A 56,316-nucleotide genomic window follows, 5' to 3' on the forward strand; every position below is an offset into this window, starting at 1 on the left:
ATGGTGCGGTTGACTGCGAGGTGCTATTTGAAGGTGAAAGGGAATTCGTCCCGTATACCGCCATGCAGGACGATAGCGCCCCGACAGGCCAGCGCATCTGGGAAGAGTTACAGAGCGGCAAATGGGGTGAAATCGCCCCGTTTACAGTCACGCCTGAACTTATCGCAGCGGCAAAAGATGCCAAAAAGCGGGAAATCGAGGCGTGGCGAACAGAACAGGAAGCACTGCCGTTCACGTTCGAATGGAACGGTCGTACCTGGAATGCTGGCCCCGACTCAATGGCTCGTCTTTATCCGGCAGTAATGGCATCAAAGTCTGACACAGCGCGAAAAACCATGGTATGGGGCGATGCGGAAAACCAGCAGGTGAAACTGTCGATGCAGAAACTGGATGAGCTGCTTACTGCAATGGCGCAGGCACAGGTCGATCGCAATGACGAGATATATCGTCGCCAGCGTGAGATGAAGGATGAACTGAATAGTCTGGAGGATTTGAATTCGGTTAGGAATTTTATCGTGGAATAACAGAAGCTGCGGCACGTCGTATGCAAGAACGTGCCGCAGCTGGCTGACGTACGTTCGATAATGCGAAACTGAATGAAAGTCAGCCGGAAATAATCTTACATAATTGTTGAGAAATTATTCAACTCATAGATTGCTTATTTCTGCCTGGATTGGTCTGAAATAGTCCCGAAATTTTCTCTAAAAAACTCGAAAAAAATGGTAACTAATTGAATGCATTAATATGCAATGGTACGTGTTTGGGATTAAAAGATGAGCGTGATTTTGTTTAACACATTAATTTAAAAAGGGTTTCTTGTTTGTTGACGAAAACAGGAATCGTGTTCGGTCTCTTTTTATCTATAAAGCCAGTTTGATAATGGCATTACTGCTTTTCCCTCACTGACTTCACAATCAACCATAACACACACTCTACTGCTTCAGTCCAGGCTTTTTTAACATTTTTGTTAAAATAATGTGATCTTATGCGCGGGAGTAAGGAATTGATGAAACAGGCAGGCCACATCTATCAGAGAATTGATGGTAGTCAGTGGCGACATATTTGGCTGGTGGGTGATATTCATGGCTGCCTGGCGCAACTGCGAGAGAAATTATGGTTCTGCCGGTTTGACCCGTGGCAAGACTTGTTAATCTCGGTTGGTGACGTTATCGATCGTGGCCCGGAGAGTTTGCGTTGCCTGCAATTACTGGATCAACGCTGGGTCAGGGCGGTAAGAGGCAATCATGAGCAGATGGCGATGGATGCGCTGGCATCGCAGCAGATGTCTTTGTGGTTTATGAATGGTGGCGACTGGTTTGCCGCACTGACAGAGCACCAACGTGAGCAAGCGAGAAGGGCGCTGGAAAAGTGCGGGTCTTTGCCGTGGATAATTGAATTAAGCTGTAGTAGCGGACTGCATGTCATCGCCCATGCGGATTACCCCAATGATATTTATGAGTGGCATAAGGAAGTCGATCTGCATCAGGTGTTGTGGAGTCGCTCGCGATTGCGTGAAGGCCGAAAAGGGCAGGGAATTACCGGCGCTGATCATTTCTGGTTTGGTCATACGCCATTACGTCATCGCGTAGATATCGGTAACTTGCATTATATTGATACCGGCGCGGTCTTTGGTGGAACACTCACGTTGGAACGACTCCAGTAATTAAAAGTCACTGTAATCTTGCGCAGGCCGCCAGAACCCATCAATGAAATCTTCAACGGGAAAACAGCCACCGTGGCGGATCCGTTGATCGTCCATTGAGTAGAGGCACTGCTGTTCCGTATTGTAGACATCAACCACAATATCTTCACAACCAGCGTCCAGATAGCAAACAAAAAGTACCAGCGCGAACATTTCATCCTCGAAGTGCGTTGCCGTACCGTTAAGTTTAGGAGAGATTTTACAACGGGAAAATAACCGGGATAAATAACCCGTCATGCCGACGGGTTCTTTTTGGATCAGGCAAGACGCATAATCCAGGCATCGGACTGTTGATCGTAGCGGGTACGGTAAAGGACAGAGTGTTCGCCGTTTAGCAGGGCAGGAATGCTGGTGTCGGCGTCCCAGGCATCCAGTTGCATACATAAATCCGGGTCAGATTTACAGGGAATGGTCAACGTTCGGTCACCAGGCGATTCGCCGTGTAACTCGCCGTCATCGATTTCAAAAGCGCCTATGCGCACACTGGTTTTCATCTTCGTGCTCTCCATTGAAGTGCTGGTTGTGGTACGACCAGTCCGATCGCACCATTTTTCAGCCTAGTCAAGGCAGTCAGATTCGCCAGTCAAAACGTGCGCTTTTTGTGTACTGTCAGGCTTTACCCGTAAAAAGTTTTCCGTCGCGCACTAGCTCACGCGGGTAACTGTTTTTCAGTCGCGAGCCAATACGTTTGGCTAAACCGATTGGCTGGCGCTGGAAGGTGACCAACACATCATCCCCGGTTGGTGCGGTCTGCGGGTAAACATCGCGCCCACGATACCACTCTTCTGCTTCTTGTGGTGTTAGTTCAAACGCGTTAGCGTGGTCGGGTGAGGCAAGGGCAATGACCGCTTCATGCTGCCAGCGGTAACCTTTGTTATGCGTTTCGGCAAGTTTTACTCCCAGACGAGAAAATCGGACTTTACCGATCAACGCTTCAATGCCCACCGGGAATAACCAGATTTCTTTATCACGCTGCCAGAGACGCAGGTTTTTGTCCCACTGTAAGCCAACATTCGCAGCCGCCTGCCGAATTTGTGCGGTTTCGCGATCTTTTACTGGGCTAAACGGGAAATTGCCCACTTTGTATTTCGGTGCGGGTAAGGCAGGAATGGCCTGAGTTTTACGCAGACGAGCAACGAAGAAGCCTTCGCAGTCATAAATTTGTGGGAAGACGTGCAAGAAGCCTTCTTCGGTCAGCGCTTTTTTTGCATCAGGGAAGAGATCGCCCAACGGCAAAAACTCTACTGCATCGGGATAAGTCTCTTTCAGCCACAGGCAAACGGCTTCGTTTTCGTCACGGTTTAAGGTACAGGTCGAGTAAACCAGCGTACCGCCAGGACGTAAGGCATGAAATGCACTGTCAATCAGTTCACGCTGGGTGGCGGCGATTTCCAGGTTGCTTTCCGGTGACCAGTTTTTCAGCGCGTCGGGGTCTTTACGTACCACACCTTCGCCGGAGCAGGGAGCATCCAGCAAAATGGCGTCGAACATTTCTGGCAATGCTGCACCAAACACGCGGCCATCAAAATGCGTTAAAGCTACGTTACTGATACCGCAGCGGCTGATATTGGCATGTAACACCTTTACCCGGCTGGCGGAAAACTCATTGGCAAGGATCGCGCCTTCATTATTCATACTCGCAGCAATCTGCGTGGTTTTTGATCCCGGCGCAGCCGCCACATCCATCACCCGTTGCGGGGAGTTACCATCGGCAAACAACGCCGCAACCGGTAACATCGAACTGGCTTCCTGAATATAAAACAGGCCACTTAAATGTTCGGCGGTACTGCCCAACGGTAATGCCTCTTCATCGTCACGTTCAATCCAGAAACCTTCCTTACACCAGGGAACCGGTGTTAACGTCCAGCCGTAAGGTGCGGTTAATTGCAGGAAATCAGCAACGGAGATTTTCAGCGTATTAACGCGAATGCTGCGGCGCAACGGGCGCTGGCAGGCGGCGAGAAAATCATCAAAAGAGAGCGTCGAAGGCATCGCTTCGCGCATTTGCGTCAAAAAGGCGTCCGGGAAATAAACGGTGTGTTGAGCCACAAGTATGTACCAGCGGAAAAAAACAGGCGCGCAGTTTAGCATAAACGCTCCGGCGCAGGCACGCCGGAGCAGGAGGAGATTAACGAGGCAGGGCGGTGCCCCATTCACGCCACTCTTTCGGTTCGCTTTCCAGCAACAGGAAGTGTTTGCCTTCCTGAGCTTTCGGTGCCAGTGGCGTTCCTGGTGGGGTAGCGAAGGCGATCCCTCCACGGATAAACTGATTAAAGGTGCCGGTTTTCACCACACCACCCGTCAGGCCAAAGTCCAGACTGTAGCCCGATGCCAGCCAGAAGACGGAATTGTTACGCACCAGGTGCTGGTATCGCTTACTGATGCGCATCGCAATCATCACCCGATCTGACAATGTCCCCAGCGTCATTCCGGTAACCGTACCTACTTCCAGACCACGGAACAGTACCGGAGTACCAATGCCTAATGACCCGGCTTCTGGCGCTTCAACAATAATGCTTAAGCCATCAAGGTAACGAGAATCGGTAATGGTGGCTTCTTGCAACTCAAAGTCACGGCGAGGATTACCCCGACCAGGTTCGACATTGATATACGGCTGAAGGATGGTATCAAGGTGCTCAACGCCCGCTGCCGAAATCTGTGGTGTGACCACCGAGAAGCGCGTACCTCCGCGGGCGAAGGTCTGGACATATTCCGGATAGAGCACCGCTTTTGCCTGTACTTCATTGCGTGCGGTGATCAGATCCAGCGTCTGGATCTGCCCGATATCAATACCGAGATAGCGAATTGGCATACCAACAGCCAGTTTTCCGGCATCGAAAGCATGGAGCGTAATCTGCCCGCCAACCGCACGAGCGGCTGTTTCGGAAGCATATAGAATTCGCTTGTCGCCTTTACGCTGACTGGCGCTGGCACCGCTGAGGTTATCGAAACTGATAGCCCCCTTTAATGCCCGTGAAAGCGGTGATGCCTGTACGGTCAGGCCGCTGCCGTTAAGCTGAACTTTTGCGCCACCTTCCGCCCAGAACACACTGTTGCTGGTCAGGAGATTGCGATATTCCGGCTTAATATGCAGATCGATATCAAAGGCATTGGCCCGAGGACGTACGGTAATAACTTCACCAACCTCAAATTTGCGGTACAGCACTACCGATCCCGCCTGCACATCTGGCAGCGTTTCCGCGCTCAAACTCACGGTCGTTGTAGGCAAATCGCTAAGGCTGTTTTCCAGGGCTTTTTCCAGATTGGCATACAGCGGATAGCTGGCTTTCATCTCGCCTTTTTCGCCCGGCAGAATGCGGATGCCACCGTTGAGCCATTCTGAGGCGCTGGCACCGAGGAACTCGACGCCATCCAGTCCCACTTTCACGTCAACACGGCTATTAACGACAAATTTGCTGTCACCTTTTACCAGTTCACGATGCTGCGGTTCGATGGCAACGGTAAAGGTGACGCCTTTGCTGGTAAGTTTACGTTCAATTACCTGGCCTACCTGTACACCATGCAGAATTAACGGCTGACCGGCATCAATACCGTAACTTTCCGGCGCGGTCAGGGTCAGCGTCATAACATCCGGTTCATGCAGCAGGGCTTTCTCGCCAGGCACAACAACAAACTCTTTGCGTGGCTCGCCATTACCTGGCACCAGTTCGAAGGTTTTGCCGGTCAGTAGGGAACTCAGATTGGCATCGCTGAGGGATAATTTCGGGTTACGTAACTCAATGCGAGTATTTTCACGAAGTAGGGTAACTACGCTGGGATCAACGGTCATTTCACCAGTAACTTTGCCACCTGGATTTAAATTCAGTTTGGTCAGTTGCCCGACTTCCAGTCCCTGGTACATGAGCGGCGTTGAATCGGCGCTTAATCCGACTCCGTTTGGCAGATCCAGTTTTATGAGCACCCCACGCTGGCTGTGGGCGAGATCTTCATACAGACCAAAGGTATCTTCCGGATCGGCAGGTTTCGACTCTTCCGGCGAGTCGAAGGCAATCGCACCGTTAACCAGAGCAGCCAGACTTTCCAGTTTCACCTTCGCGCCACTGATACTGACATTGGCATCAACGCCAGAAACGTTCCAGAAGCGACTGCCTTTTTTCACCAGGTCGGTAAAGCGCCGCTCAATCAGGACATCAATCACCACGCCTTGCTTATTGGGATTGATCGCATAGTCATAGACTCGCCCCACCGGGATTTTGCGGAAATAGACCAACGAGCCGCTGTTCAGCGAACCAAGATCGGGGGCTTGCAGATGGATCATAAGATCACCATTATCCAGCCGATATTTGGGCTGGGTATCGAGGGCGACAAAGTGATCTTGCTCTTTACCTTTACCTGGCATCATGCCGATATAGTTTCCGCCGACCAGCGCATCCAGCCCGGAAACACCTGCCAGCGAAGCTTTTGGCGTCACCAGCCAGAACTGCGTCTCTTCGCGCAACGCATCTTTCATATCGGACTTGATGCTGACCTTCACTTCAATCTTACGCAGATCGTCGCTCAGACTGACATCCTGCACCGTTCCGACTTCAACGCCCTGATAGCGAACAGGTGTGCGACCCGGAACAATGCCATCCGCCGACATAAAATCGATGGTGACGGTATTGCCTCGATCCTGATAACTCCCCCAAATTAGCCAACCGGCTATCATTAGCGCGATGAATGGCAGTAGCCAGAAAGGTGAGATACGGCGTTTAGTTTTAATTTGCGCTTCAGTCGTCGAAGCGGGCGTTTCCTGACTCATGTGCATCCCAAAGTAAGCGGCTGTCCAGCCATTCCACTGCAAGAATAGTCAAAATAACCGCTGCGCCGAAATAAAACGCAGCCGGTCCCATAGTAAAAGCGAGGATTTGATCGCGATTAATCAGCGACATGGTTAAAGAAATGACAAACAGATCCAGCATCGACCAGCGGCCAATCCAGGTCACTATTCGCAGTAACATTATTCGTGTACGTAACCCCTGTTGGCACTTAAAATGAATGCTCAACAATAAAGTGAACATAACAATCACTTTGGTAAATGGCACCAGAATACTGGCGATAAATACGATTCCGGCAACGGCAATATTGCTGTTCGCCAGCGACATAATCCCGGAAAGGATCGTATCTTCTTGTCGACCACCGTTCAGATAAATGATCGAAATAGGTAACAGGTTGGCAGGAAACAACAAGATGATTGAAGCTAACAGCGCCGCCCAACATTTTTGAATACTATGATGGCGACGCAGGCGAAGCGGGATATGGCAACGGGGACAGCGACCGCGCGGATCAGGGTAGCCGGTAAAGTGACACCCCAGACAAACGCGTAGTTTTTTATCCCTACGCGTGGCAGGGCGTTCAGGGTAAAATCGCTCCCACAACTGTTCAACATTAAGATGTGACAACGTCACCGTCGTTAAAATAACCAGCGCTACAAAAGAGAATAGGCCGACACCGGCCTGGATATGGGCATAGTCCTGCACCTTTATAGAGGCAACGGCAATGCCGACCAGGTAGATATCCAGCATTACCCACTCTTTCAGCCGCTCAAGCATCAGCAACACCGGACGTAAATTCATTCCCAGCCGATTACCAAACCACAACCAGGCAATAGATGTCACCAGAATGAGGGGGGCACCGATAACGCAGAAAAAAACCATTGCGCCCGTTACCGCATCTCCCTGTTTGGTCATTTGCCAGATGCCTTGCATTACGTTGGCGTCAATACGAATACCTAACAACCAGATATGCAATAGTGGTTCGCCCCACGCAAAAGGCATCAGCAACAGCATTGTGAAGGCCATTGCCGCCAGGCGCGTTAGCGACCAGTCGCGTCCGTCACGGATTTTTGCCTGGCAGCGTGGGCAATAGGCACTTTGGTGTGAATTTATCTCTGGCAGGCTGAACAGCATGTCACATTGCGGGCAGCGTTGGTAATCACCATGCGGCAACGCTTCGCCAATTGATCTCACTGTTATTTTTTTTGTTGGCGTAACTTGTGGGGTGTAAAGAGCCATGACGCGCCAAATGTAATAAGAATTAACACTAATCTTAACTCATGATGGGAATGATCTTGAGCATTAACGCATTTAATGCTTATTTTAATAGGCTGGCAGTTCCAGGTAAGACAACCAAGTGATTATATAATGAACAAAACAGAATTTTACGCGGACTTAAACCGCGACTTTAATGCGCTGATGGCGGGAGAAACCAGTTTTCTGGCAACACTGGCTAATACCAGCGCGTTATTATACGAACGTCTGGCCGACGTAAATTGGGCGGGGTTTTATCTACTCGAAGATGAGACGTTGGTTCTCGGACCGTTTCAGGGCAAAATTGCCTGCGTACGGATCCCCGTCGGGCGCGGCGTGTGTGGCACCGCGGTTGCCCGTAACGAAGTACAGCGAATCGAGGATGTTCACGCATTCGATGGACATATTGCCTGTGATGCGGCGAGTAATTCTGAAATTGTTCTACCGTTGGTGGTGAAAAATCAGATTATTGGCGTTCTCGACATCGACAGTACCGTCTTCGGTCGCTTCACCGACGAGGACGAACAAGGCTTACGTCAGCTTGTGGCACAGCTTGAAAAGGTGCTTGCAACGACGGATTACAAAAAATTCTTTGCGAGCGTCGCAGGATAATCAACGGATAACGTAGCATTTACTGATGGCGTCATTATAATGACGCCTGTTCATGCCTGCGCTTGTTGGCTACGTCCGTTGTAATCAGGAAATTTCATGGAAAATCAACCTAAGTTGAATAGCAGTAAAGAAGTAATCGCGTTTCTGGCCGAACGTTTTCCCCACTGTTTCAGTGCGGAAGGTGAAGCGCGTCCGCTGAAAATCGGTATTTTTCAGGATTTGGTCGATCGTGTTGCCGGGGAAATGAACCTGAGCAAAACGCAACTGCGATCCGCTTTACGTCTCTACACTTCGAGCTGGCGCTACCTGTATGGTGTTAAACCAGGCGCGACGCGTGTCGATCTTGACGGCAACCCTTGCGGTGAGCTGGACGAGCAACATGTAGAACATGCTCGCAAGCAGCTTGAAGAAGCGAAAGCGCGCGTTCAGGCCCAGCGTGCTGAACAGCAAGCTAAAAAACGCGAAGCTGCCATCGCTGCTGGTGAGAAAGAAGATGCACCACGTCGTGAACGTAAACCACGTCCTGCTGCGCAACGCCGTAAAGAAGGCGCCGAGCGCAAACCTCGTGCGCAAAAACCGGCTGAGAAAGCGCCAAAAACAGTAAAAGCACCTCGCGAAGAACAGCATACCCCGGTTTCTGACATTTCAGCTCTGACTGTCGGACAAGCCCTGAAGGTGAAAGCTGGTCAAAACGCGATGGATGCCACCGTATTAGAAATCACCAAAGACGGCGTCCGCGTCCAACTGAATTCGGGTATGTCTTTGATTGTGCGCGCAGAACACCTGGTGTTCTGAAACGGAGGCCGGGCCAGGCATGAACATGTTTTTTAGGCTTACCGCGTTAGCTGGCCTGCTTGCAATAGCAGGCCAGACCTTCGCTGTAGAAGATATTACGCGTGCTGATCAGATTCCGGTATTAAAGGAAGAGACGCAGCATGCAACTGTGAGTGAGCGCGTAACGTCGCGCTTCACCCGTTCCCATTATCGACAATTCGACCTCGATCAGGCGTTCTCGGCCAAAATCTTTGACCGCTACCTGAATCTGCTTGATTACAGCCACAACGTGCTGTTGGCTAGCGATGTCGAACAATTCGCGAAAAAGAAAACCGAGTTGGGCGATGAACTTCGTTCCGGCAAACTCGACGTTTTCTACGATCTTTACAATCTGGCGCAAAAACGCCGCTTCGAACGTTACCAGTATGCGTTGTCGGTACTGGAAAAACCGATGGATTTTACCGGTAATGATTCTTATAACCTTGACCGCAGCAAAGCGCCCTGGCCGAAAAATGAGGCTGAGTTAAACGCGCTGTGGGACAGCAAAGTTAAATTCGACGAGTTAAGCCTGAAGCTGGCGGGAAAAACGGATAAAGAAATTCGTGAAACCCTGACGCGTCGTTACAAATTTGCTATTCGCCGCCTGGCGCAAACTAACAGCGAAGATGTTTTCTCGCTGGCAATGACGGCTTTCGCACGCGAAATTGATCCGCATACCAACTACCTTTCCCCGCGCAATACCGAACAGTTCAATACTGAAATGAGCTTATCGCTGGAAGGTATTGGCGCAGTGTTGCAAATGGATGATGACTACACCGTTATCAATTCGATGGTGGCGGGTGGTCCGGCTGCGAAAAGTAAAGCGATTAGCGTTGGTGACAAAATTGTCGGGGTCGGACAAACCGGTAAACCGATGGTTGATGTGATCGGTTGGCGTCTTGATGATGTTGTTGCCTTAATCAAAGGGCCGAAGGGCAGTAAGGTTCGTCTTGAAATTTTACCTGCGGGTAAAGGCACTAAAACCCGCACGGTGACGTTGACGCGTGAGCGCATTCGTCTGGAAGACCGTGCCGTTAAAATGTCTGTGAAGACGGTTGGCAAAGAAAAAGTCGGTGTGCTGGATATTCCGGGCTTCTATGTTGGCTTGACGGACGATGTCAAAGTTCAACTGCAGAAACTGGAAAAACAAAATGTCAGCAGTGTCATCATCGACCTGCGTAGCAACGGTGGCGGTGCGTTGACTGAAGCGGTATCGCTCTCTGGTTTGTTTATCCCATCAGGTCCGATTGTGCAGGTTCGCGATAACAACGGTAAAGTCCGTGAAGACAGTGATACCGACGGCCAGGTCTTCTATAAAGGCCCGCTGGTGGTGCTGGTTGACCGTTTCAGTGCTTCGGCTTCGGAAATCTTTGCTGCCGCAATGCAGGATTATGGTCGCGCGCTGGTTGTGGGCGAGCCGACATTTGGTAAAGGCACAGTCCAGCAGTATCGCTCTCTGAACCGCATCTACGATCAGATGTTGCGCCCAGAATGGCCTGCGTTAGGCTCAGTACAATATACAATCCAGAAATTCTATCGCGTTAACGGTGGCAGTACGCAACGTAAGGGCGTAACGCCAGATATCATCATGCCTACGGGCAATGAAGAGACGGAAACGGGTGAGAAATTCGAAGATAATGCGCTGCCGTGGGATAGCATCGACGCAGCAACCTATGTGAAATCAGGAGACTTAACGGCATTTGAGCCGGAGTTGTTGAAGGAACATAATGCGCGTATCGCGAAGGATCCTGAATTCCAGAATATCATGAAGGATATCGCTCGCTTCAACGCCATGAAGGATAAGCGTAACATCGTCTCTCTGAACTACGCCGTGCGTGAAAAAGAGAATAACGAAGATGATGCGACGCGTCTGGCGCGGTTGAACGATCGCTTTAAACGCGAAGGAAAACCGGCATTGAAGAAACTGGATGATCTGCCAAAAGATTATAAGGAGCCGGATCCATATCTGGATGAGACAGTGAACATCGCGCTTGATTTGGCGCGTCTGGAAAAAGCCAGACCCGTGGAACAGCCCGCTCCCGTCAAGTAACATCAATCAGGCACAAGAAATTGTGCCTGATTTTTTAACAGCGGCAAGATGCCGTAAATCAGATGCTACAAAATGTAAAGTTGTGTCTTTCTGGTGACTTACGCTCTATCCAGACTTGAAAATAGTCGAGTAACCCATACGATGTGGGTATCGCATATTGCGTTTTGTTAAACTGAGGTAAAAAGAAAATTATGATGCGAATCGCGCTCTTCCTGCTAACGAACCTGGCCGTTATGGTCGTTTTCGGGCTGGTACTGAGCCTGACAGGGATACAGTCGAGCAGCGTTCAGGGGCTGATGATTATGGCCTTGCTGTTCGGCTTCGGTGGTTCCTTCGTTTCGCTTCTGATGTCCAAATGGATGGCATTACGATCTGTTGGCGGGGAAGTGATCGAGCAACCGCGTAACGAAAGGGAACGTTGGCTGATCAATACTGTTGCAACTCAGGCGCGTCAGGCTGGGATTGCTATGCCACAAGTGGCTATCTACCATGCGCCGGACATTAACGCTTTTGCAACCGGTGCGCGCCGGGATGCCTCTCTGGTTGCTGTCAGCACGGGTTTGTTGCAAAACATGAGCCCGGATGAAGCCGAGGCGGTAATTGCCCACGAAATTAGCCACATTGCTAATGGTGACATGGTTACCATGACGCTGATTCAGGGCGTGGTGAACACCTTTGTTATCTTTATTTCCCGTATTCTGGCACAACTGGCCGCTGGCTTCATGGGCGGTAACCGCGACGAAGGCGAAGAGAGTAACGGCAACCCGCTGATCTACTTTGCAGTTGCGACGGTACTGGAGTTAGTGTTTGGTATTCTGGCGAGCATTATCACCATGTGGTTCTCGCGTCACCGTGAATTTCACGCTGATGCCGGTTCAGCCAAATTGGTTGGCCGTGAAAAAATGATTGCTGCGCTACAGCGCCTGAAAACCAGCTATGAACCGCAAGAAGCAACCAGCATGATGGCTTTCTGCATTAACGGTAAGTCAAAATCGCTGAGCGAGCTGTTCATGACCCACCCGCCGCTGGATAAACGTATTGAGGCTCTGCGCACGGGTGAATACCTGAAGTAAGATGAAATAAATACTCAAAAAGCGCGTCCAGGTTGACGCGCTTTTTTTATGCCTGGGATCGTGGCTGGGTGATCCGTAAACCACTAACACCGGCAGCGATTACTGCCAGAATAGCCGCGGTCATCAGCGAGACGTGCGTACCATTATCACCAAACTGATTTAACATCAGTGCCACCAACGCTGCGCCACTACTCTGACCAAGCAGACGAGCCGTACCTAACATGCCACTGGCACCGCCGCTACGTTCCCGCGGGGCGGAAGTAATAATGGTGTGGTTATTGGGTGACTGGAATAATCCAAAACCGGCACCGCACAAGATCATAGGCCAGATGATATTGATATCGGCAGGTGAAGCAGGCAAGAGAACCAGCGAAAAAAGCCCCGCCGCCATAATAAACAACCCTAAAGCTCCAAGTAACCCAGCATGCACGCGTTCTATCAGATAACCTGCCAGCGGTGCCATCACCATTGTTGCCAGCGGCCATGGGGTCAGAAGTAGACCTGTTTCCACTTCACTACGTCCGAGCACCGTTTGCAGATAAAAGGGCAGGGAGACCATTGCCAGCATCTGTGCGCAGAAAGAGCAAATAGACGTGCAAATAGACAGTGAAAAAAGCGGAATACGCAGTAAATCCACTGGCAACAGCGGCACGGGAAGAGAAAGCTGACGACGAATAAAGAAAATACCAACGACAACCATTACCGCCAGTTCTACACCAATCAACGTCAGCGATTGCCCCTGAGCAAAACCACTCAACGCGGTAATAAGCAGACCAAATGTTAACGCGTTCATCACGGCGCTGGGCAGGTCAAAACGTGGTTTACTGGCACGAGAACCATTAGGTGGCAGAAAACGCATTGCCAGAAGCAGGGCGATAATACCCAACGGTACGTTGATTAAAAATAGCCACTTCCATGACGCGATGGAGAGGATTACCGCGGCGATAGTTGGCCCGGCAGCAGAGGAGACGGCGACAATAAACGAGTTAATTCCCATTCCCCGCCCCAGAAAACGCTGTGGATAGATTAGCCGGATAAGAGCAGTATTGACGCTCATTAGTGCTGCGCCACCAAAACCTTGTATTACACGCGCCAGAGTTAGCATTTGCAGCGAATCAGAAAGGGCACAGAACAACGATGACAGCAGAAATACGACCAGGCCGCATTTATAAATGCGTCGATAGCCAAACATATCTCCCAGAAACGAAAACGAAAGCAGGGAGACGACAATCGCGATTTGATAGGCATTCACCACCCAAATAGAACTGGCTGGCGTGGCGTGAAGATCAGTAGCAATAGTTGGCAAGGCGACGTTGGCGATAGCGCCGTCGAGGACCGCCATCGAAATACCGATAATAATGGTTAAAATCGCGCCGTATCGCTGAGGCAACGGCAGGCCATCGGCCTGAACTTTTGGCATAGGAATTTTATATCTTTGGATGATAATCAACAGGGTTATGATTCTAGCACTGATATTCACGGCGGATGTCGCAGAATTGTAACTAACCGGCAAAAGATGGATTGCGACCACCCAGGCGCGAAATTATAATAAAAAACAGTTCTGATTTTTATAAAACACTCGCAATGAGGTGATAAATGGCTAACGCAGATCTGGATAAACAGCCTGATTCTGTATCTTCTGTACTGAAGGTTTTTGGCATTTTACAGGCGCTGGGCGAAGAGCGCGAAATAGGGATAACCGAGCTGTCACAGCGCGTCATGATGTCAAAAAGCACCGTTTATCGCTTTTTACAGACCATGAAAACCCTGGGGTATGTGGCGCAGGAAGGGGAGTCGGAGAAATATTCTCTGACCCTGAAATTGTTTGAGTTGGGGGCTCGTGCCTTACAAAACGTCGATCTCATTCGTAGCGCAGATATCCAGATGCGCGAAATCTCCCGCCTGACGAAAGAAACCATCCACCTTGGCGCACTGGACGAAGACAGCATTGTTTACATCCACAAAATTGACTCTATGTACAATTTGCGCATGTATTCACGGATTGGTCGTCGTAATCCGCTTTACAGCACCGCGATTGGTAAAGTGCTGCTGGCCTGGCGCGATCGTGATGAAGTGAAGCAGATCCTTGAGGGCGTTGAGTATAAACGCAGTACCGATCGTACCATTACCAGTACCGAAGCGTTACTACCGGTGTTGGACCAGGTGCGCGAGCAAGGTTATGGTGAAGATAACGAAGAGCAGGAAGAAGGACTACGCTGTATCGCGGTTCCGGTATTTGACCGCTTTGGTGTGGTTATTGCCGGTCTGAGCATCTCCTTCCCAACGCTGCGTTTCTCTGAAGAGCGTTTGCAGGAGTACGTAGCTATGTTGCATACGGCCGCACGTAAAATTTCCTCGCAAATGGGGTATCACGACTATCCGTTCTGATTAGAGTTAGAACCTGTCTGTATAATATTCAGACAGGTTCTTATCTGGTGGGGGGTAAATAAAGTTACTGATGGCTGGCGTAATATCGTATACGTTGGTGATAAGTGTACGTTTTATTCATTGAGTTTAATGTGGGTATTTATACCTTAATCTATTAGCCATTATCGACGACGATATTGTTTTTACGTAACAGTGGGCAATCGGTTATCCCGAAAAAACCACTTTTAGTGTGCAGGTATTGTACCGTACTGGTATCCCGGGCCGTCAGATAGGTGCATTGCAACCCTAACCCAGCGGCATTTTCCTTGCTTCCAATCAGAACACCATATCCGCTTAGTAATAATCCTGTCCATACCAGTGCTATCAACATAATTGTGCGAATAATGAATCGCATTATGACCTCTTCTCTTTTTTGTTCGCTTAATCGTAGCGGTAATATGGACTGAAGCAAGCGTATAGTTCCGAAAAAGCACGAATATCGACATGGTTAGGCGCTGTTTAACTAACGCATGATAGTTTAATGACATAAGGTAGGTTAAACGGAGAATGGAGTGAAAAAGTTTCGATGGGTCGTTCTGGTTGTTGCTGTGCTGGCTTGCTTGCTGCTATGGGCGCAGGTATTCAACATGATGTGCGATCAGGATGTACAATTTTTCAGCGGAATTTGTGCCATCAATCAATTTATCCCGTGGTGATATCATTTTTTCAGCAGTAGATTTCCTTCCTGTGTGGCAGTGGTAGAATGACACCTCTACTTAGAGGTGGTGAAATGAACGAAGTTGTAAATTCAGGCGTAATGAACGTTGCGTCTTTGGTTGTATCGGTGGTAATTCTCGCTATTGGGCTCATCTTGTGGTTTTTCATCAACCGTGCCAGTTCACGGACTAACGAACAGATTGAACTTCTTGAGGCATTGCTGGAACAGCAAAAACGGCAAAATGCACTGTTACGTCGTTTGTGCGAAGCAAACGAACCTGAAAAAACGGATGCGAATACTGCTGAGAACCTAAAAACGGCTGAAGATGAAGATATCATCCGCCTGGTAGCGGAACGGTAATCTTTCCTCAAAATTTGAGTAGCCCTAATGCTGATGGGTTACTCATCTTATCCGCACTATAGTGGTGCAATTGATTCAAATTAATACTCTGGTCTGACTTCGATTATTTATCGTGTTATTTATTTCATAATAGCGGTATCGGAAAAAGATATTAATCGCACTAAGCTATTGGGATGTTTACATCGGAATTGTGATCAATTGCGGTATTATTTATTAGCGAAACGTTTCTCCCTTCACTTTTTAGTAATTCATCAATTTTTCTTATTTTAAATTAATAATGAGCATTAAGTCTGGTTTCTTCATTTCACCTGTGTATGTTGTTAACTATCTGTTTTATTGGGTGAAGTTATATAACATTTTATTCGTTATATATCATAAAAAGTGATATCGCTCGCATTGCGTAATAACTTGTACTGCTGCTCTGGAAGAACTGAACTTATTGAACTATGTTAGAAACTGCATCAGGTCAAGTATCTGCGTGTAATGGTATGGTTAAGTGCATCGATATATCGGCACGTATTCCGTTGCATAAGTGTGCAAAAAAAGTGGAAGGCGTATCGAGATTTGTGCGGCTGATCGAGACATGTTTAAAAATGGCTTGCCATAATTAACGTTGTATGTGATAACAGTTTCGGGTTAAACGAGGTACAGTTCTGTTTATGTGTGGCATTTTCAGTAAAGAAGTCCTGAGTAAACACGTTGTCGTTGAATACCGCTTCTCTGCCGAGCCTTATATTAGTGCCTCATGCAGTAATGTGTCAGTTTTATCTCTGTAATGCCTGCGGGCGAAGAAAACAATCTAAGGAATTTTTCAAATGGCAAAGATTAAAGGTCAGGTTAAGTGGTTCAACGAGTCTAAAGGTTTTGGCTTCATTACTCCGGCAGATGGCAGCAAAGATGTGTTCGTACACTTCTCTGCTATCCAGGGTAATGGCTTCAAAACTCTGGCCGAAGGCCAGAACGTTGAGTTCGAAATTCAGGACGGCCAGAAAGGTCCGGCGGCTGTTAACGTAACAGCTATCTGATCGAATCCACTGATCTGAAGTGTAAACGCGCTTCAATCTCGCTATAAAGCCTCGTCGAATTTGCGAGGCTTTTTACTTTGTTTTATTTTCGTTCCTGTCTCCGGATATTTGCCAGTCGTGCGATTCGCGTTACACTTGCGGCCTTTAGTATCCTGCCGGAGTTGTCATGTCATTTTCCTGTCCACTTTGTCATCAGCCTTTAGCGCTTGAAAAAAACAGCTATATCTGTCCCCAACGGCATCAATTTGATATGGCGAAAGAGGGATATGTTAATTTGCTGCCCGTTCAGCATAAACGTTCTCGCGATCCGGGCGATAGTGCGGAAATGATGCAAGCGCGGCGTACATTTTTAGATGCCGGTCATTATCAGCCGCTTCGCGATGCGATTGTCGCTCAATTGTGTGAATGTCTTGAGCAGCACGCAACGGCGATACTGGATATTGGTTGTGGGGAAGGGTACTACACCCATGCTTTTGCCGATGTCTTACCTGGCGTGACGACTTTTGGTCTGGATGTCTCTAAGGTCGCGATTAAAGCTGCTGCGAAACGCTATCAGCAGGTCACCTTTTGTGTCGCTTCCAGCCACCGTCTGCCGTTTTCTGATGCCAGTATGGATGCCATTATCCGTATCTACGCACCGTGCAAAGCAGAAGAATTAGCGCGAGTAGTCAAACCGGGTGGGTGGGTCATTACCGCTACTCCTGGGCCACGGCATTTAATGGAGCTGAAGGGTTTAATTTACGACGAAGTACATCTACATGCGCCCCATGCTGAGAAACTGGATGGTTTTGAGCTGCAGCGGAGTAATGAATTACATTATCCGATGCGCCTGCGCGGAGATGAGGCGGTTGCGTTGTTACAGATGACGCCGTTTGCCTGGCGCGCAAAGCCAGAGGTCTGGCAAGCGTTGGCAGCAAAAGAAGAATTTAATTGCCAGACGGATTTTAATATTCACGTCTGGCAACGAATAAATTAGCTGTGGTAGTGCGTCCAGAGGATCTGGACGCCAATGCCAATAAGCACCAGCCCGCCAAGAATTTCCGCTTTTTTCCCAATAATTGAACCGATAAAGCGGCCCACCATCATGCCTAATGTTGACATGATTAAGGTGGCGCAGCCAATCGCCAGCGCAGTCGCGATAATGTTCACTTGCAGGAAGGCCAGACCAACACCAACAGCCATTGCATCCAGGCTGGTGGCAATTGCGGTAGTCACCAGCAACCAGAAACCGTGACGACGACGCGGTTCTTCATCTTCATCATCTCCACCGCGAAAACCCTCAATAATCATTCGCCCGCCGAGGAATATCAGCAGTACAAACGCAATCCAGTGGTTCCACTCGAGGACAAAACGGCTGGCCAACATGCCCATCCCCCAGCCAATCAGCGGCGTCAGCGTTTCGACGGCACCGAAAATAAGGCCAGTTCGCAGAGCTTCAGAAAATTTCGGTTTATGGAGGGTGGCACCTTTACCGATTGATGCAGCAAAGGCATCCATCGACATACCAAAAGCAAGAAGAACAGTAGCAGTGATATTCATGACAATGTCCTGACCGGGGTATCCATAAAACACATCATCGCCCCCAGCAAATATGCACACACGAACGACAAGAAGCGCTCATGCAGGCATAGCGATTGATGTGCATATGGTCTCGCCTGACTGAAAATGTTCAGTCCGTACGCGCCACGTTTTGCAACGAGTATGTTGACACGTACATTTCCGGAGTCTGGAAATCGGCTACTCCCCAAATGAGGGCGCAACCTTAACATATTTTGAGAATATAAAACAACTGTCAGAATATATTATTCCATTGCTATTACTGATAACGATTTTCATTTAGATTTATATATCAATAAAACGTTAAAAATAATAACAAATAAGGGACGGCGTAATATAGCCTAAGCTATGTCTGGTTATTAAAAATACACTACACATAGCTTTGGCTAAGTTGATAACTTATTGAGTTGAAACTAGAAGTTTATAAATCTTTTCCAGATCGTCGATATTTCGGACGCGGATTAACAAACGGCGCTGTTCTAATTGCATCACCAGTACACCATCTTCCGATAAGTTCATCGCTTTAATTCGGCTATATTCAATCCAAACATTGGCGAAGAAAAACCCTTTTTGTTTGAAGATGATTTTCGGAACCCGGATCCAGAAAGTATAAAATCCCATTAGCGCCAGTGCACTTAATAACCAGGTGGTTATTTGTGCGCCATGGCTGGTTACATTGTTATAGATAAGAATGACAATCAGCCCGACAAAGATAACGCTATCGATACGACCGCGCCGGAGCAAAGGAATTGCCAGCAGGGTGGGGCCGTTGCGGCGGGGCATGATGAACTGATCGTATATCGCAAAAGCAAGCAGTGCGGCGATGAACAGAATCAGTACCAGTTCCGTGATTGTCATTAATCCTCCAGATAAAAAAACGGGGCCAAAAGGCCCCGGTAGTGTACAACAGTATTACAGTCCCAGCAGGCCGCAAGCGTAACCAGCGATACCAATGACGAAGAAGCCAACGATAATCCACAGCGGGTTAACTTTTTTGCGCAGCAGCCACATACAGGCAAAGGTCAGCAGCAGCGGCACCAGGCCTGGCATTAACTGGTCAAGAATGGTCTGGACAGTGGTAACGTGCTCTTTACCCGTCTGGTCGGTGATGCGAGAGACGACCAGAGGGATGTTGACATGTGTCCACTTGTTAACCAACGCCCCCATGACAAACAGGCCGAGAATAGACGCCCCTTCCGTCAGTTTCTGCAGGAAGCCGCCACCCATATCTTTAACGATATCGATACCTTTGGAGTAACCATACGCTACGCCGTAGTAACGTGTTGCCAGACGCACCAGGTTAAACAAGATAAAGAACAGCAGCGGACCTAACAGGCTGCCACTCATCGCGATACCGGCTCCCAGTGCTGCAAAAACCGGACGTACCGTACCCCAGAAGATCGGGTCACCCACGCCTGCCAGCGGACCCATCAGACCTACTTTGATACCGTTGATAGCACCGTCGTCGATCTCTGCGCCGTTAGCACGCTGTTCTTCCAGCGCCAGGGTTACGCCCAGAATTGGCGCAGCCACGAACGGTTGGGTGTTAAAGAATTCGAGGTGACGTTTAATCGCCTGTTTACGGGCATCATTGTTCTCAGGGTAGAGGCGACGAATCGCCGGAACCATAGAGAAGCAGAAACCCAGTGCCTGCATACGTTCGAAGTTCCATGAACCCTGGAAGAGGTTAGAACGCAGGAAGACGCCACGAATATCACTCGGAGTGAGTTTTTTCTCGGTGGTAGTTTTAGTTGTATCAACCATTTCGCTCACCTGTTAGTCCAGTTCGTTATCGAGATCGTTGCTACCAGCAGCCTGAACAGGCGCACCAGCTACGCGGTTATATTTCGGGCTAAGTTGGATGTAGAGCACTGCCATAACAGTACCAATTACACCCAGAGCAACCAGGTTAAAGTTGGTGAATGCTGCGGTTACGAAGCCGAGGTAGAAGAACGGCATCAGGTAGCCTGCACGCATCATGTTGATAACCATTGCATAACCAACAACCACGATCATGCCGCCAGCAATGTTCAGACCATTGGTCACCACTTCCGGAATGGCGTTCAGCATGTTCTGAACTTCACTGGTGCCTACAGACAGCGCAACAATTACGGCCGGGATAGCCACACGCATCGCTTGCAGGAACAGCGAAGAAACGTGGATCCAGGAAATTGCCGTCAGGTTGCCATTCTCAGCCGCCTTATCCGCAGCGTGCTGGAAAGCAACGGTGATGGTACGAACGATGATGGTCAGCACCTGGCCCGCAGCGGCCAGCGGGATTGCCAGCGCGATACCGGCACCGATGCTCTGATGACCTGCAATAACCAGAATGGTAGAAATGATAGAAGCCAGAGCGGCGTCAGGCGCAACTGCGGCACCGATATTCATCCAGCCCAGAGCGATCATTTCCAGAGTACCACCGATAATAATACCGGTTTTCATATCCCCAAGAACGATACCCACCAGGGTACAGGCGATTAACGGACGGTGAAACTGAAATTCATCGAGGATAGATCCCATACCTGCGATACAGGCTACGATAAATACCAGCACAATTTGAAGAGTGGTAATCTCCATTGTACTTCTCCTGTTTACGTAAGACTTAAGTGTGAAAACTGAGTGATAATCAACACAATACGTTACTTATCGATTTTGCTGATCAGATCCATCATTTTCAGTTTCGGATCGGTGGAAACCTTACGGACTTCCAGTTCGATACCGCGTGCATTCAGTTTCTTGAACGCTTCGATATCTTTTTCATCAACCGAAACCGCGTTATTCACCTGGGTTTTGCCCTGACGGAATGCCATACCACCGACGTTAACAGAGGTAATTTTCACGCCGCCTTCAACGAGGCGCTCAACATCTGTCGGGTTGGTGAATAACAGCATTACACGTTCGCCAGCATATTTCGGGTTGTTGTAGACGCGAATCATCTTGGCAACATCAACCACGTGTGCTGTTACGCCCGGAGGTGCGACCTGGGTGAGCAGTGTCTTACGAACGGTATCCGCAGCCACTTCATCACTAACAACAATAATACGGGAGACATTGGTTTCTTTGGTCCAGCGGGTAGCTACCTGACCGTGAATCAGACGGTCGTCGATACGCGCAAGGCCAATAACCATGTAGTCATTTGGTCCCATTGGTTTTGCCGGAGTTGGGGCCGCTTTGGGTGCCGCCGAAGCGGGGGCGGGAGCTGCTTTTTCAACCGGTTTGGCTTTCAGTGCTTTCACACCTTCACGGCCTGTTTCTACTGCCAGCGCCACCAGTTCATCAAAGCCCGGGTCATCATCACGAGCCATTAACGTTTCCACCAGCATTGGAATGTTAACGCCTGCGATCACTTCATAATGCTCTTTGTCGACGACAATGCGGCTGGCAGCATTGAACGGGCTGCCTCCCCATGTATCAACGAGAAACAGCACGCCTTTAGTGGTGTCGAGTTTTGCCAACTGAGCGTTGTACTTTTCGATCAGCGTTTCGGCATTTTCGCCTGGAACGAAATCGATCCAGCCGACGTTTTCCTGCTCGCCTAACAGCATCTCTGCCGTTTTAAGCAACTGCTCTGCAGCCCAACCATGTGTGCCTATAACAATAGCAATGGTCACTTGCTACCTCCTTTATTATTGTTAACACCTCAACGTGCCAGATGTATTTTTGAATCGTCGTCCACAATCGAATCGATTCAGATAAGGGTTACAACCAAAAACCCCCTGCGTTTCGCGATTTATTTTAGATATCGAAAAAAATATTTTATGTGATGAAGATCCGTAATTTAACTTTGGATTATCAAAATTCCGAAAGAGAAAATATTTTCGTCACATTTGTTTGCAAAGGAAGGTAAATCTTTGCCAAATCAGAGGTCTCTCTGATATGTTTAACTCCCGTTTAACAACCAAGGAGTATAGGGCAGCAGCCCGCAGTATGGATCGTCACCGACGTCATTTCAGCATCAGGCCTTTCAGCGCCTGCCTTTCTGGCACTTTTTGCCGCACCTTTTGTTTGCATTTTGTTGTTACGCCTGCATTATTTCTGGCGCCGAATAGCTATTCCTTAAGCAGGAGCTTGTCATGGAATTCTTAATGGACCCCTCGATTTGGGTGGGGCTACTCACGCTTGTCGTTCTTGAAATCGTGCTGGGTATCGATAACCTGGTTTTCATCGCCATCCTTGCCGACAAACTGCCACCGAAACAACGTGATAAAGCTCGTTTGTTAGGACTGTCGCTGGCGCTGATCATGCGTCTGGGACTGCTGTCGCTGATTTCATGGATGGTCACGCTGACCAAACCGCTATTTACCGTGATGGATTTTTCCTTCTCTGGTCGCGACCTGATTATGTTGTTCGGGGGGATATTCTTGCTGTTTAAAGCGACAACGGAGCTGCATGAACGGCTGGAAAACCGCGATCATGATTCCGGTCACGGTAAAGGTTATGCCAGCTTCTGGGTGGTAGTAACGCAGATTGTCATTCTCGATGCCGTCTTCTCGCTGGATGCGGTGATTACCGCAGTTGGGATGGTCAACCACCTGCCGGTGATGATGGCGGCGGTGGTGATTGCGATGGCGGTCATGTTGCTGGCGTCGAAACCGTTGACGAGATTCGTTAACCAGCATCCTACAGTGGTGGTGCTCTGCCTGAGCTTCTTGTTAATGATTGGTCTGAGCCTGGTTGCTGAAGGGTTTGGCTTCCATATTCCGAAAGGTTACCTGTATGCCGCGATTGGCTTCTCGATCATCATCGAAGTGTTTAACCAAATTGCGCGCCGTAACTTTATTCGTCATCAGTCAGCTTTACCGCTGCGTGCGCGTACTGCCGATGCCATCCTGCGTTTGATGGGGGGTAAACGTCAGGCGAACGTTCAGCACGATGCCGATAACCCGATGCCGATCCCTGTGCCGGAAGGCGCGTTTGCGGAAGAAGAGCGATATATGATTAACGGCGTGCTGACACTGGCGTCTCGCTCTCTGCGTGGGATTATGACACCGCGCGGCGAAATTAGCTGGGTTGACGCTAATCTTGGTGTCGATGAAATCCGTGAGCAGTTGCTTTCTTCGCCACATAGTCTGTTCCCGGTATGTCGCGGTGAACTGGATGAAATCATCGGTATCGTGCGTGCTAAAGAACTGCTGGTGGCGCTGGAAGATGGCGTTGATGTCGCAGCAATTGCCTCGGCTTCTCCGGCGATTATCGTTCCGGAAACCCTCGATCCGATCAACCTGCTGGGCGTGCTGCGTCGTGCTCGCGGTAGTTTTGTTATCGTTACCAACGAGTTTGGTGTGGTGCAAGGCCTGGTCACGCCTCTGGATGTGCTGGAAGCCATTGCCGGTGAGTTCCCGGACGCTGATGAAACGCCGGAAATCATTACTGACGGCGACGGCTGGCTGGTAAAAGGCGGTACAGACTTACATGCCTTACAGCAGGCGCTTGATGTTGAGCACCTTGCCGATGACGATGATATCGCGACGGTGGCAGGTCTGGTGATTTCTGCAAATGGTCACATCCCGCGTGCTGGCGATGTGATTGACGTAGGGCCGTTACATATCACCATTGTTGAAGCTAACGATTATCGTGTTGATCTGGTTCGCATTGTTAAAGAGCAACTGGCGCACGACGAAGACGAATAATCATTAACGAAATGGCATGACGGGCGTGATATGCCCATTATGCCGGGCGGGCGGCGGTTGGCTGCCCGCCAGCCATTTTGGGAAATCACGCAGTGGCATCGGCTGCGCGTACAAATACCCTTGTAAAATATGGACCCCATGACGGCGTAAATACTTCGCCTGTTCTTGCGTTTCTACGCCCTCCGCCACCAGTTCAATATTCAGTCTTTGCCCCAATGCGATGATGATATCGGTTACCGTCGAGTTAACCGCATCGGAACCAATTGCAGCGGTGAAAGACTTATCGATTTTCAGCACATCAGGGCGTAACGTTTCCAGCCAGGAAAACGAACTGTTGCCGGTGCCGAAGTCATCAATCGCCAGTTTGACGTTTTTACGATGCAGTTCGCGGGCAATCCGATAATCGACATCCAGTAAGGCATCGCGCTCGGTGATTTCGAGGATGAGTTGCTGAATCGGGTTAGCACTAAACCAATATTGATTGAGATCCTTCAATAACACGCCGCGGCGAAAATGGCTGGGGGCGACGTTAATCCCAATGTGAAACTGGCTGCTCATTGGAAAAACGTGGATTTGGCGGATGGTTTCCATCATCACATAACGGGTAAGCGGCACTATCAGATGATGTTCTTCCGCGATAGGGATAAATACATCTGGTGAGATCCACCCCTGACGCGGGTTATTCCAGCGCAGCAATATTTCTACACCAACACATTGCTGGCTACGAGCGTTTAGTAAAGGTTGACAGAATAGCTCGAATTCATGTTGCGCGAGGCCAAGATTAATTTCGCGCGAAAAACTCATTCTATGGGCGGTTGCCAGCCATGCGATGTAACCCACCAGTAAACTCAACAGTACCGCCAGTGGAAACTGGCTGGGAAGATGATGCAACGCCAGCGCTGTCGCGCCAGGGCCGCTAACGCTGATGGTAAAAGGGAAGTTCTGCGATGAAACCTGGTAACGTTCATTGCCATTAAGTGGAGGTAAAGCGTCAACCAGACCGTCACCATAGAGTAAATGGCGATCAGCCACCGTCAGGCTGGCGTTTCTAATTTGCGGCAACTGCGGTTCCAGTAACATCGTCGTCAATAGGTCAATGTTGATCATCTCCAGAACGCCATCGCCAGTATGTGATTGAGAGGGATACCACTGGATCAGCACTGGACTACCTTTAATCAACACGCGATCGGTGGTAAGGCGCAAAAGAGCCTGTGGGGCGGGCAAATCGGCCTGAATATCATGAACCGGAACATTGCGATAGCCAAAGATGCTGGAGCAGTAAAGTGTACCGTTTTGTACCAGACCAATAGAACGCACCGTTTGCAGTTTTGCGGCTTGTTTGCGTAGAGGCAAATGAGTGACTGAGCAAGGGAGGCCAATCAACGGAAGTAACATCTCGCGTCCCGCCTGAAGGGGTTGCAATATATTATCCAGCTCTTCAACCGCGTGATTGGCGAAAAGTATCACCCGCTGTTGATTTAAATTACGCTGTGAAATAAATCGCACGCTTAGTGTCGCCACAAGCGTAAAGAGTGCGCAAATTGTACAAACAATCATTCGATTACGGCGATAAGTTTTGATGATCCGTTGTGCTTTTTGCATGCGGGCCGCCCTGTAAGCGTATGGCAACAAACGCCTGACGCAACAGTGGAAGTGTAGTGGGGAAATTTACAGCAGACGAGAAAGCGGGGGAAATTCGCCCATCCGTTGCAGATGGGCGAAAGAAAAGTATTAGTCACACTGGACTTTTATTGCCAGACCACCGCGAGAGGTTTCACGGTACTTGGCGTTCATATCCTTACCGGTTTCGTACATTGTCTCGATGACTTTATCCAGCGAGACGCGCGGAGCACTGGTGCGGCGTAAAGCCATGCGTGCGGCGTTGATCGCCTTCACCGATGCAATAGCATTACGCTCAATGCATGGCACCTGAACCTGACCGGCCACCGGATCGCAGGTCAGACCGAGGTTGTGTTCCATCCCAATTTCCGCTGCCACACAAACCTGTTCCGGGCTACCGCCCAACAATTCAGCCAGGCCTGCGGCGGCCATTGAACAGGCTACGCCGACTTCGCCCTGACAACCCACTTCAGCACCGGAAATAGAAGCGTTCATTTTATACAACGCGCCAATTGCCCCAGCGGCCATAAAATAGCGGGTATAGATATCCGGGCTGACCGATTCAATAAAGTGGTCGTAATAGGCCAACACTGCCGGAACAATGCCGCACGCACCGTTGGTAGGCGCTGTCACCACGCGACCACCTGCGGCGTTTTCTTCGTTCACTGCCAGCGCAAACATGTTCACCCAGTCGATAACATTCATCGGATCGTTAGACAGTTTATCGCTGGAAACCAGCATCCGGCGCAGGGCAGATGCACGGCGCGGAACACGCAGCGGCCCAGGCAATACGCCTTCGGTATTCATTCCGCGATCGATACACGCCTGCATGGTCTGCCAGACATGCGCGAAATAGTCATCGATCTCTTTCTTACTGTGCAGCGCCAGTTCGTTCTGCATTGCCAGGCCGGAAAGGGAATAGCCAGTTTCATTACAGTACGCCAGCAACTCGGTTGCAGATTTAAACGGATACGGCACACTGACTTCGTTGGTGGCATCGTGACCAAAATGTTCTTCATCGACGATAAAACCGCCGCCGATGGAATAATAAGTTTTGCTGTAAACAACTTTATCGCCATTATACGCGTGGATCTGCATCCCGTTTTCATGCAGCGGCAGGTTGCCGTTATGAAAACGCATCCCATTGTCACGGGGGAAATCCACTTCATGCCGTCCCTGCGCCAGCAGCAGACGTTCGCGCTCTTCTACGTCGCGAATAAAACCGGGAATACTGTCGATATCCACGGTGGCAGGTTCGTTACCTGCAAGACCCATAATAATGGCGATATCGGTATGATGGCCTTTACCCGTCAGCGATAGAGAACCGTAAACGTCCACGGCAACGCGGGTAACGCTATCCAGTAAGCCTTTTTCGACCAGATCATCGACGAACTGTTTACCCGCCTTCATAGGCCCTACAGTATGGGAAGATGAGGGACCAATCCCCACCTTAAACATGTCGAATAGACTAATCACGATAATACTCCTGACAAGGTGACTGGACTTCCAGTAACGAACTAATAACAGCGCATAGTGTAAGAGGGAACGCGGCGATCGGCTTAACTATTCACATGAATTAAACTAATCAAAAACCGCGATTTAACTAATATTGCGATGATTGTCTCAAGTAGTGTTTTGTAGATGTAAAGATAAGTATAGTCAGGGTTTCACACCAATTTGCAGCGCCAGCTCACGAATTATGCCTGCGGTCATTCCCCATACAAAATACTGTTCGTACCAGGAAAGCCATACCCGATGTGAATCGCCACGGCGGTAGATATCTAAAGGGTGATAGCGCCCCAGATGTAATGCCTGAGCGAGCGGCATTTCAAACACAGCGGAGACTTCATCTTCACTGGCGCGATAGGGTAAATCGGGCGGGATAATACCGACGACAGGGGTTACCTGGTAACCCGTTACGCTATCGACGGGCGGCAGCACGCCGATAACTTCAACGGCTGAAGGCGGTATAGCGACTTCTTCTTCGGCTTCGCGTAGCGCGGCGGCGATAACTGACGCGTCGGTGTCATCTACTGCGCCACCTGGAAACGCCACCTGTCCGGCGTGTTTACGCAGGTGAATTGAACGCTGAGTAAGTAACAAACCCGGTTGCGGTCGGCGCACGATGGGGATTAACACAGCAGCCTGACGATGATTTAAGGTTTCCCGGTTAATTTGCGGGCGCAAAAGTTGAAAGCGTGATAAAAAATCATCAAGCGTCAGGCTACGGTATTCCACGTCTTACTTCTCCAGTTGCTTCAGAATACGATTAACTTTATCAAAAGTTTCCTGATATTCCGCCTCTTCCTGGCTATCGGCGACAATACCGCCGCCCGCAGAGCAGTAAATTTGCCCGTTAACCGCGGTCAGGGTGCGGATAGTGATGCTGGTGTCCATATTGCCGCAAAAACTTAAATAGCCAATGCTGCCACACCAGGCGTTGCGTCGCTGAGGTTCCAGTTCGTCGATAATTTCCATTGCCCGTACTTTCGGTGCGCCGGTGATTGAGCCTCCGGGAAAAGCCGCGCGCAGCAGATCGCTGGCATGCAACTGCTCGGGAAGGCGTGCCGTTATGGTGCTGACCAGATGATGCACTGCAGGGAAGGGCTCCACCACGAACAGCTCCGGCACTTTTACCGAACCTGCGACGGCAACACGGCCAATATCATTACGCATTAAATCGACAATCATCAGGTTTTCGGCGCGATCTTTCGGTGAGTTCGCCAGTTTTTCTGCCTGTTTGCTATCTTCCTGAGGATCGGCCAGACGCGGCAGAGTGCCTTTAATCGGACGGGTCTGGATCTCACCATCAGCACAAAGAATAAAACGTTCTGGCGAGAGGCTTAAAATCGCACCTTGCTCCAGGCGCAGGAAGGCACTAAATGGTGCACGGTTGGCCTGGTTGAGTTTAACGAACGCCAGCCACTCATCACCAGAATAGGTAGCTTGAAAACGCTGGGCAAGATTCACCTGGTAACAATCGCCGCTGTGCAGATATTCCTGCACCTGGCGAAATTTCTCGCCATACTGTTCGCGGCTCATATTAGATTGCCAGGCAGAGGTTAGCGTGAAATCACCCTGCGGTGTAATTTGCTGGTTTTCCAGCCACGCCAGACGGGCATTGACATCATTATGACTCAGCAAAGAAACAACCCGGTGCTGGTTGTCGACAATCAACGCCCAGTCGTAGATACCTACCGCCATATCAGGAAGGTTGATATCTCTCAGCGCCAATTCCGGCAGGGACTCAAAACGGCGGCCCAGGTCATAGCCAAATAAACCCAGTGCGCCACCCTGAAATGGCAAATTACCATTATGCAACGGGTGAATGTTTGCATGCTCCAGCGCCTGTTGGAGTACCTTTAACGGGTCATCAGTGGTCGTTGTACGGGTTTCTCCTTCACACACCACGGTTTCATTACCGTGAGTTGTTAAGGTGCAAGCGGGATCTGCCACCACAATATCAAACCGACTATGCGGATGATCGGCATAGCCGGAGTGCAAAAGCATCGCCCACGGCAAGTGGCTCAAGCGGGAGAAATAAAATTCAGCGGCGTCCTGACGCCAGGGTAAAGTAATCACAGCGGGAGATAACGTCTTCATTAGTCCTGACTCTACTGGCTATGTGCCGGGTAGCATGAAATAATTAGCGCCAACAATTTAGCAGGAGTTAACAATGTTTGCAGGTTTACCTTCACTCACCCATGAACAGCAGCAAAAAGCCGTTGAGCGGATTCAGGAATTGATGGCACAGGGGATGAGCAGCGGTCAGGCAATCGCACTGGTAGCCGAAGAGTTACGCGCCAACCATTCCGGCGAACGGATTGTGGCGCGTTTTGAGGATGAAGACGAGTAATACACAATGATCCGTATCGATTTCGTCACGGATGACGTTCTGTATCTTGATACGGATAGCCTCATCGGCTGGGATTTTTCCGGCATGAATTTACATCGCGCTATTTTTGATGGCATGTGTCTGGATGGTGCTCGGTTTAATGATGCGCATCTGCGTAATATCAGTTTCATCACATCCTCCCTTATTGGGGCCGACCTCTCGTCTGCCGCCCTGATGTGTGCCTGGCTAAATCACGCCGATCTGACGAATTGTAATTTTTATCAGTCACGCCCCATTGCTGCTGATTTTAGACATTCACGACTTTGTGGGGCAGATTTTACCGCTGCCGATTTAAGAGGTGCTAATTTCGCTGGGACAGATCTTCAGAATGTTTGTTTCAACGGGGTGCATTATGACAAGCGAACCATTTGGCCTGCAGCGTTTGAACCAAAGAAACGCGGGGCTGTTTTGCTTGATTGAATTCAGCGGTTTTATTGATAACGAGAAAAAAGGACGCTTTTCTAAGATCAATGAAAGCGTCCGGATTGATTTTTAGTGCTGGAGTTTTGACTCACACAAGGGCTTTAAGTTCTTCCTGCATATAAGACGAGAAGTATTCAGGGTTTTTAATCACCACGCGTTCACCAGACTCCATTTTTTTTGCCCAGCCAACCATTTTTTCCGTGAATCCAGGATTCCAGCCTTCCTGTTCAGCTCGCGCAGTAATATCGGTGGCCGTCGCGGGTACACCCAGAGCATGCAAATATTTAAATATTCCCTTCGCCGTACTTTCATTCATAGAGCTGGGGGTTGGTGCTGATATATCCATAGCACTAATGAAATCCAGGGCTTTATCTATTACAGCAGGCATATTCTTGTCCTTAAATTAACCACGTTTTCGATAAGGCTATATATGACATTAAATTGTGCCTAATATCAAAAGGATTATGACAATATCTCATTCGTTAACCTGTTGACATTCAGGTATTTTAAAGGTAGCAGGTCATGGCGGGTTATCTAGTGATGTGCCGAAATTAACAGAGAATCGTAGTACCGTAGCCTGGTTGTTCAGGTAAGTAAGGGCAACAGCGGAAAACAGGTTAGGTTAATTGAGTGATTAACACGTGGTTTAGTTTTTATGATTAATATCGTTTCTTTATAAATAAACTTGAAATCAAAAAAATAAATAATAAAGCCCCCGACTGGGGCACCGTCCATCTAAAGTAAGAGCTTAAGCACTGGTCGATTTGTTCATGATCGACCAGTATTTTCGATAATTCTCTTCCGGAATTAAACCGCCGCAATAATCTTAATTTCAACTTTATACTGCGGATTCATCAGTCCCGCTTGCACCGTGCAGCGTACCGGAGCATGACCTGCGACAACCCAGGCATCCCACGCTTTATTCATTGCCGCAAAGTCGTTTTTATCGGCCAGGAAAATGGTGGCATCCAGAATGCTCGACTTATTGCTGCCCTGTTTTTCCAGCACCGCGTCAATTTGCGCCAGTGTATTTGCCGTTTGCTCAAAAGCATCGGCGTCGAGGTTTTCCGGTACGCCAGTGTAGTAGAGCGTGTTGTTGTGGATCACCACATCAGACCAGCGGGCTTCGGCGTCTATACGAACGATAGTCATCATTTTGTCCTCATTATCATTCCATTTTTGTGCTGCAAAGACTGCCACAATGTGAAGTCGCCGTCATCACTTCAACTGGCGAAAAATAGCCTGGCCTGACATAATCCCTGTTCAAATCAACAGGGGGTAGTGTGACGGACGATTTTGCACCAGACGGTCAGTTGGCGAAAGCGATACCAGGCTTTAAGCCGCGTGAACCACAGCGACAGATGGCGGTAGCCGTCACCGGGGCGATAGAAAAAAGCCAACCGCTGGTGGTGGAAGCGGGAACCGGTACGGGCAAAACCTACGCTTACCTTGCCCCTGCGCTGCGGGCGAAAAAGAAAGTCATTATCTCGACTGGCTCGAAAGCATTACAAGATCAACTCTACAGCCGTGATTTGCCGACGGTGTCAAAGGCGCTGAAATACACCGGCAATGTGGCATTGTTGAAAGGACGTTCAAACTACCTCTGCCTCGAACGTCTCGAACAGCAGGCGCTGGCGGGCGGCGATCTGCCGGTACAAATCTTAAGCGATGTGATCCTGCTACGCTCCTGGTCCAATCAAACCGTCGATGGTGATATCAGCACCTGCGTCAGCGTTGCGGAAGATTCTCAGGCATGGCCGCTGGTCACCAGCACTAACGATAACTGCCTCGGCAGCGACTGCCCGATGTATAAAGATTGCTTTGTGGTCAAAGCACGCAAAAAAGCGATGGACGCCGATGTAGTGGTGGTAAACCATCATTTGTTTCTGGCGGATATGGTGGTCAAAGAGAGCGGATTTGGCGAACTGATCCCGGAAGCGGACGTGATGATCTTCGACGAAGCCCATCAGTTGCCGGATATTGCCAGCCAGTACTTTGGTCAGTCACTTTCCAGCCGACAACTGCTCGACCTGGCAAAAGACATCACCATCGCCTATCGCACTGAATTAAAAGACACTCAACAGTTACAAAAGTGCGCCGACCGCCTTGCTCAGAGTGCGCAGGATTTTCGCCTGCAACTCGGTGAGCCGGGTTATCGTGGCAATCTGCGCGAATTGTTAGCCAATCCGCAAATTCAGCGGGCGTTTTTACTGCTCGATGACACGCTTGAACTCTGTTACGACGTGGCGAAATTGTCGCTGGGTCGTTCCGCGTTGCTGGATGCGGCATTTGAACGTGCCACGTTATATCGCACACGTCTGAAGCGGCTGAAAGAGATCAACCAACCGGGCTACAGTTACTGGTACGAATGCACCTCACGTCATTTCACTCTGGCGCTGACGCCGCTCAGCGTGGCGGATAAATTCAAAGAGTTAATGGCACAAAAACCCGGAAGCTGGATTTTTACCTCGGCAACGTTGTCAGTGAATGACGATCTGCATCATTTTACCTCCCGGCTTGGCATCGAACAGGCCGAGTCGTTGCTGTTACCCAGCCCATTTGATTACAGCCGCCAGGCGTTACTCTGTGTGCCGCGTAACCTGCCGCAAACTAATCAACCGGGTTCCGCACGGCAACTGGCAGCAATGTTGCGACCGCTCATCGAAGCCAACAATGGGCGCTGCTTTATGCTTTGCACCTCACACGCCATGATGCGCGATCTGGCCGAGCAGTTCCGTGCCACCATGACGCTTCCCGTTTTGTTGCAGGGTGAAACCAGTAAAGGGCAATTGTTGCAGCAGTTTGTCAGTGCCGGTAACGCGCTTCTTGTCGCAACCAGTAGTTTCTGGGAAGGGGTGGATGTGCGCGGCGATACGCTGTCACTGGTGATTATCGACAAGTTGCCGTTTACCTCGCCGGACGACCCACTACTAAAAGCGCGAATGGAAGATTGTCGTTTGCGCGGTGGCGACCCGTTCGATGAAGTGCAACTGCCAGATGCGGTCATTACTCTCAAACAGGGGGTAGGGCGACTGATTCGCGACGCCGACGATCGCGGTGTGCTGGTGATTTGCGACAATCGGCTGGTGATGCGCCCTTACGGCGCGACGTTCCTCGCCAGCCTGCCGCCTGCGCCGCGCACCCGTGATATAGCCCGTGCGGTTCGTTTCCTTGCGATACCTTCCTCCAGGTAATTTGTGATGGAGTATGGTATGATGCGCGCCTTTTTATTGATCTAAGCACGAAGACCCATGCGAATTCTGGCTATCGATACCGCGACAGAGGCCTGCTCTGTCGCCCTGTGGAATGACGGCACTGTCAACGCTCATTTTGAGCTTTGCCCACGTGAACATACTCAACGAATCTTACCGATGGTGCAGGATATCCTGGCCACCAGCGGAACCTCCCTGACTAACATAAACGCATTAGCTTACGGGCGTGGTCCCGGTAGCTTCACCGGTGTGCGTATCGGTATTGGTATTGCACAAGGGCTGGCGCTTGGCGCGGAGCTGCCGATGATTGGCGTCTCCACGCTAATGACCATGGCGCAAGGGGCATGGCGCAAAAATGGCGCGACCCGTGTGCTGGCGGCTATTGACGCGCGAATGGGCGAAGTTTACTGGGCCGAATATCAGCGTGATGAAAATGGTATCTGGCACGGTGAAGAAACCGAAGCTGTACTCAAACCAGAACTCGTTCATGAGCGGATGCAGCAGCTTTCCGGTGAATGGGTGACGGTGGGGACAGGCTGGCAAGCCTGGCCGGATCTCGGTAAAGAGAGCGGGCTGGTTTTGCGCGATGGCGAAGTGTTACTGCCCGCCGCAGAAGATATGCTGCCGATTGCCTGCCAGCTCTTTGCTGAAGGCAAAACGGTGGCAGTGGAACATGCCGAGCCGGTTTATTTGCGTAACAACGTCGCGTGGAAGAAACTTCCGGGCAAAGAATGAATCTTAAGAGTATGCCCTGAGAAAAAAAGGAGTCGCATCATGGCGGTTCAAAAGAATGTTATCAAAGGCATACTGGCAGGTACGTTTGCGCTAATGTTGAGCGGTTGTGTCACTGTGCCGGATGCCATTAAAGGCAGCAGTCCCACGCCGCAACAAGATTTAGTTCGGGTGATGAGCGCGCCGCAATTGTATGTTGGTCAGGAAGCGCGCTTTGGCGGCAAAGTGGTCGCGGTACAAAACCAGCAGGGGAAAACCCGTCTGGAAATTGCCACCGTACCGCTCGATAGCGGAGCCAGGCCGACGCTGGGGGAACCTTCTCGCGGGCGCATTTATGCCGATGTGAACGGTTTTCTTGATCCAGTTGATTTCCGCGGACAACTGGTGACGGTTGTCGGGCCAATCACCGGTACGGTTGACGGTAAAATCGGCAATACACCCTATAAATTTATGGTTATGCAGGTAACGGGCTATAAGCGTTGGCATTTAACCCAGCAGGTGATTATGCCGCCGCAGCCGATTGATCCGTGGTTTTATGGTGGCCGTGGCTGGCCCTATGGCTACGGCGGATGGGGCTGGTATAATCCCGGCCCTGCAAGAGTACAAACAGTTGTAACTGAATAATTGCTTGTTTTTAAAGAAAAAGAAACAGCGGCTGGTCCGCTGTTTCTGCATTCTTAGAGTAAAGATAAAAATAAATAGTGACGCGCTTCGCAACCTTTTCGTTGGGGAATTATCAAGCTGGTATGATGAGTTAATATTATGTTAATAACGTGTATACCACTTGGGGTTGCGATGACGACGAACACGCATTTTAGAGGTGAAGAATTGAAGAAGGTTTGGCTTAACCGTTATCCCGCGGATGTTCCGACGGAGATCAACCCTGACCGTTATCAATCTCTGGTAGATATGTTTGAGCAATCGGTTGCGCGCTATGCCGACAAGCCCGCGTTTGTGAATATGGGGGAGGTGATGACCTTCCGCAAACTGGAAGAGCGCAGTCGTGCGTTCGCCGCGTATTTACAACAAGGGCTGGGGCTGAAGAAGGGCGATCGCGTTGCGCTGATGATGCCTAACTTATTGCAATATCCGGTGGCGCTGTTCGGCATTTTGCGCGCCGGGATGATCGTCGTAAACGTCAATCCGTTATATACCCCGCGCGAGCTTGAGCATCAGCTCAACGACAGCGGCGCATCTGCGATTGTCATCGTGTCCAACTTTGCCCATACCCTGGAAAAAGTGGTTGATAAAACCGCTGTCCAGCACGTGATTCTGACACGTATGGGCGATCAGCTTTCTACGGCGAAAGGGACGCTGGTTAACTTCGTTGTTAAATACATCAAGCGTCTGGTGCCGAAATATCATCTGCCAGATGCCATTTCATTTCGTAGCGCTCTGCATAATGGTTACCGGATGCAGTACGTAAAACCTGAACTGGTGCCGGAAGATTTAGCCTTCCTGCAATACACCGGCGGCACCACTGGCGTGGCGAAAGGCGCAATGCTGACTCACCGCAATATGCTGGCAAATCTGGAACAGGTTAACGCGACCTACGGGCCGCTGTTGTATCCGGGTAAAGAGCTGGTGGTGACGGCATTGCCGCTGTATCACATTTTCGCATTGACCATTAACTGCCTGCTGTTTATCGAACTGGGCGGGCAGAATCTGCTTATTACTAACCCACGTGATATTCCGGGGCTGGTGAAAGAGCTGGCGAAATATCCGTTTACCGCGATCACCGGTGTTAACACGTTGTTCAACGCGTTGCTGAACAATAAAGAATTCCAGCAACTGGATTTCTCCAGTCTGCATCTTTCCGCTGGTGGTGGGATGCCTGTTCAGCAAGTGGTGGCAGAACGCTGGGTGAAACTGACCGGACAATATCTGCTGGAAGGTTATGGCCTGACCGAGTGTGCACCGCTGGTCAGCGTTAACCCGTATGATATTGATTATCATAGCGGTAGCATTGGTTTGCCGGTGCCGTCGACCGAAGCCAAGTTGGTTGATGACGACGATAACGAAGTACCGCCGGGTCAACCGGGTGAGCTTTGTGTCAAAGGGCCGCAGGTAATGCTGGGCTACTGGCAGCGTCCGGACGCTACCGATGAAATCATCAAAAATGGCTGGTTACACACCGGCGACATCGCGGTGATGGATGAAGAAGGATTCCTGCGCATTGTCGATCGTAAAAAAGACATGATTCTGGTTTCTGGCTTTAACGTCTACCCCAATGAGATTGAAGATGTGGTCATGCAGCACCCAGGTGTACAGGAAGTGGCGGCTGTTGGCGTACCTTCCGGTTCCAGCGGTGAAGCGGTGAAAATCTTCGTGGTGAAAAAAGACTCGTCACTCACGGAAGAATCACTGGTGACTTTTTGCCGCCGTCAGCTCACAGGCTATAAAGTACCGAAGCTGGTGGAGTTTCGTGATGAGTTACCGAAATCTAACGTCGGAAAAATTTTGCGACGAGAATTACGTGACGAAGCGCGCGGCAAAGTGGACAATAAAGCCTGAGCGTTAAGTCAGTCGTCAGACGCCGGTTAATCCGGCGTTTTTTTTGACGCCCACTAAAGAGAATACAATTTGAATTACCAAATGATTACCACGGACGATGCGCTGGCTTCTTTGTGTGAAGCCGTCCGTGCCTTTCCGGCGATAGCCCTGGATACTGAATTTGTACGTACGCGCACCTATTACCCGCAACTTGGGTTGATTCAACTTTTTGATGGCGAACATCTGGCGCTAATCGATCCACTCGGGATCACCGACTGGTCACCGCTGAAAGCGATCCTGCGCGATCCTTCCATCACCAAATTTCTCCATGCGGGCAGTGAAGATCTGGAAGTGTTCCTCAATGTCTTTGGTGAGTTACCACAACCTCTGATTGACACGCAAATCCTCGCCGCATTCTGTGGACGCCCGATGTCATGGGGCTTTGCCTCTATGGTGGAAGAGTATTCCGGCGTTACGCTCGACAAGAGCGAATCGCGCACCGACTGGCTGGCCAGACCGCTAACCGAGCGTCAATGCGAATACGCGGCGGCGGACGTCTGGTATCTGTTACCGATCGCCGCAAAGCTGATGGTTGAAACGGAAGCCTCTGGTTGGCTACCTGCGGCACTGGATGAATGCCGCCTGATGCAAACGCGTCGTCAGGAGATCGTTGCGCCAGAAGACGCATGGCGTGATATCACCAATGCCTGGCAATTACGCACGCGCCAACTCGCCTGTCTGCAACTGCTAGCCGACTGGCGGCTGCGTAAGGCTCGGGAGCGCGATCTGGCGGTGAACTTTGTCGTGCGTGAAGAGCATTTGTGGTCGGTAGCGCGTTATATGCCGGGCAGTCTGGGCGAGCTGGATAGCCTGGGCTTATCCGGTAGCGAAATCCGCTTCCACGGTAAGACGTTGCTGGCGCTGGTAGAGAAAGCGCAGGCATTGCCAGAAGAGGCCTTGCCGCAGCCGATGCTTAACCTGATGGATATGCCCGGTTATCGCAAAGCGTTTAAAGCGATTAAGTCGCTGATTACTGACGTGAGTGAAACGCACAAGATCAGCGTCGAATTGCTGGCATCGCGTCGGCAAATCAACCAATTGCTGAACTGGCACTGGAAATTAAAACCACAGAATAATTTGCCAGAGCTGATTTCCGGCTGGCGTGGTGCGCTGATGGCGGAAGCATTACACAATTTATTGCAGGAATATCCGCAATAAAACGTGCGTAAGCCGGACAAGGTGCGTTATGCGCTGCATCCGGCTTCGGATAAACTACAAATCCAACACCAGTCGGTTCAAATAAACTGGTTTGACCTTAACGCAAAATAATTTTGCAAATAGCGTCAGTAAATTGTGGCGTGGTGGCTGCCTTTCATATCCGGTGTTTTTGGCCCGTGAGTAATCACATCTTCAATCGCTTCCAGGTTTGGTGTCTGGCAATTGCGCAATAAAGAAGGGCAGCATACGATTAAAGTTACCGGGCCGATGTTGTCTAACCATGGGGAAATTGTGCATCAGTGGTGCCTCGATGGCCAGGGGATTGCGCTGCGTTCCTGGTGGGATGTCAGTGAAAATATTGCCAGTGGTCATTTAGCGCAAGTGCTACCGGAATATTACCAGCCAGCGAATGTCTGGGCGGTATATGTATCAAGGCTGGCGATGTCAGCGAAGGTGCGGATAACGGTAGAGTTTTTACGCCAGTATTTTTCCCAACACTATCCGAATTTTTCACTGGGCCAGGCATGAATAACAATTCAATTGTCCAGTTATTGTCAGGTTAAAACCTGATTTTCTCCTTTCTAAGCCGTTGCGGATTGGTTAGCATATTCACCTTTAATCGCGCATGATCCAAAGAGAATTAAAGAGGTTAATGTGTTCGCAGAATATGGGGTTCTGAATTACTGGACCTATCTGGTTGGTGCCATTTTTATCGTGTTGGTGCCAGGGCCGAATACCCTGTTTGTGCTTAAAAATAGCGTCAGCAGTGGAGTGAAAGGTGGTTATCTTGCGGCCTGTGGTGTATTTATCGGTGACGCGGTATTGATGTTTCTGGCGTGGGCTGGTGTCGCAACCTTAATTAAGACCACACCGATATTATTCAATATCGTACGTTATCTTGGCGCGTTTTATTTGCTCTATCTGGGGGGTAAAATTCTTTACGCCACCCTGAAAGGTAAAAATAACGAGGCTAAATCAGATGAGCCACAATATGGTGCCATCTTCAAGCGCGCATTAATTTTGAGTCTGACTAATCCGAAAGCCATTTTGTTCTATGTGTCGTTTTTCGTACAGTTTATTGATGTCAATGCGCCACATACTGGGATTTCATTCTTTATTTTGGCGACAACACTGGAATTGGTAAGCTTCTGTTATTTGAGCTTCCTGATTATTTCAGGTGCATTTGTCACGCAATACATTCGCACCAAGAAGAAACTAGCCAAAGTGGGCAACTCGCTGATTGGTCTGATGTTTGTTGGTTTTGCCGCACGACTGGCGACGCTGCAGTCTTAATGCTTTCAGCCCGCGATGCTGCGGGCTTCCCTCCTGAAATGCATCTGTATTCACCGTTTGATGATGCTAAAAAGTAACCAATAAATGGTATTTAAAATGCAAATTATCAGGCGTACTCTGAAACGGCTGAAATAAATGGTTTTCAGCATATTTACTGAAGGAGGGAAAAGGATGCTGCAAATCCCACAGAACTACATTCATACGCGCTCAACACCTTTCTGGAATAAACAAACTGCGCCTGCCGGAATATTCGAACGTCATCTTGATAAAGGAACGCGTCCGGGTGTTTATCCACGCCTGTCCGTTATGCATGGGGCGGTCAAATATCTCGGCTACGCCGATGAACACAGCGCAGAACCTGATCAGGTGATCCTCATCGAAGCAGGTCAATTCGCGGTGTTCCCGCCAGAAAAGTGGCACAATATTGAAGCCATGACTGACGATACTTATTTCAACATTGACTTCTTCGTTGCTCCTGAAGTCCTGATGGAAGGTGCAAAACAACGGAAAGTCATTCATAGCGGGAAATGAATCATGGGCAAAGCAACGTATACCGTAACCGTCACCAATAACAGTAATGGTGTTTCTGTCGATTACGAAACAGAGACGCCGATGACCTTGCTGGTGCCAGAAGTGGCGGCTGAAGTAATAAAAGATCTCGTCAATACCGTGCGTTCATATGACACGGAAAACGAACATGATGTTTGTGGTTGGTAATAATTGCTAATGTCAGATGGCGCTAATTCAGCGCCATCGCAAAAAAATCCTCTGTGACACACATCACAATTCTTGCTTCTCTTATGTTGTGCTATGCTTTTTATCAGCGACTAACCCGCTAATGCAAAACAGATAAGTGAGGAAACAATGGGCATTCTGTCATGGATTATTTTTGGACTTATTGCCGGTATTCTGGCGAAGTGGATCATGCCTGGTAAAGATGGTGGTGGATTCTTTATGACCATCCTGCTGGGAATTATCGGTGCCGTAGTTGGTGGATGGATCAGTACACTGTTTGGTTTTGGCAAAGTCGATGGCTTTAACTTTGGTAGTTTTGTTGTTGCCGTGATTGGTGCGCTTGTCGTGTTGTTTATCTACAGAAAAGTCAAAAGTTAATGCTGAAAAACACAAAGGCTGCCGACAGGCAGCCTTTGCTATTTTTACCGACGTAGTGTTACCACCATCCCAGCTCGGTGCCAAGAACGACAATAATCGCCACGCCCATCATGATAATCGTTGTTTTTTTCATCTTCATGCCCCTGGGGCCGCATAGCCGCCAATAAAAAACCACGCTAAAAATACGACTGCCGTAATAAAGATTACGACGGGAAAGATAATACCGATTCGCATGTTACCACCAAAGAAAAGGATGTGAATATGCCTCAGGAATGCCTGTCAGAATGCGCGATAAAAGGTGTTTTCTCTTTGTGTTTTTTCTCCTGATACATCGCGATATCGGCAGCGTGCAGGGCACTGTCTGCGTCGGTTGTTTCAGGATCCACTTCAACTATGCCAAGACTGGCACCAGGATAAAACAGCTCAATATCGCCCAAGTGATATTCTCCACGTATTTGCTGTTGAATACGCTCACGCAGTGATGGGATATCCGCGTTTTCATTAACCAGAGATACGACTAAAAATTCATCGCCGCCGAGACGACCAATAATCTCGCCATTTTGATGCAGCTTATTGAGGCGCTCACCAACCTGAATAAGAAACAGATCGCCGCTATTGTGGCCAAAACGGTCATTGATTAGTTTGAAGTTATCCAGGTCGATAAAGGCAATCATGGCTTTACGCTTCAGATGCCGGGCAAGAGAAAACAGCGTCTTCAGGTTATCAAAAATCGCCCGCCGATTAGGTAGCCCAGTTAAAGAGTCAGTATACGACTGCGCAATCAAAGCGGCATTGGCTTCACGTAATTGCTCAACCAGCGCCTCTTTTTGAATATATTGTGCAATCAGCCCGGCGAATAACTGTAAAACCTGCTCTGCGCGCTCACTCCACGGACGCTTCTCGCTGCTGGCGGCGCAAAGCGTGCCATAGAATGAACCATCCGGTAAGTGAACCGGCTTGCTCAGGAATGTCGTGATGCCGAGATTGCGGGCTGCGATGCAGTCACCCCAACGATCGGGAACTTCATCGCTGAAAAAACAGTTTTCATCAATGGCGCGTTTGCACAACGAGTAATCCCACGAGACAGTAAAATTCTCCGGAATGTGCATTTTCTGGCTATTACGGGCGAACAGAATATGTTGCAGGCGCGCGTCAATATCCACTTTTGTCAGATAAGTCGACTCCATGTCGGTGACCATTTCCAGCATCTCCAGAAGCTGCCGAACCAGACTTTCGAGAGAATGTTCTGAGGCGAGTGACTGCGAGACGCGGGCAATGATCTGATCTGACACGAAAGAACTCCAGGATGCTGCGGGTAAAATGCTGATTATTTAATCTTTACAGGCATGATAAAACATCATCAACGAAGATGAAACTAGCCGTAATATATTTTAAGTGAATGTAAAAGAAATAGTGCTGCAAAACAAAACGATACCGCGATATTCTAAGGCGTAGATAAATGTGCGGGATCAATATATGAAAATTCTCAGTTTTGCTCTGCCTTGCCTGCTAATTCTGGCAGGGTGTTCAACTACTTCTCAGCCGGATGCGCCAAAACCGCCGCAGGTTGGCATGGCGAATCCGGCTTCGGTCTACTGTCAGCAGAAAGGCGGTACGCTCATTCCGGTGCAGACACCGCAAGGGGTCAGTAACAATTGCAAATTGCCGGGTGGTGAAACGATTGATGAATGGGCGTTATGGCGGCGGGATCATCCGGCTGGTGAAAAATAACAGCCGGATGCCATGCTAAAATCACAAGCTGCGTAGCCAGTCGGCCAGTACCAGTGCATGGTTTTGCGTGGTATTTTTTGCCGAGTAGAGCAGGGTCAGCGGCTGTTTTTGAGCGATTTCCGCCAGCCGTTTCCCTTCCGACTCGTGTTGCGCCAGTTCAGCAAGATATTGTTCGCGAAAGGTTTTAAAATCGACCACTTCTCCGTGAAAGGCTTTGCGCAACTCTGTTGATGGTGTGATCTCTTTATCCCACTCATCAAGTGCTAAATCAGTTTTTTTGATACCACGCGGCCAGAGGCGGTCGACCAGTACGCGATAACCATCGCTCTGTTCAGCCGGATCATAAACGCGTTTACACTGAATATTCATCGTGTTTGTTCTCCCTTTCACGCATGATTTACCACGTCACTATAGCACTTTGTGGCTGTTGGTTTTTTGTTGTGCCAGTTCTGAGTTCGAAAACAGTCTACTGTTTCCCGATGATCAGAGAGACCAGTCCCGCGGCAATAAGCGGGCCGACCGGTACACCGCGAAACAGTGCCACACCTAAAATTGTGCCTACCAGCAGCCCGGCGACCAGTTGCGGCTGGCTGCCCATTAACGTCACGCCGCGTCCGCCAAGCCAGGAGACAATCACTCCCACGGCAATCGCTACCAGCGATTTCCAGTTCAGAAACGAGTGAATCAGTGTCGAGGGGGGCAGTGTTCCGCTGGCAATAGGGGCCATTACGCCAATGGTCAGAATGATTATCCCGATACTCAGTCCCTGTTTTTCGATCCACGGAAAAAAGGTGCTTAACGGTGTGACGCGGACAATGATCAACACCAGAATTGAAACGGCGACAGTGGTGTTGTGGCTGATAAAGCCCAGCGCAGCTAAGCCGAGCAGGATCAACAAAGTGACATCAAACATCGTGGTTTCCTTGCCAAAAAATAATAACCCGCCTACTTTACGCCTGCTGCTGAAAGGAAGCAGAAAAAAATTACGTGTTATGCATAAAAATCAGGCAAATTGTCATCAAATTGCCACTTGTACACGCTAACAATAACGTGAAAACAGGTATCTTCTGGGGGAAAACCATGAACGATCAAATGCTCGTTGAGACACTGATTATCACGTCATCGTTTTTTGCCATTGCAGTTGTGTTAGTACTGTCCGTTCTGCTTATTGAACGGACCAGCTAGTTACGCAGTACGGCGGAATTTGACCAGTTCTGGTTGCGCAATGCGCAAGTAATCTGCGGTGTTCAGAATTACAGATTTATCCAGCATGCCTGCGTTGAAGGCAATCTCATCGAATCGCTCAAAGAGTAGTGGGTCGGCAACCAGTTTGAGTTTTGGGTGGAAGCTGAAGGGGGGGATAGCGCCAAAGACACAGCCTGTCAGTTCATCGACTTCCGCCGGGCTGGCCAGCGAAGCGCGTAGCCCACCGATGTGACTGGCGAGTTTACTAAGATCAGCCTGTTGATCGGCTGCGAGGATCGCCAGAACATGCTGATTTACGCCATTACCTTTGACTTTACACACCAGTGCTTTAGCTCCCTGACCCAAAGCGGTGCCACGAATTTCTGACACCGCTTCGCATTTACCTACCGCTTCGTGGGTAACGATGCGGTAGTTAGCACCTTCTTGTGATAATAAAGCGATTAACCGCTGATGCGTCACGCTTCCTTTAGTCATTTCAGTCATTTCACGCTCCTGGAATTATAACCAAATAACCACAGAAGATTATCATGAACGGCTGTTTTTGTTCTGCTTATTGACATATAAACGTTCATCAGAAGCTTTATACGCATCATGTAACGTATCGTTTTCTTTCATCGCATAAATACCGGAAGAGAAGCCGATCTCTTTCTTCGGCGCGATATGTTGCAGGCGTTTTTCGATACGTTCAGGCAGTTGCGCGGCAATTTGCGGCGTAGAATCGACCAGAATGATGCAAAATTCATCGCCACCGAGACGGATGGCATAATCGCTTTTACGAATCGACTGCTTAATCGCCTGGGCTAATAATGTAATCGCTAAATCGCCCTCCTGATGACCAAGGGTGTCATTAATTTGCTTTAACTTGTCCATGTCAATTGCAATAAACATGACAGAAGAACCGGATTGCACCAGTTTCTGCAAACGCTGCTCCAGTTCAGGCGTTAATATTTTGCGATTATACAGTCCGGTCATCGCATCACTGATATTTTCGCGCGTCACGTTCTGGTACAAGCGGAAGTGCATCCGGACCATATTCAGCAAAATTAACGCTGTCAAAATCCAGAACAGAACGCTTTTCCACGAAGACGTGATAAAGTAAAGAATATCAATGGATAACGAAACGCGAATACCGCCAGGTAAGTCGTGGACGTAACTGACATACTGAAACAGGTTATCTTCGCTCTGGTTGATAATAATGTCCCGTCCCGAATCTGTATCGGTTAGCGTGACATTAAGAAAACGCCAGAGGAGAGGGCGATCATGAGTGTAAAAGATATTTCGTAGATTATTCTTATTAATATCCAGCAGTACAATACCTTTTAACTGCCTTGCAACATAAACCGGTGTCAGCAAACTCATCACGTTCTGTTTAGTACGCTGATCCTGGTAAATGCTCGATAACACAGTACGTCCGGTAAACACTTTTTCAATATCTTTACGATCAATGCCAATGCTTCCTGATTGCAGGAAGGACCAGTTATTCATCGCGAAGTATTCAACATTGACTGGCTCATAAAAATAGACATAGCGGTCATTGAGATCGAGATAATAGTGAAATTTCTCTTCGGCCATGCCAAGACCGGAACCATAATCATCCTGATGGCGGTTGCCTTCAACTGCCTGATCAAATGCCGGTAAGAGCGCCGCAGCTTCCACAATCGTGTCGCAGTCAGTGGATGCAGTCTGCAATGTTCCGTGTAAACCCGCGTAAGTATGGGCTGTCAGGTTTAAGCCATGGGTATTGTTGGCAGATTCAAAAGCTTCACAGATGGCACGTCGCTGTTCTGGCGACACCTCAGACTGTTTCGCAGCAAGCGCGCGCATCACATGTGCGGCGATACTCTGATTTTGATACTTGTCGTAGAGAAAGGAGGAATCTGCTTTCTGGACGATATAGCGCAAATAAGCACTCATTGCCCTGTCGCTGGCGACAAGTTCAAAAATAAGGAAGGAAGATGTCAGCACAATGACACTTGCGGCGATAAAATGCCGGAGCATTCTATGGTGCAATTTCATGATAAATGGCACTCCTTCGGTTAGTGAAACGAGAAAACCAGATAAAGTTCGATTGCGGCCTGGTACAGGGGCGCTAATTATACTCATCTCTGCGCCGCTGGGGAGGGGAAATTTAGGGGTATTGATAATAAATTGTATGCCAAAGCCACGCAAAACGCATGGCTGTGAATAATTTTGCACTCAAATATAATGAATAATCACTTTGTTGCCACCATCATTTTTCGCTTCTCGTAACGCTTTATCAGCTTCCGTCATGACAAGCGAGATATTACGCGTGTCGCCAGTGGAAAAAACACAGCCAATGCTGATGGTCATTTGTTCAGGGACATTATATCTATTACTAAAACCGGTCAGTAGTTCGACATTTTTACGCACCCGATCGGCGATAATTTTTGCCTGGGCAGCATTCAATTCGGTAAATAGTAAACCGAACTCTTCACCTTCCAGACGCGCGAAGATGTCATCGGGGCGGATACTTTGCTGGATAATATCGACAATTGAAACCAGAACTTTATCGCCCACATGATGACCCCACTGAGCATTTATGCGTTTGAACTGGTTAATATCTACCAGCATGATACAAAAATCCTTCACAACAGGGCGAGAGAGTAATGACTCTACACTGTTGAAAAAGTGACGGCGGTTATAAATATTGGTCAGTACATCATAAACCGCCAGTTTACTGGCAAGTTGTAGTTCCTGAAAAATGTTATAAATCAGGAAAGAAACCACAAACAGTTTACTGGAAACCTCAATACCGCGGCTGATATACCAGATGGTGTAATTATATTCATCCAGAGTCAGTAGCAACAAGTTACAACAGAGTGAGGCCAGACATAATAACGCGATTGACGGCCAAAGTTCGCTCGCTAAACCTGTCCGTGTGATAATAAAAAATAGTAAACATGCCCACAGACAAACCAGAATCTTGGTGTAGTTAATACCCCAACTCGCAGTATTATTATTCGGGCAGTAATCTACGACATATAAGGCATAGTCAGGATTATAACTGCTCAGGTTGTGCGCCAGTAATGGAAACAACATAAAAGGTATTAGTGCCAGCAACAGGATGCAGGTTTTTTTCTTGTTGTTTGTCAGAATGCTGTTTCGGTCATAACAGAAAAGAGCCAGCGATGCTAAGCTAATAAAACTTAGTTGGCGAAAAAGATAGAAAATGGAAACGTCATTCGATTTCGTCTGGATCAGCGTACTATCGCTGATAGGCTTGTGAATAATAACGATCGTTTCAGTTAAATAGACAAGGCCACTTAAAAAAGCAAGACTTAAAATTAGGGTTGGGAAAATATCTCGATTAGTAAAATACTTCATTAACATGAAAAGGAAAATGACGGCGTTAAGGAAAAATAAAGCCACAACGACCATCAGGTAGTTCATCTGAGGGATGAGCTTTATATTGGCGTTTTCATTATATAAGGTGGTAATGCAAAATAAAATTAATGTCAATAGTAAGCTGAAAATAAAAAAAGCTGTGTGCTTTTAATTTTTGTGTACCCATGGGAACCATAAAAAAGGAGAGCAATCTGAGTAGTCGATTTTATTGATTGCAGAGAAATGGAGTTTTGACCGGGATCAATTATCATTATCAGTAAAAAAGAATTAAAGTATAGCATTGAGAAAAGCGTGCTAACAGAATCATTTTTCCGAATGATTGTTTCATGAAACTAAGTTCTGTAAAGGTTACGCTGTTATATTTAAGTTGTTTGTAAGCTAATGTAGATAATAAATAACTGTATTTACAATTAACTAAAAATCAGCCAGGGAATAATGACCTGGCTGATGGTTTTAGTCTTTAGTAGTTGCATTTTGTTTATGAAATAGTTCGCGGAACACCGGATAAATATCATCCTGATCGCGGATATGCTGCATCGCAAAGTTTTCGAATGTAGATTGCAGATGCTCATATTCCCGCCACAATGTCTGATGAGCGCGACGGGTAATTTCGATATAGCTGTAATAACGAACAACGGGCAACAATTTTTTCGCCAGAATTTCATGGCAAAGCGGAGAGTCATCGGCCCAGTTATCACCGTCCGACGCCTGCGCGGCATAAATATTCCATTGTGCCGGGTTATAACGCTCTTTCACCACCTCATCCATCAGTTTCAGAGCGCTGGAAACAATGGTGCCACCCGTTTCCTGCGAGTAGAAAAACTCATGTTCATCGACTTCTTTCGCCTGGGTATGGTGGCGGATGTAAACGACCTCCACGTTCTTGTAAGTTCTGCTCAGGAACAGATACAGCAAAATATAAAAACGTTTGGCCATATCTTTGGTGGATTGATCCATTGAACCAGAAACGTCCATCAGACAAAACATTACCGCCTGACTGGAGGGATCGGGTCGTTTTTCGTAGTTCTTATAACGTAAATCGAAGGTGTCGATGAACGGAACGCGTTCAATTTTGGCGCGTAATTCGGCAATCTCTTTGCGTAGCCGTTCCTCTTCCAGCAATTGCGCAGGTTCACTGTTGCTGATGATTGCCAAATCTTCTTCCAGAGCATGAAGTTCCCGCCGTTTACCTGCGGTCATCGCGGTACGTCTCGCCAGTGAGTTTTGCAATGAACGCACCACGCTGATATTGGCCGGAACGCCGTTAGCGGTATAACCCGCCCGATGCGTTTTAAACTCGGTCAATTGGCGTTGCTGGTTCTGTTTTAAATTCGGTAAGGCTAAATCTTCAAACAGCAGGTCGAGATATTCGTCTTTCGAAATCTGGAAGACAAATTCATCCTGACCTTCACCGTCCTGACTAGCCTGGCCCTGACCACTACCGGAACCGCCGCTGCCGCCCTGGGGACGTTCAATGCGATCGTTCTGGATGAAATGGTCGTTACCCGGGTGAACGCGATGGCGCAGGCCGCCACGCCCCTGATGAAACATCGGTTCGCTAATATCTTCCGTTGGAATGGAGACGGACTCGCCGCTGTCGACGTCAGTCACCGAACGCTTATTAATGGCCTCGGAGATCGACTGTTTAATTTGCGCTTTATAACGGCGTAAAAAACGCTGGCGATTCACCATGCTTTTGTTTTTGCCGTTCAGACGCCGGTCAATAAACCAGGTCATATGCCCCCCGTACTGCATTTGCCAACTGTATGCTGCACCTGTATTGCCGGACACGCTTCGCTTATCCGGCCTACGGTTCGCTGTCGTTGTAGGCCCATGAGCATGTGCTCCGGGCCATGGTTGTTAAGAGGATTTACGTACGCGCAAATACCATTCGCACAGTAAACGCACCTGTTTACGGGTGTAGCCTTTCTCCATCATACGGTCGACAAAATCGTCGTGTTTCTTCTGCTCGTCGGTTGAGGTTTTAGCGTTAAACGAAATGACTGGCAGTAATTCTTCGGTATTGGAAAACATTTTTTTCTCAATAACCGTGCGCAGTTTTTCATAACTGGTCCAGTTCGGATTGCGCCCGCTGTTATTTGCTCTGGCGCGCAGCACGAAGTTGACAATCTCGTTACGGAAATCTTTCGGATTGCTGATCCCCGCTGGTTTTTCGATTTTCTCCAGCTCGGCGTTCAGCGACTCGCGATCAAACAACTGACCGGTATCCGGGTCGCGATACTCCTGATCCTGGATCCAGAAATCCGCATAGGTGACATAACGATCGAAAATGTTCTGTCCATATTCGGAATAAGACTCCAGATAAGCCGTCTGGATCTCTTTGCCGATAAACTCGGCATATTTTGGGATCAGATAACCTTTCAGGAACTCCAGATAGCGTTCTGCCTGCTCTTGCGGGAACTGCTCGCGCTCAATCTGCTGTTCAAGAACGTAGAACAGATGGACCGGGTTAGCTGCCACTTCCACGTGATCGAAGTTGAACACGCGAGAGAGGATCTTAAATGCAAAACGTGTGGACAGACCGTTCATCCCTTCATCGACGCCCGCGTAATCCCGATACTCCTGATACGATTTGGCTTTCGGATCGGTATCTTTCAGACTTTCGCCATCATAAACGCGCATCTTTGAATAAATGCTGGAGTTTTCTGGCTCTTTCAGACGCGAAAGAATGGAAAAACGTGACAGAGTTTCCAGCGTGCCAGGTGCGCATGGTGCGTGAGTCAGTTCACTATGATTAAGTAATTTCTCGTAGATTTTAATCTCTTCGGAAATGCGCAAGCAGTACGGCACCTTCACGATATAGACACGGTCGAGGAAGGCCTCGTTGTTTTTATTGTTACGGAAAGTGACCCATTCGGATTCGTTCGAGTGGGCGAGAATAATCCCGTTGAACGGCAGGGCGGAGATACCTTCCGTCCCGTTGTAGTTGCCTTCCTGGGTGGCGGTCAACAGAGGATGCAGCACTTTAATCGGTGCTTTAAACATCTCGACAAATTCCATGATCCCCTGGTTGGCGCGACACAGCGCACCGGAATAACCATAGGCGTCTGGATCGTTCTGCGCGTAGTGTTCGAGCTTACGAATATCGACTTTCCCTACCAGCGCTGAGATATCCTGGTTGTTCTCATCGCCGGGCTCCGTTTTAGCGATGGCAATTTGTTGTAGAATCGACGGCCAGACCTTCACAACCCGAAATTTAGTGATATCGCCACCAAATTCATGCAGGCGCTTCGCGGCCCACGGCGACATGATAGTGCCGAGGTAGCGGCGCGGAATGCCGTACTCTTTTTCGAGGATCTGCGCATCTTCCTGTGGATTGAACAGACAGAACGGATGATCGTTGACCGGGCTGCGCTCACCATTGGCGCTCAATACATAAATAGGCACGAGTTGCATTAATGATTTCAGTCGCTCCGCAAGCGACGATTTCCCCCCACCCACAGGCCCCAGCAGATACAGAATTTGTTTCTTCTCTTCCAGCCCCTGAGCCGCGTGTTTCAGATAAGAGACAATCTGTTCAATCGCGTCTTCCATGCCGTAAAACTCTTCAAACGCCGGATAACGTGCGATGACCCGGTTCGAGAAGAGTCGAGAAAGTCTGGGTTCCTGGGCTGTATCGACCATGACAGGCTCACCAATAGCCATCAGTAGCCGCTCAGCCGCGTTGGCATAAGCACTGCGATCTTGCCGACAAGTGGTAAGAAACTCCTGCAGTGTGAACTCTTCGTCCTTGGCAGCTTCATATCGCTGGCGATAGTGATCGAATATATTCATGGTATGCCGTCCTTTCGTTTTTTAGCACAGGTTAAGAGCCGTTCATATGAATAGTAGAGGCTCCCGGAAGAGGTAAACTGAACGACGTCTCTTGCTAAAACACAGCAACTCTCATGCCATCTTACCGACTGCGAGAAGAACGTGCCCGGTGATACACCTTCAAAATTAAGCGTAGATGGCAAATGGAAAACTTGCCTGCACGGCTTTCTGGATTTCAATGGCATATCAACAACTCACCCATAAAAATTGCATAACTAATGTAAAGAATATTGCCGTCGGTAATGCAAAATTCATTCAGGTGTAAGCCTGATGTCACCAGCGTCAGGAAAATTAAACAGTTACCTTTAGAAATGAAAATGTAAAAAGGTTGGGTTTCGATGTATTGACGGGTAAACTTTGTCGCCCGCTAAACATTTGTTTAAGGAATGATTAATTGTGACCAAACTCAAACTTCTGGCACTTGGAGTGCTTATCGCAACGTCTGCAGGCGTAGCACACGCTGAAGGTAAATTTTCCCTGGGCGCAGGCGTAGGTGTCGTTGAACACCCTTATAAAGATTACGATACCGATGTTTACCCAGTACCGGTAATCAACTATGAAGGCGATAACTTCTGGTTCCGTGGCTTAGGTGGTGGTTACTACCTGTGGAACGATGCAACGGATAAACTTTCGATTACCGCTTACTGGTCGCCGCTCTACTTCAAAGCTAAAGACAGTGGCAACCACCAGATGCGCCACCTGGATGATCGTAAGAGCACTATGATGGCCGGTCTATCCTACGCTCACTTTACCCAGTACGGTTATCTGCGTACCTCTCTGGCAGCCGACACACTGGATAACAGCAACGGTATCGTCTGGGATACGGCCTGGTTGTACCGTTACACTAACGGTGGTCTGACTCTGACCCCGGGTATCGGTGTGCAGTGGAACAGCGAAAACCATAACGAATACTATTATGGCGTATCGCGTAAAGAGTCTGCGCGCAGCGGTCTGCGTGGCTATAACCCGAATGATAGCTGGAGTCCGTATCTGGAACTGAGCGCCAACTACAACTTCATGGGCGACTGGAGCATTTACGGTACTGCGCGCTACACCCGTCTGTCCGATGAAGTTACCGATAGCCCGATGGTTGATAAGTCCTGGACAGGTCTGATTTCGACCGGGATCACCTACAAATTCTGATAGTGCATCTTTCCAGGGCATTTTGTGCATAAAAACAGGGCGTCACGCCCTGTTTTGCATTACGGTGGTGCGTAACCTGGGAGGAAACAATGCAACAAAAAATGATTCAGTTTAGTGATGGGGACTCAGTGCCAGCCATAGGGCAGGGAACATGGTTTATGGGCGAAGATGTCAGTCAGCGCAAAACAGAAGTCGCTGCACTGCGCGCGGGCATTGAACTCGGTTTAACCCTCATTGATACCGCCGAAATGTATGCGGACGGTGGTGCTGAAAAGGTAGTTGGTGAAGCATTAACTGGCCTGCGTGATAAGGCCTTTCTCGTCTCTAAGGTCTATCCGTGGAATGCTGGCGGACAAAAAGCGATTAATGCCTGCGAAGCCAGCTTACGCCGTCTTAATACCGATTATCTCGATCTTTATTTATTACACTGGTCTGGCAGTTTCGCTTTTGAAGAAACTGTTGCCGCGATGGAAAAATTGATCGCCCAGGGCAAAATCCGCCGCTGGGGCGTTTCTAATCTTGATTATGCCGATATGCAGGAGCTCTGGCAGGTGCCGGGGGGAAATCAGTGTGCGACTAATCAGGTGCTTTATCATCTTGGCTCACGGGGTATTGAGTTCGATTTACTCCCCTGGTGCCAGCAACAGCAGATGCCGGTGATGGCTTACAGCCCGTTAGCCCAGGCTGGGCGGTTGCGCAATGGACTGCTAAAAAACGCGGTCGTCAACGAAATCGCACATGCCCACAATGTCAGCGCGGCGCAAGTTCTGCTGGCGTGGGTAATCAGCCATCAAGGCGTGATGGCGATTCCAAAAGCGGCAACTATCGCGCATGTTCAACAAAATGCGGCTGTGCTGGAGATTGTGCTTTCGCCAGAAGAATTAGCGATGCTGGACAAAGCGTATCCGGCACCAAAAGTAAAAACTGCGCTGGATATGGTGTGATGCTGAGCAGTGCCGGATACATCGCATCCGGCACACAAAACTAGCGCAGATTAGCGTTTGGCAACGCGGATGGATTGTGCCAGACGAGAGGGCATATCTTTGGACGTTTTTTGTGCTTCAGAGGCGTAAGCGGTTTCTACGCAGACAAAGGTTTTGTAGCCGTCATCTGGCATATCGCCCATGCTGACTGAAAGCGCCGGACCTGGATTCCAGCCAACAACGTTCAGATGATGCTGGTGACCAACGGTAATAATGCGGTTCAACGCTTCGTCATTAATCACACTACAATCTTGCGGATTCAGATACACGCGATCGGTACGATCCGGGAATGTCTGAATCCCCCCGGTCAAAGTGCCTTCTTTCGCGTCATTGACTTTATCAATGAAGCGATCGCCCAGGCCACTGACGCTCACCTTAGCAATATCACCCACGTTAAAGTAGGTATGCAGGGCAGAGGTGGTTTCAAATTCGCCGTGCGCTTCAAGATCAATTTCACAAGTCTTACCCACGCGGAAATGCGCTAACAGCGTAAAGTCGTGCGGCCAGTATTTTTTCGTCTCGTCGCTTTGTGTCAGTTCAAAAGTCAGCGCTACGCCATCGGCATCTTCACTGTGCGATTTCAGCGTCCACGGCAGAATGCGGGCAAAACCGTGAGCAGGCAGACCTTGCTGTGCTGCCGGACCAAACCACGGCCAACAAACCGGCACGCCGCCGCGAATGGCGACGCCATTTTTAAACGGCGTGTTATTACTCAACCACAGAACGTCTTCTTCACCTGTAGGTTTCCAGGAGAGAAGGTGTGCGCCCTGTAATGCAAAAGAGGCTTTTACCTGGGGATGATCGACCACAATAAGGTCCAGTTCATCCAGTTTACGACGGGAGAGGACAGGGGAAATTTGTTCGATGACCGGAAGGGCAAAAATTTTCTTAATCATGACGCAGTCCTTTAACTTCATTTCATCAGGTAAAAAAAAGAGCGACCGAAGTCGCTCTTTTTAGATCACAGAGTCATCTCAACTTATTTGGAGATGTGAGCGATCAGATCCAGAACTTTGTTGGAGTAACCGGTTTCGTTGTCGTACCAGGATACCAGTTTCACGAAGTTGTCGTTCAGAGCGATACCCGCTTTAGCATCGAACACGGAAGTGCAAACTTCGCCGTTGAAATCGGTAGATACTACGTCATCTTCGGTGTAGCCCAGAACGCCTTTCATTTCGCCTTCAGCAGCAGCTTTAACGGCAGCTTTGATCTGCTCGTAAGTTGCAGCTTTTTCCAGACGAACGGTCAGGTCAACTACGGATACGTTCGGAGTCGGAACACGGAACGCCATACCAGTCAGTTTGCCATTCAGTTCTGGCAGTACTTTACCTACAGCTTTAGCAGCACCGGTAGAGGACGGGATGATGTTCTGGGAAGCGCCACGGCCGCCGCGCCAGTCTTTGTGAGACGGGCCGTCAACGGTTTTCTGAGTAGCGGTAGTAGCGTGAACGGTGGTCATCAGACCTTCGATGATGCCGAAGTTATCGTTGATAACTTTAGCCAGCGGAGCCAGGCAGTTGGTGGTGCAGGAAGCGTTAGAAACGATGTCCTGGCCAGCATATTTGTCGAAGTTAGCGCCTTTAACGAACATCGGAGTGTTGTCTTTAGACGGACCAGTCATAACCACTTTTTTCGCACCAGCGGTGATGTGTTTACGAGCAGTTTCGTCAGTCAGGAACAGACCAGTTGCTTCAGCGACAACGTCAACACCAACTTCGTCCCATTTCAGGTTAGCCGGATCACGTTCAGCGGTAACACGGATTTTTTTACCGTTTACGATCAGATGACCGTCTTTCACTTCAACGGTGCCGTCGAAACGACCGTGAGTGGAGTCATATTTCAGCATGTATGCCATGTAATCAGCGTCTAACAGGTCGTTGATTGCAACGATCTCAATGTCAGAACGTTTCTGAGCAGCACGGAAAACAATGCGACCGATACGGCCAAAACCGTTGATACCTACTTTGATAGTCATATATTCCACCAGCTATTTGTTAGTGAATAAAAGGTTGCCTGTAAAATTACAAAAACCTTACGCAGCGTCAAGCGGAATCGTGTCAATCATTGCGACAAATCAATCCTGTGCCTTGGCATTACACGACTGACTCGCCTCACTCTTCCTTTGGGCTTGAAACCACATGAGGGCGGCGCCCAGAATTTTAAAGGGCAATTATGATAAAAATGTGATTTTCATCACGATTTAGGTGCAGCTATTTCGTCGAGATCAAGTTTAGGACAAAATTTTGCCAGTAGGTGTTAATGTTTTGTTAGAATAAGTCACGTAATGTGAGCGTGATTAAAGTGAGATGTGAGCAAATGGCTAACAAACCTTCGGCAGAAGAACTGAAAAAAAATTTGTCCGAGATGCAGTTTTACGTGACTCAGAATCACGGGACGGAGCCGCCATTCACTGGACGTTTACTGCATAACAAGCGTGGCGGTGTTTACCACTGTTTGATTTGCGATGCACCTCTGTTTCACTCCCAAACCAAGTATGATTCAGGCTGTGGCTGGCCCAGTTTTTATGAGCCGGTGAGTGAAGATTCGATCCGTTATATCAAAGACTTGTCACATGGTATGCAGCGGATAGAAATTCGTTGCGGAAACTGTGATGCCCATCTGGGGCACGTCTTTCCCGACGGCCCGCAACCCACAGGCGAACGTTATTGTGTTAACTCGGCATCATTGCGCTTTACTGATGACGAAAGTGGCGAAGAAATCAACGGTTGAAAAAACGATTCAGCAACTTATTCCACAGGAGCGGGAAAATTATGGATCTTGATGAAATAATCAACAGCATGACGCCTGAGGTTTACCAGCGTTTATCGACCGCCGTTGAACTGGGAAAATGGCCAGATGGTGTTGCGCTGACTGAAGAACAAAAAGAGAACTGCCTGCAACTGGTGATGTTATGGCAGGCCCGAAACAATACCGATGCGCAGCATATGACAATCGACACTAACGGTCAGATGGTCATGAAGAGCAAACAACAGTTGAAAGAAGATTTTGGTATCTCGGCAAAGCCGATAGCCATGTTTAAGTAAGAGATTTGTTCCCTTTATCAGACGTTTATGAAGAGAGGGATAATCTTTACTGTTACGAGTTGATTGTTTGATTTAACTACGAGCACGCCAGATGCGCCGTTGATGTGTCTTATCTGGCCTACAACGTCAGTACTGAATCGTAGGCCAGCAAAATTATCCCTGCGTCTCTTCCCAGTCCGCCAGCGTGTACAGTGTTGCTCCAGCCGCTGACATCTCCATAAATGCGTGTGCACTGTCCTGCGGCTGAATATTTACGCCACGACAGCCATCGGTAATCACGCTCACGCTATAACCTAACTGCAACGCGTCCAGCACGGTAAACTTCACACAATAGTCAGTAGCCAGCCCCATAACGATCAATTCATTGATTTCATGGTCGCGTAACCAGCCATCGAGCGCGGTTTTCTGCCGACGTCCGTTATCAAAAAAAGCACTGTAACTGTCAACTAAAGGGTTTTCGCCTTTATGGAACACTGCTGCGATCGCATTTTGATTGAGTAACGGATGTAATTGCGCGCCTTCACTGCTCTGCACGCAGTGTTCAGGCCAGAATGTTTGCGGCAAACCGTCGAGCGTCCCCTGGCTGTATGGCTCCACCTGATGCTGGCTGGCAAAACTGCCGTGATTAGCCGGATGCCAGTCCTGACTGGCGATAACTGGTTCACCGCGCAACTGACACCAGTCAATCAAGCGGTTAGCGACATCCACAGTGCTGTCACCTTCTGGCACGGCGAGCGCGCCACCGGCACAGAAATCATTTTGTAAATCGACCAGTAACAGGGCGCGATGGGGCATTGCAATCTCCTTGTATCTTGAAAATTGGTTAATATAACAGCGATTAGATTTGGCTCAGTGTATGCAGCCTGTTGTCTCCTGGGGTTTATAGCCCGTGATTAAGCGTTTGGCGCATACACTGAGCCACTCATCTGAAACCCGAACAAGACAGTTGCTTAATCATCCGGCGTCAGCTCGCCGCGTAGGTTTTGGCTCATAGCCTTGCGAATGGTTTCAGTATCCAGTCCCTGGCTAAGTAGATAGTGCAGCTTGGTGAGAGTGGCTTCCACAGTCATATCC

At 49.0% G+C, this 56,316-nt stretch carries 62 protein-coding genes and 3 pseudogenes (1 of these 65 only partly in view); 32 read left to right on the forward strand and 33 right to left on the reverse strand.

What is annotated here, in order from left to right; genetic code table 11:
- Both C0K55_RS19850 and pphA read left to right on the forward strand, forming a co-directional pair.
- On the forward strand, nt 1–524 hold a 524-nt coding region (locus C0K55_RS19850; RefSeq protein WP_236942609.1), incomplete at its 5' end, for a DUF4376 domain-containing protein.
- Between the two features lie 482 nt (nt 525–1,006).
- Nucleotides 1,007–1,663, forward strand: a complete 657-nt coding sequence (gene pphA, locus C0K55_RS19860) for a protein-serine/threonine phosphatase (RefSeq protein WP_000806226.1) — start codon at nt 1,007–1,009, stop codon at nt 1,661–1,663.
- On the opposite strand, the gene C0K55_RS19865 is transcribed toward pphA, so the two are convergent.
- From C0K55_RS19865 to yebS, 5 genes are all read right to left on the reverse strand, one after another.
- Nucleotides 1,664–1,855, reverse strand: coding sequence for a YebW family protein (locus C0K55_RS19865; RefSeq protein WP_001516263.1), 192 nt, complete (start codon nt 1,853–1,855; stop codon nt 1,664–1,666).
- A gap of 104 nt (nt 1,856–1,959) precedes the next feature.
- A complete protein-coding gene (locus tag C0K55_RS19870) occupies nt 1,960–2,196 on the reverse strand; it encodes a YebV family protein (RefSeq protein WP_001516264.1) in 237 nt (78 codons plus the stop codon).
- Between the two features lie 115 nt (nt 2,197–2,311).
- Entirely contained in the window at nt 2,312–3,751 is a 1,440-nt protein-coding gene (gene rsmF / locus C0K55_RS19875) for a 16S rRNA (cytosine(1407)-C(5))-methyltransferase RsmF (RefSeq protein WP_061090891.1), read from the reverse strand.
- Nucleotides 3,752–3,830: 79 nt separating this feature from the next.
- Nucleotides 3,831–6,464 carry a lipid-binding membrane homeostasis protein YebT gene (gene yebT / locus C0K55_RS19880; RefSeq protein WP_000076949.1) on the reverse strand — a complete coding sequence of 878 codons (2,634 nt, stop codon included), beginning with the start codon at nt 6,462–6,464 and terminating at the stop codon, nt 3,831–3,833.
- Nucleotides 6,433–7,716 carry a membrane integrity lipid transport subunit YebS gene (gene yebS / locus C0K55_RS19885; protein WP_001516266.1) on the reverse strand — a complete coding sequence of 428 codons (1,284 nt, stop codon included), beginning with the start codon at nt 7,714–7,716 and terminating at the stop codon, nt 6,433–6,435. Before yebS ends, yebT begins: the two co-directional genes overlap by 32 nt.
- A gap of 129 nt (nt 7,717–7,845) precedes the next feature.
- Between yebS and msrC the strand changes: the two genes are divergently transcribed.
- From msrC to htpX, 4 genes are all read left to right on the forward strand, one after another.
- Nucleotides 7,846–8,343 carry an L-methionine (R)-S-oxide reductase gene (msrC, locus tag C0K55_RS19890; RefSeq protein WP_001043873.1) on the forward strand — a complete coding sequence of 166 codons (498 nt, stop codon included), beginning with the start codon at nt 7,846–7,848 and terminating at the stop codon, nt 8,341–8,343.
- A 96-nt stretch (nt 8,344–8,439) separates the two neighbouring features.
- Nucleotides 8,440–9,138, forward strand: coding sequence for an RNA chaperone ProQ (proQ, locus tag C0K55_RS19895; RefSeq protein ID WP_000431382.1), 699 nt, complete (start codon nt 8,440–8,442; stop codon nt 9,136–9,138).
- A 19-nt stretch (nt 9,139–9,157) separates the two neighbouring features.
- Nucleotides 9,158–11,206: a carboxy terminal-processing peptidase gene (gene prc / locus C0K55_RS19900; protein ID WP_105266217.1), complete on the forward strand. Its 2,049-nt coding sequence runs from the start codon at nt 9,158–9,160 to the stop codon at nt 11,204–11,206.
- A 191-nt stretch (nt 11,207–11,397) separates the two neighbouring features.
- On the forward strand, nt 11,398–12,279 hold the full coding sequence (htpX, locus tag C0K55_RS19905) for a protease HtpX (RefSeq protein WP_000984500.1): 882 nt from the start codon (nt 11,398–11,400) through the stop codon (nt 12,277–12,279).
- 46 nt (nt 12,280–12,325) lie between these two features.
- Here htpX and C0K55_RS19910 read toward each other — a convergent pair whose 3' ends face one another.
- On the reverse strand, nt 12,326–13,699 hold the full coding sequence (locus tag C0K55_RS19910; RefSeq protein WP_010376166.1) for an MFS transporter: 1,374 nt from the start codon (nt 13,697–13,699) through the stop codon (nt 12,326–12,328).
- A gap of 176 nt (nt 13,700–13,875) precedes the next feature.
- Between C0K55_RS19910 and kdgR the strand changes: the two genes are divergently transcribed.
- Nucleotides 13,876–14,667, forward strand: coding sequence for a DNA-binding transcriptional regulator KdgR (gene kdgR, locus C0K55_RS19915; RefSeq protein ID WP_001262177.1), 792 nt, complete (start codon nt 13,876–13,878; stop codon nt 14,665–14,667).
- 154 nt (nt 14,668–14,821) lie between these two features.
- On the opposite strand, the gene C0K55_RS19920 is transcribed toward kdgR, so the two are convergent.
- A complete protein-coding gene (locus tag C0K55_RS19920) occupies nt 14,822–15,061 on the reverse strand; it encodes a YobH family protein (protein WP_001211005.1) in 240 nt (79 codons plus the stop codon).
- 157 nt (nt 15,062–15,218) lie between these two features.
- Here C0K55_RS19920 and mgrB point away from each other — a divergent pair, with 157 nt between their 5' ends.
- The 5 genes from mgrB (at nt 15,219) to rlmA (ending at nt 17,725) form a co-directional block, all read left to right on the forward strand.
- Nucleotides 15,219–15,362, forward strand: coding sequence for a PhoP/PhoQ regulator MgrB (mgrB, locus tag C0K55_RS19925; RefSeq protein WP_000714549.1), 144 nt, complete (start codon nt 15,219–15,221; stop codon nt 15,360–15,362).
- 74 nt (nt 15,363–15,436) lie between these two features.
- On the forward strand, nt 15,437–15,724 hold the full coding sequence (locus C0K55_RS19930) for a YebO family protein (RefSeq protein ID WP_001006870.1): 288 nt from the start codon (nt 15,437–15,439) through the stop codon (nt 15,722–15,724).
- A gap of 659 nt (nt 15,725–16,383) precedes the next feature.
- Complete coding sequence (locus C0K55_RS19940) at nt 16,384–16,500, forward strand: DUF2627 domain-containing protein (RefSeq protein WP_032141266.1); 117 nt, start codon at nt 16,384–16,386, stop codon at nt 16,498–16,500.
- A gap of 39 nt (nt 16,501–16,539) precedes the next feature.
- Nucleotides 16,540–16,749, forward strand: a complete 210-nt coding sequence (gene cspE, locus C0K55_RS19945) for a transcription antiterminator/RNA stability regulator CspE (protein WP_001062678.1) — start codon at nt 16,540–16,542, stop codon at nt 16,747–16,749.
- Nucleotides 16,750–16,915: 166 nt separating this feature from the next.
- Entirely contained in the window at nt 16,916–17,725 is an 810-nt protein-coding gene (rlmA, locus tag C0K55_RS19950) for a 23S rRNA (guanine(745)-N(1))-methyltransferase (RefSeq protein WP_000010094.1), read from the forward strand.
- Here the strand turns inward: rlmA and mntP are convergent.
- From mntP to manX, 5 genes are all read right to left on the reverse strand, one after another.
- Entirely contained in the window at nt 17,722–18,288 is a 567-nt protein-coding gene (mntP, locus tag C0K55_RS19955) for a manganese efflux pump MntP (protein WP_001027737.1), read from the reverse strand. The two genes, rlmA and mntP, sit on opposite strands and share 4 nt — an antisense overlap.
- Nucleotides 18,289–18,705: 417 nt before the next feature.
- Nucleotides 18,706–19,164 (reverse strand): DUF986 family protein, encoded by a 459-nt coding sequence (locus tag C0K55_RS19965; protein WP_000156311.1) that lies wholly within the window; start codon nt 19,162–19,164, stop codon nt 18,706–18,708.
- A gap of 54 nt (nt 19,165–19,218) precedes the next feature.
- A complete protein-coding gene (manZ, locus tag C0K55_RS19970) occupies nt 19,219–20,070 on the reverse strand; it encodes a PTS mannose transporter subunit IID (protein ID WP_001516270.1) in 852 nt (283 codons plus the stop codon).
- Between the two features lie 12 nt (nt 20,071–20,082).
- Entirely contained in the window at nt 20,083–20,883 is an 801-nt protein-coding gene (gene manY / locus C0K55_RS19975; RefSeq protein ID WP_105266215.1) for a PTS mannose transporter subunit IIC, read from the reverse strand.
- Between the two features lie 62 nt (nt 20,884–20,945).
- A complete protein-coding gene (gene manX, locus C0K55_RS19980; protein WP_000150534.1) occupies nt 20,946–21,917 on the reverse strand; it encodes a PTS mannose transporter subunit IIAB in 972 nt (323 codons plus the stop codon).
- 316 nt (nt 21,918–22,233) lie between these two features.
- On the opposite strand from manX, the gene C0K55_RS26965 reads away from it, so the two are divergent.
- Nucleotides 22,234–22,392: a protein YoaL gene (locus tag C0K55_RS26965; RefSeq protein ID WP_269471531.1), complete on the forward strand. Its 159-nt coding sequence runs from the start codon at nt 22,234–22,236 to the stop codon at nt 22,390–22,392.
- Nucleotides 22,380–23,936 (forward strand): CNNM family cation transport protein YoaE, encoded by a 1,557-nt coding sequence (yoaE, locus tag C0K55_RS19995; RefSeq protein ID WP_000395006.1) that lies wholly within the window; start codon nt 22,380–22,382, stop codon nt 23,934–23,936. The genes C0K55_RS26965 and yoaE overlap by 13 nt, the downstream gene beginning before the upstream one ends.
- Before the next feature lie 3 nt (nt 23,937–23,939).
- Here yoaE and C0K55_RS20000 read toward each other — a convergent pair whose 3' ends face one another.
- The 4 genes from C0K55_RS20000 to pabB all read right to left on the reverse strand — a co-directional run bounded on the left by C0K55_RS20000 (nt 23,940) and on the right by pabB (nt 29,159).
- Complete coding sequence (locus C0K55_RS20000; RefSeq protein ID WP_001516271.1) at nt 23,940–25,538, reverse strand: EAL domain-containing protein; 1,599 nt, start codon at nt 25,536–25,538, stop codon at nt 23,940–23,942.
- A gap of 129 nt (nt 25,539–25,667) precedes the next feature.
- Nucleotides 25,668–27,032 (reverse strand): L-serine ammonia-lyase, encoded by a 1,365-nt coding sequence (sdaA, locus tag C0K55_RS20005; RefSeq protein ID WP_000624308.1) that lies wholly within the window; start codon nt 27,030–27,032, stop codon nt 25,668–25,670.
- A gap of 183 nt (nt 27,033–27,215) precedes the next feature.
- Nucleotides 27,216–27,794 carry a CoA pyrophosphatase gene (locus C0K55_RS20010; protein ID WP_000456725.1) on the reverse strand — a complete coding sequence of 193 codons (579 nt, stop codon included), beginning with the start codon at nt 27,792–27,794 and terminating at the stop codon, nt 27,216–27,218.
- A 3-nt stretch (nt 27,795–27,797) separates the two neighbouring features.
- Complete coding sequence (gene pabB, locus C0K55_RS20015; RefSeq protein WP_105266214.1) at nt 27,798–29,159, reverse strand: aminodeoxychorismate synthase component 1; 1,362 nt, start codon at nt 29,157–29,159, stop codon at nt 27,798–27,800.
- Between the two features lie 73 nt (nt 29,160–29,232).
- Here pabB and C0K55_RS20020 point away from each other — a divergent pair, with 73 nt between their 5' ends.
- Together C0K55_RS20020 and C0K55_RS20025 are read left to right on the forward strand one after the other, a co-directional pair.
- Nucleotides 29,233–29,412: a YoaH family protein gene (locus C0K55_RS20020; RefSeq protein ID WP_000457334.1), complete on the forward strand. Its 180-nt coding sequence runs from the start codon at nt 29,233–29,235 to the stop codon at nt 29,410–29,412.
- Nucleotides 29,413–29,418: 6 nt separating this feature from the next.
- A complete protein-coding gene (locus tag C0K55_RS20025) occupies nt 29,419–29,871 on the forward strand; it encodes a pentapeptide repeat-containing protein (protein ID WP_000618094.1) in 453 nt (150 codons plus the stop codon).
- Nucleotides 29,872–29,962: 91 nt separating this feature from the next.
- Here the strand turns inward: C0K55_RS20025 and C0K55_RS20030 are convergent, their stop codons facing one another.
- Nucleotides 29,963–30,262, reverse strand: coding sequence for a DUF1889 family protein (locus C0K55_RS20030; protein WP_001112001.1), 300 nt, complete (start codon nt 30,260–30,262; stop codon nt 29,963–29,965).
- Nucleotides 30,263–30,681: 419 nt separating this feature from the next.
- Nucleotides 30,682–31,026, reverse strand: coding sequence for a RidA family protein (locus C0K55_RS20035; RefSeq protein ID WP_010376144.1), 345 nt, complete (start codon nt 31,024–31,026; stop codon nt 30,682–30,684).
- 131 nt (nt 31,027–31,157) lie between these two features.
- Between C0K55_RS20035 and C0K55_RS20040 the strand changes: the two genes are divergently transcribed.
- From C0K55_RS20040 to rnd, 5 genes are all read left to right on the forward strand, one after another.
- Nucleotides 31,158–33,068, forward strand: a complete 1,911-nt coding sequence (locus tag C0K55_RS20040; protein WP_000128825.1) for an ATP-dependent DNA helicase — start codon at nt 31,158–31,160, stop codon at nt 33,066–33,068.
- Nucleotides 33,069–33,125: 57 nt separating this feature from the next.
- A complete protein-coding gene (gene tsaB / locus C0K55_RS20045) occupies nt 33,126–33,821 on the forward strand; it encodes a tRNA (adenosine(37)-N6)-threonylcarbamoyltransferase complex dimerization subunit type 1 TsaB (RefSeq protein ID WP_105266213.1) in 696 nt (231 codons plus the stop codon).
- 39 nt (nt 33,822–33,860) lie between these two features.
- Nucleotides 33,861–34,442, forward strand: coding sequence for a Slp family lipoprotein YeaY (yeaY, locus tag C0K55_RS20050; protein WP_000290579.1), 582 nt, complete (start codon nt 33,861–33,863; stop codon nt 34,440–34,442).
- A gap of 204 nt (nt 34,443–34,646) precedes the next feature.
- On the forward strand, nt 34,647–36,332 hold the full coding sequence (gene fadD, locus C0K55_RS20055; RefSeq protein ID WP_010376141.1) for a long-chain-fatty-acid--CoA ligase FadD: 1,686 nt from the start codon (nt 34,647–34,649) through the stop codon (nt 36,330–36,332).
- A gap of 81 nt (nt 36,333–36,413) precedes the next feature.
- Complete coding sequence (gene rnd, locus C0K55_RS20060; protein WP_001516274.1) at nt 36,414–37,529, forward strand: ribonuclease D; 1,116 nt, start codon at nt 36,414–36,416, stop codon at nt 37,527–37,529.
- A 97-nt stretch (nt 37,530–37,626) separates the two neighbouring features.
- Here the strand turns inward: rnd and C0K55_RS20065 are convergent.
- Nucleotides 37,627–37,735 (reverse strand): annotated as a pseudogene (locus C0K55_RS20065) (tartrate dehydrogenase); the annotation flags it as partial.
- Between the two features lies 1 nt (nt 37,736).
- On the opposite strand from C0K55_RS20065, the pseudogene C0K55_RS20070 reads away from it, so the two are divergent.
- From C0K55_RS20070 to C0K55_RS20090, 5 genes and pseudogenes are all read left to right on the forward strand, one after another.
- Nucleotides 37,737–38,057: pseudogene (locus C0K55_RS20070) on the forward strand (LysR substrate-binding domain-containing protein); the annotation flags it as partial.
- 126 nt (nt 38,058–38,183) lie between these two features.
- Nucleotides 38,184–38,822 (forward strand): leucine efflux protein LeuE, encoded by a 639-nt coding sequence (gene leuE / locus C0K55_RS20075; protein ID WP_000457213.1) that lies wholly within the window; start codon nt 38,184–38,186, stop codon nt 38,820–38,822.
- Nucleotides 38,823–38,993: 171 nt separating this feature from the next.
- Nucleotides 38,994–39,353, forward strand: coding sequence for a DUF1971 domain-containing protein YeaR (gene yeaR / locus C0K55_RS20080; RefSeq protein WP_000939314.1), 360 nt, complete (start codon nt 38,994–38,996; stop codon nt 39,351–39,353).
- 3 nt (nt 39,354–39,356) lie between these two features.
- On the forward strand, nt 39,357–39,539 hold the full coding sequence (locus C0K55_RS20085; protein ID WP_000513737.1) for a DUF1869 domain-containing protein: 183 nt from the start codon (nt 39,357–39,359) through the stop codon (nt 39,537–39,539).
- 147 nt (nt 39,540–39,686) lie between these two features.
- Nucleotides 39,687–39,935, forward strand: coding sequence for a GlsB/YeaQ/YmgE family stress response membrane protein (locus tag C0K55_RS20090; RefSeq protein WP_000512152.1), 249 nt, complete (start codon nt 39,687–39,689; stop codon nt 39,933–39,935).
- A 58-nt stretch (nt 39,936–39,993) separates the two neighbouring features.
- Here C0K55_RS20090 and yoaJ read toward each other — a convergent pair whose 3' ends face one another.
- The 3 genes from yoaJ to C0K55_RS20105 are packed head-to-tail and all read right to left on the reverse strand — an operon-like array spanning nt 39,994 to nt 41,227.
- Entirely contained in the window at nt 39,994–40,068 is a 75-nt protein-coding gene (yoaJ, locus tag C0K55_RS20095) for a protein YoaJ (protein WP_001386836.1), read from the reverse strand.
- 2 nt (nt 40,069–40,070) lie between these two features.
- A complete protein-coding gene (locus tag C0K55_RS20100; protein WP_001219350.1) occupies nt 40,071–40,169 on the reverse strand; it encodes a YoaK family small membrane protein in 99 nt (32 codons plus the stop codon).
- Between the two features lie 32 nt (nt 40,170–40,201).
- Entirely contained in the window at nt 40,202–41,227 is a 1,026-nt protein-coding gene (locus tag C0K55_RS20105) for a sensor domain-containing diguanylate cyclase (RefSeq protein ID WP_105266211.1), read from the reverse strand.
- Between the two features lie 184 nt (nt 41,228–41,411).
- Between C0K55_RS20105 and C0K55_RS20110 the strand changes: the two genes are divergently transcribed.
- Nucleotides 41,412–41,666, forward strand: coding sequence for a putative hemolysin (locus C0K55_RS20110; RefSeq protein WP_001516276.1), 255 nt, complete (start codon nt 41,412–41,414; stop codon nt 41,664–41,666).
- 21 nt (nt 41,667–41,687) lie between these two features.
- Here the strand turns inward: C0K55_RS20110 and C0K55_RS20115 are convergent, their stop codons facing one another.
- Entirely contained in the window at nt 41,688–42,035 is a 348-nt protein-coding gene (locus C0K55_RS20115) for a DUF488 domain-containing protein (protein WP_001516277.1), read from the reverse strand.
- Nucleotides 42,036–42,132: 97 nt separating this feature from the next.
- Entirely contained in the window at nt 42,133–42,579 is a 447-nt protein-coding gene (locus tag C0K55_RS20120) for a DUF441 domain-containing protein (protein ID WP_001516278.1), read from the reverse strand.
- A 167-nt stretch (nt 42,580–42,746) separates the two neighbouring features.
- Here C0K55_RS20120 and yoaI point away from each other — a divergent pair, with 167 nt between their 5' ends.
- A complete protein-coding gene (gene yoaI, locus C0K55_RS20130; RefSeq protein WP_050558860.1) occupies nt 42,747–42,851 on the forward strand; it encodes a small membrane protein YoaI in 105 nt (34 codons plus the stop codon).
- On the opposite strand, the gene yeaK is transcribed toward yoaI, so the two are convergent.
- The 5 genes and pseudogenes from yeaK to yeaG all read right to left on the reverse strand — a co-directional run bounded on the left by yeaK (nt 42,852) and on the right by yeaG (nt 50,033).
- On the reverse strand, nt 42,852–43,355 hold the full coding sequence (gene yeaK, locus C0K55_RS20135; protein WP_105266210.1) for a mischarged aminoacyl-tRNA deacylase: 504 nt from the start codon (nt 43,353–43,355) through the stop codon (nt 42,852–42,854).
- 42 nt (nt 43,356–43,397) lie between these two features.
- Nucleotides 43,398–44,888: a diguanylate cyclase DgcJ gene (gene dgcJ / locus C0K55_RS20140; RefSeq protein WP_001516279.1), complete on the reverse strand. Its 1,491-nt coding sequence runs from the start codon at nt 44,886–44,888 to the stop codon at nt 43,398–43,400.
- A gap of 180 nt (nt 44,889–45,068) precedes the next feature.
- Nucleotides 45,069–46,519, reverse strand: a pseudogene (locus C0K55_RS20145) (sensor domain-containing diguanylate cyclase).
- Between the two features lie 172 nt (nt 46,520–46,691).
- A complete protein-coding gene (locus C0K55_RS20150; protein WP_000219671.1) occupies nt 46,692–47,975 on the reverse strand; it encodes a YeaH/YhbH family protein in 1,284 nt (427 codons plus the stop codon).
- A 123-nt stretch (nt 47,976–48,098) separates the two neighbouring features.
- Nucleotides 48,099–50,033, reverse strand: a complete 1,935-nt coding sequence (gene yeaG, locus C0K55_RS20155) for a protein kinase YeaG (protein ID WP_001019882.1) — start codon at nt 50,031–50,033, stop codon at nt 48,099–48,101.
- A gap of 435 nt (nt 50,034–50,468) precedes the next feature.
- Here yeaG and mipA point away from each other — a divergent pair, with 435 nt between their 5' ends.
- Nucleotides 50,469–51,215, forward strand: a complete 747-nt coding sequence (gene mipA, locus C0K55_RS20160) for a scaffolding protein MipA (RefSeq protein ID WP_000163778.1) — start codon at nt 50,469–50,471, stop codon at nt 51,213–51,215.
- A gap of 89 nt (nt 51,216–51,304) precedes the next feature.
- Entirely contained in the window at nt 51,305–52,159 is an 855-nt protein-coding gene (gene yeaE, locus C0K55_RS20165; protein ID WP_001186329.1) for a methylglyoxal reductase YeaE, read from the forward strand.
- 50 nt (nt 52,160–52,209) lie between these two features.
- Here the strand turns inward: yeaE and C0K55_RS20170 are convergent, their stop codons facing one another.
- On the reverse strand, nt 52,210–53,094 hold the full coding sequence (locus tag C0K55_RS20170; protein ID WP_016248642.1) for a D-hexose-6-phosphate mutarotase: 885 nt from the start codon (nt 53,092–53,094) through the stop codon (nt 52,210–52,212).
- 83 nt (nt 53,095–53,177) lie between these two features.
- Nucleotides 53,178–54,173 (reverse strand): glyceraldehyde-3-phosphate dehydrogenase, encoded by a 996-nt coding sequence (gene gapA / locus C0K55_RS20175; protein WP_000153502.1) that lies wholly within the window; start codon nt 54,171–54,173, stop codon nt 53,178–53,180.
- Between the two features lie 341 nt (nt 54,174–54,514).
- On the opposite strand from gapA, the gene msrB reads away from it, so the two are divergent.
- Nucleotides 54,515–54,928, forward strand: coding sequence for a peptide-methionine (R)-S-oxide reductase MsrB (gene msrB, locus C0K55_RS20180; protein ID WP_105266209.1), 414 nt, complete (start codon nt 54,515–54,517; stop codon nt 54,926–54,928).
- Nucleotides 54,929–54,969: 41 nt separating this feature from the next.
- Nucleotides 54,970–55,242, forward strand: a complete 273-nt coding sequence (locus C0K55_RS20185; RefSeq protein ID WP_010376102.1) for a YeaC family protein — start codon at nt 54,970–54,972, stop codon at nt 55,240–55,242.
- Nucleotides 55,243–55,395: 153 nt separating this feature from the next.
- Here C0K55_RS20185 and pncA read toward each other — a convergent pair whose 3' ends face one another.
- Both pncA and ansA read right to left on the reverse strand, forming a co-directional pair.
- Entirely contained in the window at nt 55,396–56,037 is a 642-nt protein-coding gene (gene pncA / locus C0K55_RS20190; protein WP_001120524.1) for a bifunctional nicotinamidase/pyrazinamidase, read from the reverse strand.
- A 155-nt stretch (nt 56,038–56,192) separates the two neighbouring features.
- Nucleotides 56,193–56,316: the 3' portion of an asparaginase gene (gene ansA / locus C0K55_RS20195; RefSeq protein WP_001516285.1), read on the reverse strand. Its footprint extends 893 nt past the window's final position; 124 of the gene's 1,017 nt are visible here — the last part of the coding sequence; its start codon lies beyond the right edge, outside the window; the stop codon is at nt 56,193–56,195.

It is taken from the genome of Escherichia sp. MOD1-EC6098 (assembly GCF_002965865.1).
In the GTDB taxonomy this organism is placed as follows: Bacteria; Pseudomonadota; Gammaproteobacteria; order Enterobacterales; family Enterobacteriaceae; genus Escherichia; species Escherichia marmotae.

What these genes read in the sequence shown, in the direction of transcription:
- pphA (WP_000806226.1), top strand. Translation starts at nt 1,007, where the DNA reads ATGAAACAGGCAGGCCACATCTATCAGAGAATTGATGGTAGTCAGTGG.
- C0K55_RS19865 (WP_001516263.1), bottom strand. Translation starts at nt 1,855, where the DNA reads ATGTTCGCGCTGGTACTTTTTGTTTGCTATCTGGACGCTGGTTGTGAA.
- C0K55_RS19870 (WP_001516264.1), bottom strand. Translation starts at nt 2,196, where the DNA reads ATGAAAACCAGTGTGCGCATAGGCGCTTTTGAAATCGATGACGGCGAG.
- yebT (WP_000076949.1), bottom strand. Translation starts at nt 6,464, where the DNA reads ATGAGTCAGGAAACGCCCGCTTCGACGACTGAAGCGCAAATTAAAACT.
- yebS (WP_001516266.1), bottom strand. Translation starts at nt 7,716, where the DNA reads ATGGCTCTTTACACCCCACAAGTTACGCCAACAAAAAAAATAACAGTG.
- msrC (WP_001043873.1), top strand. Translation starts at nt 7,846, where the DNA reads ATGAACAAAACAGAATTTTACGCGGACTTAAACCGCGACTTTAATGCG.
- proQ (WP_000431382.1), top strand. Translation starts at nt 8,440, where the DNA reads ATGGAAAATCAACCTAAGTTGAATAGCAGTAAAGAAGTAATCGCGTTT.
- prc (WP_105266217.1), top strand. Translation starts at nt 9,158, where the DNA reads ATGAACATGTTTTTTAGGCTTACCGCGTTAGCTGGCCTGCTTGCAATA.
- htpX (WP_000984500.1), top strand. Translation starts at nt 11,398, where the DNA reads ATGATGCGAATCGCGCTCTTCCTGCTAACGAACCTGGCCGTTATGGTC.
- C0K55_RS19910 (WP_010376166.1), bottom strand. Translation starts at nt 13,699, where the DNA reads ATGCCAAAAGTTCAGGCCGATGGCCTGCCGTTGCCTCAGCGATACGGC.
- kdgR (WP_001262177.1), top strand. Translation starts at nt 13,876, where the DNA reads ATGGCTAACGCAGATCTGGATAAACAGCCTGATTCTGTATCTTCTGTA.
- C0K55_RS19920 (WP_001211005.1), bottom strand. Translation starts at nt 15,061, where the DNA reads ATGCGATTCATTATTCGCACAATTATGTTGATAGCACTGGTATGGACA.
- C0K55_RS19930 (WP_001006870.1), top strand. Translation starts at nt 15,437, where the DNA reads ATGAACGAAGTTGTAAATTCAGGCGTAATGAACGTTGCGTCTTTGGTT.
- C0K55_RS19940 (WP_032141266.1), top strand. Translation starts at nt 16,384, where the DNA reads ATGTGTGGCATTTTCAGTAAAGAAGTCCTGAGTAAACACGTTGTCGTT.
- cspE (WP_001062678.1), top strand. Translation starts at nt 16,540, where the DNA reads ATGGCAAAGATTAAAGGTCAGGTTAAGTGGTTCAACGAGTCTAAAGGT.
- rlmA (WP_000010094.1), top strand. Translation starts at nt 16,916, where the DNA reads ATGTCATTTTCCTGTCCACTTTGTCATCAGCCTTTAGCGCTTGAAAAA.
- mntP (WP_001027737.1), bottom strand. Translation starts at nt 18,288, where the DNA reads ATGAATATCACTGCTACTGTTCTTCTTGCTTTTGGTATGTCGATGGAT.
- C0K55_RS19965 (WP_000156311.1), bottom strand. Translation starts at nt 19,164, where the DNA reads ATGACAATCACGGAACTGGTACTGATTCTGTTCATCGCCGCACTGCTT.
- manZ (WP_001516270.1), bottom strand. Translation starts at nt 20,070, where the DNA reads ATGGTTGATACAACTAAAACTACCACCGAGAAAAAACTCACTCCGAGT.
- manY (WP_105266215.1), bottom strand. Translation starts at nt 20,883, where the DNA reads ATGGAGATTACCACTCTTCAAATTGTGCTGGTATTTATCGTAGCCTGT.
- C0K55_RS26965 (WP_269471531.1), top strand. Translation starts at nt 22,234, where the DNA reads ATGGATCGTCACCGACGTCATTTCAGCATCAGGCCTTTCAGCGCCTGC.
- yoaE (WP_000395006.1), top strand. Translation starts at nt 22,380, where the DNA reads ATGGAATTCTTAATGGACCCCTCGATTTGGGTGGGGCTACTCACGCTT.
- C0K55_RS20000 (WP_001516271.1), bottom strand. Translation starts at nt 25,538, where the DNA reads ATGCAAAAAGCACAACGGATCATCAAAACTTATCGCCGTAATCGAATG.
- pabB (WP_105266214.1), bottom strand. Translation starts at nt 29,159, where the DNA reads ATGAAGACGTTATCTCCCGCTGTGATTACTTTACCCTGGCGTCAGGAC.
- C0K55_RS20020 (WP_000457334.1), top strand. Translation starts at nt 29,233, where the DNA reads ATGTTTGCAGGTTTACCTTCACTCACCCATGAACAGCAGCAAAAAGCC.
- C0K55_RS20025 (WP_000618094.1), top strand. Translation starts at nt 29,419, where the DNA reads ATGATCCGTATCGATTTCGTCACGGATGACGTTCTGTATCTTGATACG.
- C0K55_RS20030 (WP_001112001.1), bottom strand. Translation starts at nt 30,262, where the DNA reads ATGCCTGCTGTAATAGATAAAGCCCTGGATTTCATTAGTGCTATGGAT.
- C0K55_RS20035 (WP_010376144.1), bottom strand. Translation starts at nt 31,026, where the DNA reads ATGACTATCGTTCGTATAGACGCCGAAGCCCGCTGGTCTGATGTGGTG.
- tsaB (WP_105266213.1), top strand. Translation starts at nt 33,126, where the DNA reads ATGCGAATTCTGGCTATCGATACCGCGACAGAGGCCTGCTCTGTCGCC.
- yeaY (WP_000290579.1), top strand. Translation starts at nt 33,861, where the DNA reads ATGGCGGTTCAAAAGAATGTTATCAAAGGCATACTGGCAGGTACGTTT.
- rnd (WP_001516274.1), top strand. Translation starts at nt 36,414, where the DNA reads ATGATTACCACGGACGATGCGCTGGCTTCTTTGTGTGAAGCCGTCCGT.
- yeaR (WP_000939314.1), top strand. Translation starts at nt 38,994, where the DNA reads ATGCTGCAAATCCCACAGAACTACATTCATACGCGCTCAACACCTTTC.
- C0K55_RS20085 (WP_000513737.1), top strand. Translation starts at nt 39,357, where the DNA reads ATGGGCAAAGCAACGTATACCGTAACCGTCACCAATAACAGTAATGGT.
- C0K55_RS20090 (WP_000512152.1), top strand. Translation starts at nt 39,687, where the DNA reads ATGGGCATTCTGTCATGGATTATTTTTGGACTTATTGCCGGTATTCTG.
- C0K55_RS20100 (WP_001219350.1), bottom strand. Translation starts at nt 40,169, where the DNA reads ATGCGAATCGGTATTATCTTTCCCGTCGTAATCTTTATTACGGCAGTC.
- C0K55_RS20110 (WP_001516276.1), top strand. Translation starts at nt 41,412, where the DNA reads ATGAAAATTCTCAGTTTTGCTCTGCCTTGCCTGCTAATTCTGGCAGGG.
- C0K55_RS20115 (WP_001516277.1), bottom strand. Translation starts at nt 42,035, where the DNA reads ATGAATATTCAGTGTAAACGCGTTTATGATCCGGCTGAACAGAGCGAT.
- C0K55_RS20120 (WP_001516278.1), bottom strand. Translation starts at nt 42,579, where the DNA reads ATGTTTGATGTCACTTTGTTGATCCTGCTCGGCTTAGCTGCGCTGGGC.
- yoaI (WP_050558860.1), top strand. Translation starts at nt 42,747, where the DNA reads ATGAACGATCAAATGCTCGTTGAGACACTGATTATCACGTCATCGTTT.
- yeaK (WP_105266210.1), bottom strand. Translation starts at nt 43,355, where the DNA reads ATGACTGAAATGACTAAAGGAAGCGTGACGCATCAGCGGTTAATCGCT.
- dgcJ (WP_001516279.1), bottom strand. Translation starts at nt 44,888, where the DNA reads ATGAAATTGCACCATAGAATGCTCCGGCATTTTATCGCCGCAAGTGTC.
- C0K55_RS20150 (WP_000219671.1), bottom strand. Translation starts at nt 47,975, where the DNA reads ATGACCTGGTTTATTGACCGGCGTCTGAACGGCAAAAACAAAAGCATG.
- yeaG (WP_001019882.1), bottom strand. Translation starts at nt 50,033, where the DNA reads ATGAATATATTCGATCACTATCGCCAGCGATATGAAGCTGCCAAGGAC.
- yeaE (WP_001186329.1), top strand. Translation starts at nt 51,305, where the DNA reads ATGCAACAAAAAATGATTCAGTTTAGTGATGGGGACTCAGTGCCAGCC.
- C0K55_RS20170 (WP_016248642.1), bottom strand. Translation starts at nt 53,094, where the DNA reads ATGATTAAGAAAATTTTTGCCCTTCCGGTCATCGAACAAATTTCCCCT.
- gapA (WP_000153502.1), bottom strand. Translation starts at nt 54,173, where the DNA reads ATGACTATCAAAGTAGGTATCAACGGTTTTGGCCGTATCGGTCGCATT.
- msrB (WP_105266209.1), top strand. Translation starts at nt 54,515, where the DNA reads ATGGCTAACAAACCTTCGGCAGAAGAACTGAAAAAAAATTTGTCCGAG.
- C0K55_RS20185 (WP_010376102.1), top strand. Translation starts at nt 54,970, where the DNA reads ATGGATCTTGATGAAATAATCAACAGCATGACGCCTGAGGTTTACCAG.
- pncA (WP_001120524.1), bottom strand. Translation starts at nt 56,037, where the DNA reads ATGCCCCATCGCGCCCTGTTACTGGTCGATTTACAAAATGATTTCTGT.